The sequence below is a fragment of the Microcoleus sp. PH2017_34_RAT_O_A genome, assembly GCF_020737885.1.
Taxonomy (GTDB): Bacteria; Cyanobacteriota; Cyanobacteriia; order Cyanobacteriales; family Microcoleaceae; genus Microcoleus.
This window is the reverse complement of sequence record NZ_JAEQDD010000009.1, coordinates 1-57,552: the sequence shown is the minus strand read 5'-3', so window position 1 is coordinate 57,552 and position 57,552 is coordinate 1. Positions and strand designations below refer to the sequence as shown.

The following is a 57,552-nucleotide window of genomic DNA, read 5'->3' as shown; positions in this document are numbered from 1 at the left end:
GAATTAGGACGATGTGTGGCAGCATTTATCAACGCCGCCCCCGAACTCTTTGCGAATTCAGAAAATAGCGACCAAATTTTCCGCCAAGCCGAACACCCCCGCATCTTGATTTTTCAAGACTACCTATTCACCGTTATCTATGATTTGCTAATAGCCGAACCAAACGCTGCCAAAATTCTCGACTGGAAAACCTATCCCCGCCCTCAAAAATCAAAATGGATAGCCGAAAGTTGGCAAACCCGACTCTATTTATACGTTCTAGTAGAAACTAGCGACTATTCCCCAGAACAAGTTTCTATGACATACTGGTTTGTACAATTGCAGGGAGAAGAACCGCCACAAAAACTCACATTTTCCTACAATCAAATAGAACACGATCGCACAAAACAAGATTTAACCCAAATATTGCAGCAGCTAACCGACTGGCGACAGCGCTATACCGAAGGTGGCGAATTCTTCCCCCAAGTACAAATTAGTTCCAATCTTTGCGATTCCTGTCAATTCGCCACTCGCTGCAACCGCACCCAAAATTCCAAAGCTTCCTCATCAAATCTTCCAGCAGAAACTCCCACAAATTGGTTGCCAAATCTTGCTATAATTGAGGAAATATCTATTTAACATAACCTTTGACTATCCAAACTCTTTGGACTATCGCTGGGTGGGGGCGGGTTTATAGATATTGTCGATTTGAATTAAAGATTTTTGGTGAACCCGCCCCTACTTTAATTAATGAATTAACCTATGACACAACTACTTCAAGAATTGCAAAATCAACCCTTACCCCAACCCCCTGATTGGCTGATACAAGCTGTCAGAAATCACGCGCCAGAATTACCCGGAAACTATGCCGCTGCACTTCTCTATTATAGAGGAATTCAAAACCCGGAAGAAATACCAGGTTTCCTGAATCCCAAACTTTACCAACCAGCAAGTCCGTTTGAATTCGGACTAGAAATGAACTGGGCGATAGAAAGAATTCAGAAAGCAAGAAACAGCGCCGAAAAAGTTGCAATTTGGGGAGATTTCGACGCGGACGGCATTACCTCAACTTCGGTACTTTGGGACGGATTGGGAGAGTTTTTTGTTCAAAATGACCAACTAACTTATTACATTCCCAACCGATTAACAGAATCTCACGGTCTTAATATTCCCGGAATAAACAATTTACATAAATCTGGAATTAGCTTAATTATTACCTGCGATACTGGCAGCACAAATATCGCGGAAATCGAATATGCTACCAGCTTAAATATTGATACAATTATCACCGATCACCATACATTACCGGACGATCGCCCTCCAGCGACGGCAATCATCAATCCCCGGTACTTTTCGCCCAACCACCAACTGTTTAACCTGTCCGGCGTTGCGGTAGCTTACAAATTAATCGAAGCACTATACCACACATTGCCGGATATTCCGCAACGACCGCTGACCGATTTATTGGAGTTAGTGGCGATCGGCTTAATTGCCGATTTAGTCCAACTTACAGGAGATTGTCGCTACCTAGCACAACTCGGCATCGCACAACTGCAAAAACAAATCACAAATCCCACCCGTCCGGGAGTTGCAAAATTGCTCGAACTGTGCAAACGAGCGGGCGATCGCCCAACCGACATTTCCTTCGGCCTCGGCCCCCGAATCAACGCCGTCAGTCGCATTCAAGGATCCGCCAGCTTCTGCGTAGAACTCCTCACCAGCCGGGACAAAAAACGCTGCGAAGAACTAGCAAATCTAACCGAAATTGCCAACACCAGACGCAAATCTTTGCAAAAAGATGTGGCCAAAGATGCCGCCGAAAAACTAGCCAAACTAGACTTGTCAACCACCAGCGTCATCGTCCTCAGTGACCCACAATGGCCCGTAGGAGTATTAGGATTAGTGGCGGGACAAATCGCCCAAGAATACGGCCGCCCGGTAATTTTATTCTGCACGGAAGGAAGCGAAGAAATCAAAGAAAGTATTCCAGAAACTAAATTTATAGATTCTTTTGACTCCGATTCAGAAACACTTTCTCAATCTAAAATCCAACATCCCAAATCTAAAATTGCCCGCGGTTCTGCCCGTTCCGCCAATCAAATCGACCTTTACCAATTAGTCAAAGACCAAGCGCATTTATTGGATAGATTCGGCGGTCATCCCTTTGCGGCTGGCTTGAGTCTCCCAGTTGAAAATATCCCGCTATTTACGGATGCTGTCAATCAGCAACTGCGACAACAATACAGCACAGATAGTTTGACAGCGGCACCTGTTCTAGCGGACTTAAAAATTACTGTCGCGGAATTAGGCAAACAGTTATTTCAAGAACTGAAATTGCTTGAACCCTGCGGCATGGGCAATCCCGCACCAAAATTGCTGATTGAAAATTGCTGGTTTAAGAATATCTACAATAGGAATATTAAAGATCCACAGGGAAAAGAAGTGAAGTATATCAAAACTTCTTTTGAAATTTGGGATGAATCTAGTCATGCAGGATTTCCCGGCATTTGGTGGGGACATTACCGAGATGAAGTTCCCGAAGGGCGGTGCGATGCGACTGTCGAACTCGATTTCAATACTTATACGTCGAACTATGAAGTGCGGTTGATAGCAGTGCGGGAACGCACGGATGACAAACAAGTTAGTTCGCAGACTAAAATTGATTGGATATTGGACTGGCGCAAGATAAATAATAATAATGAAGAGTTGCTAGCAGTTATTAGCACACACTTGGAATCGGAAAGGCTGCCAGAAAATCTAGCGGACAATTCAGCAATGCTCGATCGCGAAAACTCGATTATCCTCAAAGAATGCCCCGCAAGCTGGGACGAATTGCGCGTCTGGTTTCGGCAAGCACAGCACACTCAGAAAAAACTCGCGATCGCCTATACTTTACCCCCATTGCTACCGCCGCAGCAAATCTGCCAACAGCTAATCGGCATCGCCAAATACCTCAGCCGCACCAACAAACCCGTCACCAGACAGCAACTAAGCCAAAAACTCGGCATCAGCGACACCTCGCTGCAACTTGGATTCACAACGTTAAAACATCTGGGTTTCAAAGTCAATTATCGCGATCGGGCTTTTCACATCACCAGACAACCCGAAGCCAGAGAAATCGGAGATCATACCTCCAAACCCTTATTCTCTAGCCCCTCAACTCAATTCTTAGTGCCAAATTCCCCCATCGCCGCCCGTTATGCAGCGCAATTCCTAGCAGCAGTCTGGGAAGAACAATTCCGGCGAAAATATTTCTGTGAAGTACCTCTTTCTACCATTGTGTCGATCGCCCGAGAGACCATTTTCCAAGAAGAAGATTATACAGACACTCTCTTCTAATTGAGACCTTGCACTTTTTTCCGTAACAGGCAAGATGCCTGTTCCACTCACCTGATAACTTTTAGTGTGGGGCCAGCACGCAAAATCTTAGATAGGAAATGTTTCCAAGCTTTACTCAATTTAAATTGTATATCTCAATCGTCTCCCCCCTCTCCCCCTCTCCCATTCTCCCCATTCTCCCCATTCTCCCCCTCTCCCCATTCTCCCCCTCTCCCCGTCTCCCATTCTCCCCCTCTCCCCATTCTCCCCGTCTCCCCCTCTCCCCCTCTCCCCATTCTCCCCATTCTCCCCCTCTCCCTCCCAGGGCTGATTCCTGACGTGGAGGCCACATCTCAGTTTTAAGAAATATCTTAGTTCTGAATCGATGCCGGTAAAATAAGGCATAGGGCAATGGCAGTTATCCGTTGCGAGTCACGTCCAAAACTCAAAACCCATAACTTACCACCCCAAACCCAAAACTCCCCCACCGCTTTCACTCGATCGCACATCTCCAATATAAAACCCCTATGCTCCTCTGTCCCCGCTGCCAATTTGAAAATCCCAATCTAAACAAGTTTTGTCAACAATGCGGAAATTCCCTAACTTACAAAGCTTGCCACCAATGCGGAACCCAAGTCGCTGTTAGCGCCGAATTATGTCAGAATTGTGGCGTCACAACAGGTCAAGTGTGGCGGGCGATTATCTGCGGTCGATCGAACCTTCCAGCAGTCCAGCTAGAGCAGTCAACTATACCATCAGCCGAGCTTACACAAAAAACCGACAATTTTCCAGAAACCCGATCGGCCCAAAACTCTCCCCAATCGATCGCAGACACCATTAAAACAGAAATTACCGCCGATTCTCCACAACTTGATGCGGCCGAATCCAGCAGCCCAGAAATTAGTGGCGCTGAAATTGTCGTGGGGGCGATCGCCACCGAATCCTTTCAAACAGAACAAAAAAGCTCTACTACAACACCAGAGCGCGAAATAACCCCATCTGACAACAATTTCACGGCCGCACCACCGCCAGAACAAACCCAGGAAGCAACAGAGAACCCCGAGGGCGCATCTCCCCCATCCCCAAAAATCTCCGCCCCCTATTCCGAATATTTAATCCCTTCCCAGCCAACAGGAGCTTATTTAGACAGCCAACAGCGCTACCAACTCCTAGAAACCTTGCCAGCAAGAAAACCCTCAGACACAGTATCAGCAACAGTATTGGACTGTCAGCCGCTGCAAATGTCACCCCTCAAAGCAATGCTAGCAGCCAACTCTGCCAGCGTCGCCAAACGCACATCCCCCTACACCGCAGCAATCAAAGCCGGAGAAAATGCGACCAATTCCGCCTTAGCAGAACTTTGCCAAGGCATAGCCGAACCTTATCTGGCACTGCGGTGGCACTTCTCTCACAACCTACCAGTCATTCACGATAGCTGGTCAGACAACCAACAGGCCGTGCTGCTGCTAGAAGACTGTTCGCAATGGCCGCTGCTGGTAGAACGCTGGAGTCAACCCGAAACTTCCACCCAGCAAATTGTGTACTGGCTGCACGAAATGACCGAACTTTGGGCGGCCCTCGAACCCTGGCGCTGCCGCCAAAGCTTGTTGGAACTAACAAATTTGCGGGTCAATCCCGACTCTTCCTTTTCCTTTGCCTCTTTGCGGTTGCAATACCTCTATCCCGAACCCGCCGGTTCAAACCTGCAACTGGTAGATTTGGGGCAATTGTGGCAGGCGATATTTAACCAGTCCGAGCGCACTCAGTTTGGCGCCTTGCTCGAACTGCTGCAACAAATGTACAGAGGCGAGATTACCACAATAGAAGAATTGCGATCGCGCCTGGAAACCGTTCCCCTCGAACTCCAATCCGCACCTTCACCAACCTTAACCCCCACCCGTTTCCAAACAGACATCCCCGACAACTCGCCCCCCGAAGTTGTTGGTGAAGTCTTAACCCAGCCCATGCCCGTCCAGATTTACAGTTTAGAAGACGCAGGTCTCACCGATGTCGGCCGCACCCGCGAGCACAACGAAGACTTTTTCAGCATCTGGACTCAGCTTAACAAACTCGAAACCTCCTTCGGTCGCATCTTTCAAACCAAAGGGCTTTACATTCTCTGCGACGGGATGGGCGGACACGACAGCGGAGAAGTAGCCAGTCAATTAGCCGCTGAAACCCTCAGGGAATTCTTCCAAACCAGTTGGGAAAATCAACTACCCGAGCCTGATACCATTCGGCAGGGAGTGCTGCTAGCCAACAAAGCCATCTTTGAAATCAATCAAAAGGACGGTCGCTCTGGCATCGGCCGCATGGGTACAACCCTAGTCGCAGTCTTAGTTCAAGACACCAAATTCGCCGTTGCTCACGTCGGCGACAGTCGTCTCTACCGACTCCGAAAGGGACAGACACTAGAAAAAATCACCTCAGATCACGAAGTAGGCCAGCGCGAAATTAAGCGCGGGGTTGACGCCGAAACTGCTTATTCCCGTCCCGACGCCTATCAACTAACTCAAGCCATTGGCCCGCGAGACGGCAATTTTCTCAAGCCAGACGTGCAGTTTTTAGACTTGTCCGAAGATACTTTATTGATTTTGGCTTCCGACGGTTTGACAGATAATGATTTGTTAGAAACTCACTGGCGTGAAACTCTCGCACCTCTGTTCAATCCCCAAGCCGATCTCGACGAGGGAGTTGCCGACTTGATTGAACTGGGCAACAAACGCAACGGTCATGACAATATCACGGCAATTATCATTCGGGCACAGGTGGGCCCATTTCGATTTTAGACTTTCGATGCTCCAAACTTTTTCTTTGCCGCTCCCAAGCCGGCGGCTGCCAGAGTTAAACCTGCAATTGTTGCAGGTTCGGGAACAGCCTCAGAGTTTTCAGAGCCTGGTTTTACTTCCTCTGCTATTACATATCCGCTGTGGAGGTACATTCCGTTTGATAGGACACCACCATTTTGCTGCCAGCTCATACTGCCTTCTGGCCCCTGACTATTCCCAAATATTGCCAGATTTGGAAGTCTTCGTATATTTCCAAATACCCAATTTCCCCATACTGTAGGTTCTGCGGAACCGAAAGGGAAAAAACTTGCCGTAACAACTTTTAATTGAGATCGTGGATCCAACGGTGCCCACAACAAAGGTGAAAGTATATTAGCTCTGTCAAAGCTAGCCTGGGACAAGTTCCACGACAGCCCGAATAAAGTTACAGCAAAGTCCTTTACGACAAACCATTTATCGCTAGCCTTAATTTCTAAAGCAGGTTTTCCCAACATTGTTGACGGAAAAATAGCTTCATAAGGAGTCGATTCATCATAGCTGAAAGAGCCTACAGCTACAGGAGTATCCAGGCCTTGAAAAAAAGTTAATTTCACTGATGCAGCCTCGGCTGATTTGACTGCTGTCGCCCCCAATCCCAGAATGGTAGCAGCAGCAACAGCAACTTTTTGCCAACTTTTAATCATGTTATTTCGTCCTTAATTTTGATACAATTAAATAGATATGCTTCGGCAAATAACTCGATCTATTTATCAGTAATACTACGCAAAATATTTTATTAAAATTAGATATCAATAGCATCTTTATGCAATCTTTAATAAAAAATGTGCTTTAATAAAGGTTTGATGAAGCTAAGGGCTAAAATTCTTGTAATAATACCTATTTCGGGAAGGATGCAACAGATCGATCTCTAGTTATTACTTCCTGGTTCAATAGCCAGCTATGACAGTTGGCGCGGGCAAAAAAAATGCCTACCCAGAAGCGGGGCAACTCTTGCTAGTTATTAGCAGATTAATCACATCAATCTAAAATGCTGCTGACTCTTTTAGATCCAGAAAAAAATACCCCTCTGCAACAGTGGAGTTTCGAGAACGAGTCCATTGTCCGCATCGGCCGATCGCCTGAAAATCATGTTGTGATTCCCAATGCTTTGGTATCACGGGATCACGTGGAATTGCAAAGAGTTAAAAGCGGTGCTAACCGCCAGTGGTACTTAGTCAATTCCGGGACAAATGGCACTTTTGTTAACGGTACTCTCATGTCTCAGGGTTGGATATCCGACGGTGCCCTGATCCAATTGGCGCGGGACGGCCCAATTCTGCATTTCCAAGTTCTGACTATTCAAGTCGGCGGCAAAATTGAGGCGATCCCTACTCTCAATCCTGGGACGCCGCGGTGTACCCACGCGGGAAATCCGCCCGGTAATTTATTCTGCATCCACTGTGGGGAACCGATTAAAGTCGATCGCACAATCCGCCACTACCAAGTGCTGCGAACTTTGGGCCAAGGCGGTATGGGAACAACAACTTTAGCCTGGGATCGACAGAAAGCCAAAGCTCAACAACCGGGAAGTTCTCCCGCAGCTTCTCTGGTAGTTCTCAAGGAAATGAATGCTGACATGGCTCAAATAGTCAAAGCTCAAGAACTGTTTGAACGTGAAGCTAAAACTCTCAAAGCGCTGCACCATCCTGGTATTCCTCAGTTTTTTGACTTTTTTGTCGAAGGTGGCAAAAAATATTTGGTGATGGAAATGCTCCACGGCGAGGATTTAGAAAAACGCATTTACAATCGCGGGCCAGTTGCTCCCCAACAGGCGATCGAGTGGATGATCCAAACCTGTGAAATTTTGGACTACATTCACTCTCAAAAACCCCCGATCGTCCACCGGGATATTAAACCTGCTAATTTGCTAGTGCGCCACCGGGACAATCGCATTACAGTGCTGGATTTTGGCGCCGTTAAAGAAATCGGCACTCCTCCGGGTACTCGCATCGGCGTGGAAGGCTACACCGCACCAGAACAAGACCGGGGACAGCCTCTCCCTCAGTCAGATTTATATGCTATTGGGCCGACTTTGATTTTTTTGCTGACAGCCCAAAGCCCTCAAAAGTTTTACGGAAAAATTACTAGAGGTTACGGATTTAAGCTCGATAATATTCCGACGATCGGCCCGAAGTTGCGGGAGGTCATTCTACGAACCACAGCAGCTAAACCTGGGGATCGCTTTCAAACTGCTCAACAATTAGCTAGAGCTCTAGCCACTTGTCTTTAATAGAAGGAACAGTCATTAGTCATTAGTCATTAGTCATTAGTCATTAGTCATTAGTCATTAGTCATATCAAATCCAGTAGCATCGGAATTATTAATATTACCGAAATCAGGAGACGGCAGTGCCGTTTCCCTACAATTAATTAGGGTAGGGAAACGGCACTGCCTTGGACTCTATATTATTCCGGTGCAGCCAGAATTGATATCATTAGTCATTAGTCATTAGTCATTAGTCATTAGTCATTAGTCATTAGTCATTAGTTGGTAAACAGTCAACTGTCAACCCTTGTTTTGCGCTCTTCGGGCAAGCTGTCAACTGTCAACTGTCAACTGTCAACTGTCAACTGTCAACCGTCAACTGTCATCACTCATTAGTGAGAAGGAAAAAGTCTGCTGTCATTCGTCAGAAGTCACTCTGAAGAAGGAAGAAGGAAGAGAGAAGAGGGAACAAGGCAGAGGGAAGAAGTTAGCAACGGAAAATTTATTGATGAAATTTAGCCGATCGCCTTTTAATTTCGGGTGCATCTCATTTTGGCGAATATATACGTAGGGGCGAAGCATGACCGCAGAAAATAGGAGATTCTAACTAATAACTTATATTCGGTCATGCTTCGCCCTCCTCAAAAGTGATATGCACCCAAGTCCTAGGTTTCCTCTGTTATTCCTCGTCCCAACCTTCTACAGCTATCAACTCGCTCACGGGGTCTTGCATAGAAAAATCAAACTCTAGGAGTTGCTGTTTCCAGTAAGGCCATTCATCTCCATAAAGTAGAGCTATTTTCCAAATGCTGTCTGTCGGCTTGATAATGTCAGACGTGACAAGAGAATGCACCTGACGCTGGAACTTAACCATCGGCTGTATAACCTTCTGGCTCATAATACCTCTTGAATTGTTTAAATCTTGTTTAATTAACACTTCCCAGCGCACACTTTTTACCGCAGTTTCGCCAAGAACAGTCTCGCCAAGATACGTGTAGATTTTTGTCGGGAAGCTACATATTCAACTTGTATCTTAACACAGTTCATTTTGACAAGGGGCTATAAGCAGGACTGAAGAGTCAAGACCGACTGCAAAGAATTAATAATCTTTGGGATGTCCCGCTATATGCTGTCGATCGGCAGTAGGAGGTCTGCCTCCTTGATTATTTCCACATAATAGCAGATGCAATGGCTGCTGAGGATGGTTTTTGACAAGGCTGAGGTTCCGAGAAACTGCAATTACTGCTTGAGCGCTACTACAGCTTAATTTCCGCTTTCGGGCGAGTAAACTAAACTCCACCGCACTTGTTTCAGCTTCAACGCTGGCTTTGCTGTGAGAGGGGAGTCCGATCCGGCATCTACTAATTATAACTCTATTGACGGCAAAGGTGGTCAAAAATTGTTGGATACTGTTGATCGGCATCCCCGCGACTGTCGATCGACCATTGTAGACCGCCCGACACAGGCGTGCAATTCAACAGTTGACAGTTGACAGTTGACAGTTGACCGAAGGAGAGCGACCTCTACCCTTAAGTCCGAGGATTGGAGTAATGAATAGTCTGATTTTAATTTCTCCCGAGCAGGCGGGCGGGCTTTCAACCAATTCTTTCTGGTAAGTTCCCAACCCATCATCCTAAATCTCAAATCTCAAATCTCAAATCTCAAATCTAAAATTGTATGACTTGGAAAAGGCGACACATTCTCACTCTGGCTGATTTTACCTCCGACGAATACGACACGGTGCTGCAAACTGCCGCCAGTTTTCGGGAGGTGCTCGGCCGCCGCACCAAGAAAGTGCCCGCCCTACAGGGTCAAGTGGTCGCGAATTTGTTTTTTGAACCTTCAACCCGAACTCGCAACAGTTTTGAGTTGGCGGCGAAGCGGCTGTCGGCGGATACGCTGAATTTTACCCCAGGCAGTTCTTCTCTGACGAAGGGGGAAACCATTCTGGATACGGCTAAGACTTATCTGGCGATGGGAACGGATTTGATGGTGATCCGGCACGAACAGGCTGGAGTTCCCAGTACAATTGCTTCAGAAATGGATCGCTTGGGTTCGAGAGTCAGCGTTCTCAATGCTGGAGACGGCCAGCACGAACACCCGTCGCAAGGTTTGCTAGACTTATTTACTATTTGTTCTTTGTTAGATGCCGAACGTCCGCGACTGGAACTTTTAGCGGGCAAAAAAATTGCTGTGGTGGGGGATATCTTGCATTCCCGGGTAGCGAGGTCTAATATTTGGAGTTTAACGGCTTCGGGGGCTGAGGTTCATTTAGCCGGGCCGCCGACTTTGTTGCCGCTGTTGTTTGCTGAGTGTGGCAATGGTAGGGAAGGTAAGTTATTTTTGCACTGGCAGCTTGAACCTGCTTTGGTCGATGCTGATTTTGTGATGACTTTGCGGCTGCAAAAGGAACGGATGAGCCAGCATTTGCTGCCGAGTTTACGAGAGTATCATGCTTTGTATGGAGTTACGCGCGATCGGCTGAAACTCTGCAAGCCGGATGTGAAGGTGTTGCACCCAGGCCCGGTCAACCGCGGCGTGGAAATTAGCTCGGATTTGATGGACGATCCGCAATTTAGCCTGATTTCTCAGCAAGTTACCAGCGGCGTAGCGGTGCGGATGGCCTTACTGTATTTGATCGGTGGCGGTAAAGTTTAGCTAGACAGGCGGGAATCCCCGCGTCCATACCCGATCGAGGGTTGGCGTGGGATGAAAGCTGTGTAAGCGGACGATTGCACCTGCTCACAAGACGCTCTTGTCGTAGCCTGCGGGAGATGCGCGGGTGTATGATGATGCGAACAAATCCCTTGCACTTGCCAATGTTTTCAGCTACAATATTCTTAGAGCAATCAAAGAAGTAATCTAAGTTTCGTGTTAAAAGCTGTCAAAGTCCGAATCTATCCTACCGTTGCCCAGCAAGTACACCTGGCTCAAGCTTTTGGTTGTGTTCGTTGGGTCTGGAATCAGTCTTTGGCTACGATGACAGCGACCTATCAAGAGACTGGTAAGGGCGTTACAGCTATGACAATGAAGAAGTCCATACCTGTGTGGAAAGCTGAATTTGAGTGGTTGTCTGAGTGTTACTCACAATGCCTTCAACAGTCAGTTTTGAATCTGGGCGTGGCTTTTGGCAACTTTTTTGATGGTCGATCCCTGTACCCAACATTCAAGAAACGCCAAGGAAAACAATCTATTCAATACCCTCAAAACGTTAAAATCTTGAGCGATCGTGAGATTAAGTTCCCTGGTAAATTGGGTGTGGTTAAAGCCATAGTTCATCGGGATATTGAAGGCAAAGTTAAAACTGTGACTTTATCCAAAAATCCTGACGGCAGATATTTTGCTTCGATGCTATTAGATGATGGGACTGAATCGCCAGAATCCAGTAGTGATGGGAATATAATTGGGATAGATCTAGGTCTAACTGATTTTGCGGTGACATCTAACGGCTCTAAATATCAACATCCTAAAGCAACCCAAAAACATGAAAAGAACCTAGCTCGTAAGCAGAAAAAACTAGCTCGTAAAAAGGATAAGACGACTAACAAAAGTCGCAAAGCAAAGCTGGCGGTAGCTAAGGTTCATTCTAAAATCAAAAGAGTCCGCGAGGATTTTCTACACAAACTATCGCGCAGGATAGTAGACGAAAACCAAGTCATAGTAGTAGAAAATCTGGCAGTGAGAAACATGGTAAAAAATCATTGCCTAGCCAAGGCAATATCCGATGCTGGCTGGGGAATGTTCTGCACTATGCTTAAGTACAAAGCCGAAATGGTGGGCAAGATTTATCTAGAAATAGGTCGATTTTTTGCCTCAACTCATCTTTGCTCGAATACCTTGAAGCCATTGCCAAAAATGGATCTGTCTGTGCGTGCATTTGATTGCCCGCACTGTAAACAGCGACATGACAGAGATATCAACGCGGCGATAAATATCAAAAATGAAGGCTTGCGCGTACTGACGTTGGGAACCAGCGTTATTGCTCCTGAAGGCTATGTAAGACCAAAACAGTATGGGCGTAAGTCTACTACTGTGGCGGCTGTGGTTGTTGAAGGGAGAAGCCCACACTCTACCCGATCGAGGGTGAGTGTGTGGTAGTTCACGTTGTCAGTTGTTAACGATATATAGCGGATCTAGCGAAAGATTCGCGGACGTTGTTGCCAAGAGAACCCTATACGTTTAAGGCTTATATAAGCTGTCAGTCATACCTCATCTTTTTGAGAAAGGCTATAACTTCGGATCTTCGATTATTTGTTACCGTCCAGCGCCTCATGAAAAATAATCGTTACCAAAACCAGCTTGGTAACGATTCAAACTCTTTCTAGAAATGTAAATTACTCTAGTTAAGAATTAGTCAAGCCACGCAGTAGAAACCCAGCCCCCACCTGCAAGTTTAGCCCAGCCGTGCTTGTAATGACCGGTCAATTTCACATTGTCTCCATTGTGTAACTTGCCGATGACATGAGAACAGCGACTGGCCCGGTGGCGGATATTCAGTCTGCCACCATTGGTGGCAACTTCGGCGTAGCTGTGATGGCTGCGACCGCCGCCGCAGCGCTTGTAGTGGCAACCTGCCTGTGCTTCGCCACTCACACTCAGAATAGACAGGGCTACTGCCAGACCTGCAACGCCTACCACGGCAGATTTAGGAATTTTCAATTCCAGTTGGAGCTCGGACTCTGGAGATTCATAAGCAACAAAAGAGTGGCTCAATGCTAGTGCTTCCATAGTTTCCTCGTGATTGTGATTAACGTTTTTTCGTGCAGACTCATTTTATACTCCCCATGCCTAAAGGCGAAGGGATTCTTGACAAATCCGAATCTGGATTTTTACTCGTGGCTATCAAGTCGCCCCTACCCGCTCAGTTGAGATTTCTCCAAACATTGCGTATAGTTTTTTGACGCTTTCAGACCATCGCTAGCCAATCGCTAGCCAACAGATATACTACGCTCTACAACCTGCCATTATTTGCCCTTTAACTATTCCGAATCTTCTGGCGTCGGATATGTCAGTTGCCGGGATTTCTCCGTACTAGGATGTTTCAACACGTAGATGGTTTCTCCTACTTGCTTTGGTGACTTTAACACAACTATTTCGATTAGTGTGTAAAGAAATATTCAAGGCGGTTGAAACCGCAACGGAATTTTCCCGGTGTCGGTATTCCGGAGTTTGCGTCTTGTTCTTTGGTCAAAACAGGCGCAAGAGGTTGTTACCGTCTTGCTTTTGCCGAGTATAGGCTTGCTTTGGCTCAACTCTGCACAGGTATATCATGTCATTTAAGTAGCTTGGTGGAGCAAAAAATAAATAAAGTTTACATTTTCTGCTGAAAATTTGGACTGCGCCGATCGCAATCGGGGTTAAATTTAACTTAACTGTGTCATTCAAAAGGGAATGCAGTCATCGCTTAGAGTTGGAGATGGCTTGCAGCGAGTTGGGCATGATACTGCTTATTTTGGTGTGGTTACTGATTGAGTTGCTACAGCCCGATCGACTGTTCGATCGCACAAGTCTCCTATTCATATTCCAGCACCGTGTGAATTTGGTTCGGGCGAGTTATATTGACCCGATCGCACTGTTACAGCCGTTCGGGGCCATAGACATCTTGCTAAAGATTGACTTTTATGTATCCATGACAAAGATGCAAGATCGATCGCTCGCGACTTGATTTGTGTCAAGATCGATCGAGTTCTCCCGCACCATTTCTTTCGCAATGAACTATAGCGCTGCACTTTCGATCGGCACAATTCCTCAACGGAATAGTAAAGACAGTTTTGCCATTACCTTAGCTCCTTTGTCTGTAGAGGAAATCTACACTTTGGCAGATGACCCAGCGAACGGAGCCGTGGTAATGATGAGCGGTACAGTCCGCAACCAAACTGACGGTCAAGCTGTAGTTTCGTTAGAATATCAAGCCTACGAACCGATGGCCGTGCGAGTATTCCAGCAAATCGCTACTGAAATGCGCCGCCAGTGGGTCGATGTCAATCGGGTCGTCATTCACCACCGCGTCGGACACTTGCAGGTGGGGGAAATCAGTGTGCTGGTGGCTGTGGGCTGTCCCCACCGAGGGGAGGCTTTTGCAGCTTGCCAGTACGCCATAGATACGCTCAAACACAATGTACCGATTTGGAAAAAGGAACATTGGGCCGATGGTTCTAGCAGTTGGGTTAGTATTGGAGCGTGCGAAGTTACCGGTCATTAGTCAGAAGTCGATCGCAGTTTCCGAGTCCAGGAACCAATCGCGATCGGGCAGCGTCAAACACAGTGGAATGTTCGATGAGCCAATTCCACACATGAGCGAATTTATTTCCGTGTCCTGGTCTGCGGTTGTGGCGACCGTTGAAAGAGTGCAATTGCCATCCGAAAAACTCTCTAATTATGACTTAGTGTTGCGGTGTCAGGAAGGAAATCGACCTGAGAGCACTGCCTTTTCAGAACTTTTGAAGCGGTATCAGTCCCACGTAGACAGGGTTCTGTATCACCTAGCCCCTGACTGGCAAGACCGAGCAGACTTGGCTCAGGAAGTCTGGATTCGAGTTTATCGCAATATTAACCGCTTGCAAGAGCCAGTTAAATTTCGGGGCTGGCTGAGTCGCATCGCCACTAATTTGTTTTACGATGAGTTGCGTAAGCGCAAGCGGGTGCGAACTCCGCTGTCGTTAGACGTACCCCGTGCTCTGGAAGATGGGGAGATTGATTGGGAACTTCCGGCCGACAGTCCGGGGCCGGATGAAGATTTGACAACCAGAGAATTTTACGATCAGTTGCGAGTGGCGATCGCAGATTTGCCGGAAGTATTCCGCACGACAATTGTGTTGAGAGAAATTGAAGGTTTAGCCTATGAAGAAATAGCGGAAATGACCGGAGTTTCTCTCGGAACGGTCAAGTCAAGAATTGCTAGAGCTCGCCAAAGGTTGCAGTTACAATTGCAAAAATATCTCGACGGTCATTAGCAAGGGTGATTTCCGAGGCGGGTTAAGAAGATTTGGTGAAGTTTGCTGTGACATCAAAGCTTCTATTTTACAATATAAATAAGCAGTAAATCATTCTAATAGCGAACAGATGCTTCCGCTAATTTTACAAGTGGTGTGAAATATGAATTCTAAATTTGAATCGGATAAAAATCAGAATGATCAAGGTATTGGGGATTCGCTCGCCCAAAGTCAAGGTAACAACAGTTATCCCCAAGGGAATGTAACTACTATGATGCGGGATCGCTTTGAATTGTTGAGTGCCTACATCGATGGCGAAGTGACGGCGGCAGAACGCCGGGAAGTTGAGGAATTGCTGACAAACGACCCCACGACGAAGCGTTTGTACTCCCGACTAATGATGATGCAACAGGCTTTTGGGTCAATGCCCGTACCTGCTGCGGAACAATCTGCACAGGATTTGGCGGCAAAGATTGTGCAGCGCGAGAAACGCCAGACGAAACGGACTTGGGTTTTGGGTGGAGGTGCGATCGCAGCTTTGTTGATTGCAGCAGTGGCTGGTGTCGCTGGCACTCGTCAATTGTTTGCTCCCCAGTTTGCTACATCCCCCGTTCTTCCTGAATCTGACGGTTTGATTGTCGCTTTAAACGAGCCTGTAGTAGAGATTGTTAATCCCAACGATTTGATGCTTGGGGTGAATGCACCCGTGATGGATATTCCGAAAGCTGTAGTAAGCCCTCACAAGTCATCGCCCAAGGCGCAGTAAAATTTCTGTTTTGATCGATAACGGAATATTTTTTAAGAAGACCGGGCGGTTGAAACCGCTTCTATACAAATAAAACCCGCCTCCGCGGGTTGAATACCCGGCGGTTTCAACCGCGTTTTTTTCTTCATTCCGCTTGGCGTGGAATTCGTTTGTGTAGTTTTACCTCGAATTCGTATTCCAGGGGCGCTTCGCCACATACGAATTTGAGGTCAACAGGTTTCAACCGCCGTCTTATCTTTTGGACGAGTTTCCTCAACCCATTCTTGATAACAATCGCTCTGTGGGTGTTCGCTTCTACAGTAGTTCCAGCGCCGCCGCAATTACCTCATCCACCGAAGAATATTTACCGCTTTTGACTTGCGCTTCAATGAATTGATTACGATCCGGTTTTAGAGTAATGTGCACGATCTTTACTTCTATAGTCCTGGACGCACGGGTGGTCAGAAACCGTGTTTTTTTACGAAAAGACGCATTTTAGGCTATAGATTAGGTAAAAAACCCGGTTTCTTAGGTCTTAATTCGATCGCGAACTGTTATAAAAACTTTTGGCTATTATATCATTTCTACTGGGTCTCAAGTGTAAAGGTGAACGGGAGGGCGATCGATCGCAATTAAACTCGATCGCCAACGCCCCTAAGTAGGGAGCCAGAGGCCATCGGCATAGGGCCCGACCTCTGTCCAAGGGCGATCGCGCTCTAACTCTTGACTCGCTTCTACCAGCCATCAGGGCTCTTCTATAGTGCATCCCCTCTCACTTCTAGCTTGCTTAATCCTTTCTCGTCCCTCCTCAGAGGCTTTGAGGGTCGTCGAGGCTTTGAGGGTCGTCACTGTATAATTTACTTATTTATTTGTCAATGTCAGTTTTCGATCGGTTTAGCGATCGCCAACTGAGTTTGTCAAGACGCGAGCAACCAAGAGACAATGATAAGGACTACAACGGGAGCATCCCTATTTCGTAAAAACCGTTCGTTTTTTGTGCTTGAGTGCGATCGTCCCCCACAGCTAAGCCTGTATATGCCAAATTGGCTCTATATTTCCAGGGATCGAGATGTTCGCACTCCAGTCAAAGAAAGCCACTCCTTTTTTAACTAAAAAATTACCCATTAAATAATGACAAAGGATAGCAACCAAATGAGAGATAACATGGATGACATTCCGTCGGGTGGGATAGGCATAAAAGTCCTTGGCAAAATAGCCGATCAGCTAAGCTATACCCGTACTTATGACAGTCGAAACTGTTTGTTCCTGATGAAACATTATCAGCCCCAAGACAGCACTCAAGCTAGTGGTGTTAAGCGACCGATCGATGTTTTAAATAAATGGTTTCAAAAACAACGAGATACCGAATCCGAGGTCAGTTCAAACCAGCCACTTCAAAAAATCAGCCTTACAAGTAATTCTGATATCAAGGCGGTTGCTAAAGTTTTATCTTGGGTCGATCAATTAGAGCATCTACAGATTCCAGAAGCAGTTTTTCACCAATGGAAACTTGCAACAATCGAAGGATTTACAAATGCTGTTCGCCATGCTCATAAAGACCTGCCATTAGCAACTCCAATCGAGTTGGAAATAACAGTATTTCCAGAACGCCTAGAAATCAAAATTTGGGATTGTGGGAAGCCCTTTGACTTGGAAGCAAAACTGCAAGGAGAATTGGCAGAAACAAGTCCGTTTACCTGGAACGAGCTGGGATTTACCCTTCGCTAACATGACTGTACGCACGGGTGACCACAAACCGGGTTTTTTACGAAAAGATGCCTTTTAACCTGCATATTAAGGAAAAAACGCGGTTTCTTTGGTCTATTCCTAAGTCCTAAATTTACCATGAAAAAAGTTTTTTGTCATGACTGCTAATGCAAATGGGGAGACTGCTTCAGCATTGTTTGAATAATTCTAGCTCGATACAGTTGAGTTGACATTTTTAGTCCGAGGGACGAAGCAGTCGCAGTATTTATTTTTCACAGCTTTTTATGTCCAAAATAGTCTTAAATCAAGCGTATTAGTGTATCTGTGAATAAACATTGTCTTATAAATATATGTCGGTACAAATTTGATTAAATTCGCAATTACTAAATTGCAGAGATGGGTTCGCAGACATCCATCAAACCCACAAACAATCTCATAAACTCGCCCTCTCTTTGCCATGATTTACATCAACATCCTACTACGAATTAGCGGTACATTTTTATTTAAGTCCACGCAGCTATATACACAACCCGAAAACCGAGGACGTTAAAGTCGATGTCCGGCGCATCGTAGTAGCGAAAAGCAGAGCGGCAGAGCCACGGACTGAGAAACCACGAACCCCCGCGCAGCATTCGAGCTTGGTAATCCTCATTGGTATTGACCAATAAATCAATACTGTTTTGATAAGGACGATCGTGTCTTGAAATGAAAAGCTTTACACTGTAGGAGTTCCAGCATATCTTGGCATACCTCATCTTTCTGAGAAAGGCTATATACATACAATTCTGAGCGCCGCAATTATCTGTCGATCGTTAAATATTTCCAGCCTGTACTACCTCAACATAGCACTCAAGCTGGTCGTTAGAAGCGATCGAGCGATGTGTTCGGGATTATGGTTACAGGTTCGATCGCAATTCGCGATCGGAAAACTGGGCGGTTGAAACCGCGTCGATACAAACAAAACCCATTCCAAGCGGGTTGAAGTTGAAGAAAACCCGGCGGTTTCAACCGCGTCGATACAAACAAAACCCACTGCAAGCGGGTTGAAGTTGAAGAAAACCGCCGTCCGATCTTATTTTGTCAAAAACCGATTTTCCCACGTCCCATCGGGCAGCCAGATGCCTCCTAGGGCACGAACGCGATCGCGCAACATGAAGTATGTCCAAGCTGTGCCTAAGGGTTTGAGGTGTCGATCGCAAATTTCGATTTCCTGCCGCTGATATTCGTTTTCCGTCGGTTCCCGCTGCGGGTGATAGTCTTCCAGTCTGTCTAAATCGTCCAAAATAGCGGAATTTGCGAAACACAGCAGAAAACCATAGACAGTGCCCTCTCCGGCCACCATCGCAGGATAGCCGATCGGCAGTGCAAAAAGTTGGCCGCGGGCGATCGCGGGCAAAGCATCCACAACCTTTCCCTCGCAGTAGCGCAGATAGTTGCACTCCCCCGGTTTGAGAGTGCCGTAGACAAAGACTTTCATCGGGTAGGGCCTAATCGCTAGTTTTTGCTATATTAGATGCCTAAGCTAATAGTTTAAGTCTCGCGGGCGATCGCGACCGCAATCTTGATAAATTTCGTTGTTTACCCTTTCTTATAATTCATGACTCTAGCAGTTAGTTTTATTGCTTTTGGACTTCAGCCCTTGTACCTGAGCTCTTTTTTGCCCGACTTACCCCTAGACGGCTTGTTTTCCACTCAAGGGATCATGGTGATGCTGCTAGCCGCCTATGCGGGGGCGATGTGGATGTTTCTCACCAGTGCTCCGAAGGTACACACGGTGATGGTATCGGATCTCGCACAGGCGAGGGAGTTCTATGAAGGTATGCTAAGCCTTCCTGTAGCAGAAGTGCCACTGCATTACTACTACAATTACGAACAAACCTTGGGGACAACGGGTATCGACCCCCTGTATTTGTCGCCCAATGTCGGGAGGGGAACGAGCTCTCAAACGATGGGGAGTCCCGAGGGTTTGTGGTATCAGTTGATGAAAAATACTCAACTGCACATTATTAGCGGGGCTGGCGCAGGCGAAAAAAATCGCGAACGTCATGTTTGTTTCGATCGCGATTGTTTGGATCAGCTATTAATGAGAGTACAAACTCGCGGGATTAGTTATAAAATTCGCCGGGAAAAGCCGCTTAATTTTTTGGTTAAGGATTATGATGGGCGCGTGATTGAAATGGCTGAGGTTAGTAATTAGATCGGAGTAGTTGAAACTCGGCGGTTGAAACTCGGCGGTTGAAACCGCGTCTATACAAACGATGTCCGCCTCCGCGGACTGAAGATAATAACGTAAATTTAACGGCCTGTCTTCAACCCGCGGAGGGGCGTGAGTGTCTGTGTAGCCGCGGTTTCCAACCGCCCGGTTTTCTGCGTTTATGCTTTGTCAATTAATCTTAGCTTCAACATTGGATTTTTCCGCTGTCGCCGCTGCTTTAATCTCTGCAACTGTCTTGCGGCTGAAGAGTTGGAAATACGAAGAAACAAAGAATTCTTTAACTGGGAAAACGATCAAAGTCAAAGGATTAATCGTCACGATGATGTTACGGACATCGGCTTTAGCTTGTTTGACAATTTGCTGCGCTACCCAGTCAGGAGACATAATGCCGATCGGGTTTAAGTTGCTTTTGAACGGCCCTAAAATCAGTTTGCGGACGATACAGGGCGCATCCAGCCGTCGCAGAGTGACTAAATCTCCCAGGGCACGCTTGCTGAGTTCGTACAGGGGACTGACAGCGGGAATCACTTCGGCTTCGGAAGTGTTGATCCAAACTTCTTTGCAAGCTATATTTTCATTAGTGCGAACTGTTAAGAAAAACAGTTCCATCAGCCGCCATGCCGAAAAAGTGTTAATTTCGTAGGAATTTGCGATCGCCTCTCCGGTTCTTTCTTTCTGTAAATTAATCCCGTGATTGATGACGAGAATATCAATTTTTTCTAACAATTTAGCTAAATCAGCCTCTTCGCCAGCCTGCCAAGTTACGGTTTTTACAGGCAAAATCTCGCCGTCTACATTCACAGTAATTTCCTCATTTCCAGAGGAGAGGGCGATAACTTTTGCACCAGCTTTGTGCAGGTGTTTCAGAAGCAAACGCCCCAATGTTCCTGATGCGCCGGTGACGGCGACAGTTTTGCCTTTGAGAGAAAGTGCTGTACCCATAAGTTTATCTATTAAGGTGAAAGTACCGCAATAGTAAGCATTTTGATTGTCGAAATGATGCTTCCAGTGGTAAGGTTTATTCACAAACCATTTACCGGGGATAGTTTGGAAGTTTCCCGGTTGGTGGGTGATGTCGGTTAACTCGTCTGCGCCTTTGATTCCGATCGCGCGGGCGATCGCACTCAACAAAAAGCTTAAAGTATAAATACAACCCGCTGCTGCGCCCCAGTGATATTGCGGCAACGCAAAATAAGCTAAAACCCACAGCAACAAGCCCAAAACCATCATCGCCGCAGCTTCGGGCACATCGTGACGCCAGTGCGCTTGCTTGTAAATTGTCTCGCTGACGGGCGTCAAATTCGGGCGAAAAACCCGGTGATGCCAATTGTGCAGCTTTTGCAGTGGCGGCACATAATGAGACGCGACGTGATAAAAGTCTCGGATGATTTCTGCCCAAAAGACAGAAGCTATTGCTACAGCGCCGACTATCCAGTAATTTACCATGCTCGCACCAGTTTGAAATTTGAGATATTAGATGATTGTCTGCTTTGAAAGATAGCTCAAAATGGCTTTTCTCGCTAGTCTGGCAATTGACTCAGGCGTTTTAAAATCTGCAAAACGCGGTACAATTCATTGCCGGGATTGGAAACAACAAATTCAGGCGATCGGGCATACTGCAAAGTTTCGCCTCTGACTAACTTGACAAAAGAGAAGTTAGCACCTGTGGAAATCATCCCAAAAGTAGGAGTTTCTGGATTCGGATCTGCCAGCATATATGTCAGGAGTTGGGAAAGTGCTTCGTCTGTTGAGAAAGCAAGTTGTTTGGATTCAATTACTGTCACCCATAGGTTTGCTTTCATAATTAAGATATCTATTCTACCTTCGATGATTCTGCCTTCGTCTTCTTCTTGAATGGCGATCGACTTTTCGGCTTTGACTTGAAAAGGAGACTCAAAGAGACCGGCAATAAACAAAATCGGGCTGATGATTGTTAGCTTGACTGCATTCTCCAACACAGGCGGGGTGTCTACTAAGTTAAAGTATATGTCTTGAACGCGATCGAGCAATTGTTTCTCCGAGTCTGTTACTTCGGGCAAGTTTTCTTGCCATTCTCGGAAAAACTCTTGATTCCGCACTCGCTGTAAACCGAAGTTGTCGATTAAATAGCGGAGGTTGATATCTCTTGCTTGTAGTTTTTGCATGATGATTGATAAAAGTTTTTATGGTTATTCATAAGTTTAGCACGATCGGGATTTTGAACCGCAGATAAAGGCAGATTAACGCGGATGTAGGCGAAGCCTTCCCGAAGGGTACGCAGATGAGATACAAGGTGTGTTTATTGGGATTTGCGATCGCCCTTTTCCTGTTTTTGGGCTGCTTGCATTTCCAGTAATTGCGGTACGGTGACAAAACGGTATCCCTGCTGTTTGAGTTTGGGAATAATTGCAGATACGGCCTCGACTGTTTGCTGGCGATCGCCACCACCGTCATGCAACAATACGATCGCCCCTGATGTCGCTTGAGACAGCACAGTACGGGCTATAGCAGCCGCCGGAGGTTGCGAAAAGTCCTTAGGATCGATCGACCACATCACCACCACATAATTTTTCTTTTTGGCGTAATCCGCAAAACCGTTATTTAAGCGCCCACCGGGAGGACGAAACAACAAACTCTTCGCGCCAGTCGATCGATAAATATGAACGCCAGTATTATCTATTTCATCCGATGCTATTTTTTCCGTGACATTGTGATAAAAGTGATGCCAAGTATGATTGCCGATCGCATTTCCGGCCTTTACTACTTGTTTGGCAATTTCGGGATACTCTCGCAAATTTGCACCCAAGCAGAAAAATGTAGCAACCGCATTATGTTTCTGCAATATTTTTAATATTTTCAAAGTTTCCGCAGTTGGGCCATCATCAAAAGTCAGGGCAATAACTTTTGAGTCGCTGATACTTGCTTGGTAAACAATTTGTCCGCGAAATTGCGCCGGTGGTGCGAATACTAAAGGTTCTACGACAGGTTTCGGAGACGGAGTTGCGGCGGGAGAAGGAAGTATTTGGGGTTTGGGCGGTTTGAGGAGGTTTGGCGGGGGATTGCCAAAAGGGGGGATTTGGGCTAACGAATTTGAATTCGCAGTTTTTAGGCGATCGGGAAATAGCAAAATTACAGAGATAAAACTGATAATTATAGCGATTTTAAACCACAATTTCTTAGTAAATCTGGTATTCATTGACTGTACTATTTGCGATCGACGCTCTAATTATCGCTTACAGCTTTACCTAAAATTAGTTAAAATCTAAGATACCGACACATCATAATAGGAGAAAAGCCATGATTGCTCCGGCAAATCTCAGCCGCATTACGATCCCCCCTTTGGAAAATGGCGATTTGCTTACCCGTGCCGAATTCGAGCGGCGCTACACAGCCATGCCAGCACTCAAAAAAGCAGAATTGATTGAAGGAATTGTTTATATGGCTTCACCCTTACGCTTTGAACCCCACGCCGAACCCCATGCCGATTTAATGGGCTGGCTGTGGACTTACAAAATTGCTACTCCAGGCGTGCGTCTGGGCGATAATCCCACTGTGCGCCTCGATGTAGATAACGAACCCCAACCCGATGCTGTACTGCTAATTGATGCTCAACGCGGCGGCCAAACTTGCCTTAGCGATGACGGCTATATCGAAGGTGCACCCGAATTTGTTGCTGAAATTTCTGCAAGTACCGCTACGATCGACCTACGGGACAAAAAGCGAGTTTACCGCCGCAGCAAGGTGAAAGAATATCTGGTTTGGCAAGTAACGGATCGCCGGATCGATTGGTTTTCCTTGCAGGAAGAAGAATATATTTCTCTTGTCCCCGATGCAGCAGGAATTATCCGCAGCCGAGTTTTTCCGGGGCTGTGGCTGGCCGTTTCAGCACTTTTAGACGGGGATATGCCAAGTGCGCTCGCAACCCTCCAAACCGGATTAAACAGTGATGCACATCAAGAGTTTGTCCAACAGTTAGCCACATTCCCAAATCCTGCTTAAATATCCCTCAATCTCTTAGTCTGCGGAGGCAGACTTCGTTTGTAGAGTCGCGGTTTCAACCGCCGAGCAATCAAGCCGATAATCAACCCCCATTTGATATTATTTCCTAAAACCGACAAGTTTGCCGCGCCCTTTCATCCTCCGGTTCTTGCCACCCAAAAGAAAAATGGCTCACCGCATTAATTTGCGGCGTTGCAGCACGAATTGCCCGCATTTGAATCTCCAAAGACGGACGATTTTTCAGAGATTTTCCCCAATCTCCGGCAATAGCAGGAATGATTTTTGCTCCCGGAGGCGCTAAACTCAACGTCCGCTGCACCTGCGGCACAATGCAGCTTACATTCCCACAATTGCCGTAAGACATCGCGTGGAATTCCACCCCAGCCGGAAACCTGTCCCAAGGCTGCAATCTCGAATCAAATCCCCCTTGATTTATCTTTTCATTTCCATTAGGAAAAAACACCGCTCCTACAGGAATCCCCATTCTTTGAGCTGGTTGAGTCGCCATCCCAAAAAAATCTAAAATTCCTTGGACTGCGTGAGCAACGCTCAGTTGCCAGAGGTCTTTTTGCAGAATGCCGGTATCGGGAAGCGGCCGTGTTGGTGTCGGTTTTGGTGTGGGAGTTGCAGGGTTTTGCGATTTGGTAGCGGGAGTTATTGAAGCTGCTTTTGATGTGCTATTCCCTCTTCTAGAAGCTGGAGTTGCTACTGGTATCGCTCGCGGAATTCGCCCCTGCCAAAGAGGTTCTTGCTCGGTTGGATACTGTTTGACTACTGCTTGAACGTCATTAGTATTGATAAATCCTTTAGTCAAATATCGCTGAATTAAATCTCGTCCTTGCTGATTGTTAGCCCGCTGTAAAAGCATTTGCTGTGATGCTGAACCGTAAATCCACAAGTCTTGAACTTTGGTAGCAACTGAGGCAGGCCCGACGCCCCGCACATAACGAATGTAGTCGAATAACATTCCTTGCGGCCTGCGCTTGACTATTTGATTTACTAACAAACTATAGTCTTGCTTTGCTTGCGGATTGTAGGGATCGACAAAGGCGTGGGTGGCGTGACTTTCTCCGGTTTGGTCGTCTAAACCTGCGTCTTGAATTACTGTTAAACTTGTCTGATTTTTGCCGTTGAGGGCGAGGGTTTGCTGTCTGTCGGAACGCTGAGCATAGGTATAGCCAAAGTTCATGGTAAATAACCAGGCGTATACTTTTAATCCTCGCTGTTTGCCTTTGGCGATCGCCTTTTCCAACAAATCATACTTTTCGTAGCCGCGATTTCGCAAAACCGAAGGCCAAGCAGTTGGATTATCTGCGGCTGGGAGGAGCACTTGACCGTCGTAAAACACTTCGACGTAGACTTGATTGTAGCCTTTGTTGACAACTTTGTCTAATACGCGATCGATCTCTCCGGGCCTGACATCGCAGGGATATAAACGCAACCAAACTGCTTGGGTTTCGGGCCAAGTTTTTTGGCGGCATTCTGCGATTTCCCGTGCGTGTTTGCTCAAGACGGCAAAATATGCTTGCTGGGATTCCGGTTTTCCTGACAGGGCGGCGCGGCGCAAGTCTTCTTTTTGATTGACTTGCTCTTTGGATAATTGACAATAGGCTGATGTTTCGGCAAAAGCTGGTTGATTTTCGATAAATGGCAAAACAAGCTGGCTGATGAAGCTACTGGTTAAAACAGCAGTTACCGCACTTAAACAGCGTCGCTGGGATTGAAAGTTGGCGATGCGAGTTGGTGCAATTTTCATGGGATAATTGAATCTGGTTTTTTAGTTGAAATTGGGTGGCGATCGCATTTTTGGCGATCGCGCAGACGCACAGCTACAAATTTTCTACTTTTTTTTAGGTTTACCCCGTCCAACAACAGGTGCAAGCCCCCCAATCGAGTTGTGGAGAACCCTAATCTTAGATCAAAGTTAAATTTCCCAGACTAATCTGTGGAGTCAGTCAATCTCAAATCTAAAATGGACTGACCTAGTTATGGCACAAGTCGATCGCACAATGCAAATGTCAATGGCGGCTAACCCTACAGCAAAATCCTGCAAAAAAAGCGCCTGGGTACAGCCGGCGCTAAAAGCAGTTGATATTTCTACTAAAAATTGTTGATTATCAAATATTAAGGATAAAAGATGAATTATTCAAATTATCTTTTATCCCTAATGTTTGAGATTAAGCTCCTCTATTGAGAGCAGATTCTACTTGCTGAAATTCCGACTCAAGACGTTTTTTCAACTTTTCAGGAACGGGACGGTTTGGATAGGAACTGTAATGTCCAGCCAAAGAGTTTAATGCCGTCCGCATTGTGGTGAAAGATGCCAGCTTTGTAAGAGCGGGATCGCGGCGGTATGCTGCGAAAAAATCATTGATACTTGTGCGAGCAGTGGCTTGAGCGGCTGCTTTTTCCGGCGTGCCTTCTGGCAAAGTAAGCGCTGTTCTCAAGCTGGTGACTAATGCTAATGTATCTTTGCTGTAGTCTCCGCTCAGAGTGGCAGGAACATTGGTACAGCCTGCTACGCCGATGACAACAACTAATACCAGAGCTAACAGACGGGAAATGTAATGCTTCATAAGGCTTAGAAAAATGGAGGCGAAAGCGGCAATCAAAATTAACCTTTATCCTATCTCGAATTGACCTAATTATGTCAACTTTTCAAGATTTTTGCATGGATACCATGAAAAGTAAAATTTGTCAATCTCACATAGATTGATATCATATCCGCTCGAACGACCACAATCAAATTGGTTTGATCGTTCGGGCTTTAGTCCGCATCCACTACTAGGACTAAAGTCCTCACTACAAACTATTTTTATTAGGGATAAGTGAGCAGACATAATATGATTTATCAATCTCAACTCTCAAATCTAAAATTGATTGATTTGTCCGGAAACGACGGATAGAATTTGAGTCTGGCGCAGCCACTGACTGTCAAAAGCGCCTAGGTGAGTGGTAGTAATCAGAGTTTGAAATCGTTCTTGAATTGTTTCTAAAAGTTGATTTTGGCGGCTCAGATCGAGTTCTGCAAGTACGTCGTCGAGCAATAGTAAAGGTGCTTCTCCCACGACTTCTTCAATAAGCTGCAATTCGGCTAATTTTAATGCTAGTACGAGAGTTCGCTGCTGACCTTGGGAGGCGTACTGACGCGCTGGGGTGTTGTTAATTGTAAATGTAATGTCGTCGCGGTGCGGGCCGACTAAGGTGGTTCCTTGAAATTGTTCTGCGATCGCCCTTTTTTGAATTTTCTCTAAAAATGCTTGCCGCACTCCTTCGAGATTGTCTTTACCGATTAATTCCGAGCTTACTTCAATATTAGCATCGTATTTGACATCTAAAACTTCTGTGGAACCGCTAATTGAACCGTGCCAATTGCGCGCTAAAGGCATCAATCGTTCCAAAATACGATCGCGCCTGCGGATTACCCGAGCCCCGGCTGTCGCCAACTGTGCGTCCCACAAGGCTAATTCTGAACTGGGAATGGGGGATTGGGCATTGGGCATTGGGAATGGGGCATTGGGCATTGGGGATTCTGCGATATTTTGGTCTTCGGGAGTTTCAGATCCGATAAATCGCATTTTGTCCAAACTTTGGGAAAATTCTGTTTTTCTGGTTTCTCTAGAACGTTTTAACAGAGCGTTTCGCTGGCGCAAAATTTGGTTGTACTGGTGCAAAATGTGAGCGTAAATCGGCTCTAGTTGGATGACTAGCCGATCGATCCAGTTGCGCCTTCCTTCGGGCCCGCCGCGTACTAAGTCTAAATCCAAACAGGAAAATTGTACTACATTGATGACGCTCAAGAAGTCTAAATGGCGGCGCAGCGGTTCGCCGTTGAGCTTCAGGCTGCGGCGCGCCCCGGAGCGCAGTGTTAAAGATAAGTCGATCGCTCCGGTTTGACGTTCGAGTGTAGCATCTATTTGGGCGATCGGCTTTGAGTCGAGGATTAAGTCGCGATCGCGCGATACTCTGTGGCTTTTTAATGTCGAAAGTAACTCTACCGCTTCTAACAGGTTAGATTTTCCTTGGGCGTTATTTCCTACTAATATGGTTTTGGGAGCGTCAAAGGCTACCTTTTGATCGAAGTAGTTGCGAAACTGCCGTAGGTGCAGTGTTTTCAAATACATAATATTGTTATTGGTTAGTTGTTATTCGTTATTAGTTATTGGTAATACAGTCATCGTAGGGTGTGCATTGGGCACCTTACCTAATTCAAGGGCAAATCGGTGGAATTCCATTTTTTGCGGATCGTTGTGCTTGCTATGACTTGATGGTGTTGAAAATCTTGCCAAGTGTCAGCGACCTAACGAATAATGAAACAGCGCTCATTATCCGTCAGCCGTTAACACTATTTGCGAGCTTTGTATAAGCGCACGAACAGTTTTTCCATTTCAATCCAGACAAACATTAGGGCGCTGAATCCGAAGCAAATCATCAATTCAAAAGGCGTTAAATAGTGAGTTCCGAAAAATGCTCTCAGCGGTGGAACGTAAATCAACATTAATTGCAAAGCAGTAGTCACAATCACAGCTCCCCACACAAAAACATTAGTGAAGGGATTTAACTCGATCGTTAGCTGAGTGTTAGATCGAATTGCGATCGCATGACCCATTTGCGCTAAACACAGAGTAGTAAATACCATGGTTTTCCAAGCATCTGGATCGCCGTGTCCGGGAGTGTGAGTATATCCGTAAGCCCAGGACATCATCGCGATCGTCAAAATTGCAAAGATAATCCCGATCCGAATCATGTAAGAACCCAAACCCCGGGCAAAAATACTTTCGCGCGGACTGAAAGGAGGTTTTCTCATCACGTTTGGTTCGGCTGGTTCCACGGCTAAGGCCAAAGCCGGAACGCCATCTGTTACTAAGTTCATCCACAAAATTTGGAGGGGCGTCAGCGGTACTCCTCCCAAACCCAATAAAGGTGCAGCGGCAATTGTCAAAACTTCGCCGATGTTGCTGCCCAAAATGTACTTAATAAAGCGGCGAATGTTGGTATAAACGACTCGTCCTTCTTCGGCGGCGGCGACAATAGTTGCGAAGTTGTCGTCGAGGAGTACCATATCGCTAGCTTCTTTACTGACATCGGTGCCGGTAATCCCCATTGCAATGCCGATATCGGCTTGTTTCAAGGCGGGCGCGTCGTTAACTCCGTCGCCTGTCATGGCGACAAATTTGCCTAAACTTTGCAAAGCTTGGACGATACGCAATTTGTGTTCGGGGGAGACGCGGGCGTAAACGCTGACGTGTTCGACTTGTTGTTTTAGTTGTTCTTGACTGAGCTTTTCTAATTCTTGACCGGTGAGAACTCGATCGCCCTCTGTCGCAATACCTAAATCGTAGGCGATCGCCTGTGCCGTCAACTGGTGATCTCCTGTAATCATCACCACCCGAATCCCTGCATCGCGGCACTTCACCACGGCTTCCCGTACTTCCGGGCGCGGCGCGTCAAGCATACTGACGAGTCCCAGCCAAATCATCTCTTGTTCGCTGATTTCCTCGGAACCTTCGGGCGGCACGTTTTCCCAGATTTTGTATGCAAACCCGAGGACTCGCAAACCCCCGCTTGCCATGTTATTGTTTTCGGCGAGGATGCGATCGCGCATTTCCTGGTTTAAAGGTTGTACTCGATCGCCGACTATAATTCCTTGACAGCGCTCCAAAGTCAACTCGGGAGAACCTTTCGTCAGCATCAAATAATTCTGCTGCTGTCCGTTTGGTGCGGGAAAGCCCGAATGTCCCGAATGTCCGGGTACTTCGCAAATTACGCTCATCCGCTTGCGTTCGGAAGAAAAAGGAAACTCCGCCGTGCGCGGCAGCAATTGAGACTGTTTTTCCCTATAAATGCCTGCTTTTCCCGCTAAAGATAGCAGAGCTCCTTCCGTAGGATCGCCCAAAATCTTCCATTCTTGCTGTTCGTGCTGCAATACTGCGTCGTTGCAAACTGCACAAGCAATTAATAAAGATTCGAGTTCTGGATATTCTTCTAAATTATTAATTTGGGTCGAGGTATGCCGATCGGTAAAATCTCCGATCGGGGCATAGCCGTCGCCTGCAACACTGATAGTGCAGTCGCCTGTAGATAGTAGCTGCACTACCATTTTATTTTGAGTCAGAGTACCTGTTTTGTCGGAACAAATGGTTGTTACCGAACCCAAAGTTTCTACAGCCGGCAGTTTGCGAATTAGAGCGTTTCGCTTCACCATCCGCCTAGTTCCCAGCGCCAAAGTAACTGTGACGACGGCCGCAAGTCCTTCGGGAACGACAGCCACAGCCATGCTGAGAGAAACTTCTAACAATTCTTCAAATCTGCTGGTATCGAACCCAATGCTGCCGTTGTTGAAGGTAATCATCCCACCGATGACGACAATTGCCACTAAGCCTAGGGCGCCGGAGACTAGAACATTTCCCAACTGTCCCATCCGCTGTTGTAGGGGAGTTGGTTCGGTTTCTACTGACTGAAGCATGGCGGCAATTTTGCCCAATTCCGTTTGCATTCCGGTGTTGGTGACGATCGCCTTGGCCCGTCCCTGAACAACTTCTGTCCCCTGAAAAATCAGGTTGAGTCGATCGCCCAACGAAGCATCTTCGGGAAGTTCGAGATCGGCTTGTTTGGTAGCTGCGATCGCTTCTCCCGTCAAAGCAGATTCTCTGACTTGCAGGTTGGAAGCTTCGATCAAGCGCCCGTCTGCTGCTATTTTTACCCCAGCCTCCAACAGCATCACGTCTCCGGGTACGAGTTCCTTGGCTGCGATTTCCGAAGTTTTGCCGTCCCGCAGGACTCGGACTAGGGGGGAAGAGAGGTTTTTGAGGGCTGCGAGGGCTTTTTCGGCACTTTGCTCTTGGAAATAGCCGAGAATGCCGTTGAGTATGACGATCGCAAAAATGGCGATCGCATCTTTCGGAAAAGTATTTGACCTGATATCTAAGAATGCAGAAACCACCGCCACACCTATCAGCATCAACAACATGATGTTGGTGAACTGATCGACAAAAATCGACCAAGCACTGCGGCCTCCTGTTTCTTCGAGTTCATTGGGGCCGTATTGCTGCAAGCGTTCGGACACCTGTTGGCTGCTCAAGCCCCCGTCTTTGTTACTGCTTAGCTGCTGGAGGGTTTTATCAATTGGTACGGTGTGCCAAGAAGATGGAGAATTTGAAGACATAAATTACGATCGAGCATGGGGCAATTAGGGGACTGCGGCCGAACAAGTTACAGCCGATGAATGTGGCTGATGGCAGTAAAAGAGTTTTTAGTTTTGAGTTCTGAATCAAAAACTGCTGAACTTGAGACTCGTATTGGGCCCCGGTTCGATGCCGAGAGAGCAGGAAGCTGTCAACTTCACTGCGTCTGGCGGCTCTCTCGCACCGTTTGTAGACCTACCGCTGATAGCACTTATCCACCTTACAACTAAAAATTAGCAATTTCTCCGGCTTTTACCCAAGACCCAGCGGCTGAGTTTTGTCTTTAAATGGTGATATTTCGTTCAAAAGCTGAGGTTGTGCCGATCGCCCTGCCAATCTGTTGGATTTTACCAACACCACATTCTGCCGACATCCTGCATCGGACATAATTTTTGCTTTTTTCCCTATTCCCCCGGGCTTGTTTTAGCAAAACTTAAATTTTGTTAACTTTTCTTCACTATTCGGCTTTGCCCTGGGAAAGCCAACAGAGGCGATCGGCCCACGGGACAATTCAGGGCGATGGCAGAGTGACAAAAAGGGCGATCGAAGCCAACTCTAGACTTATGTTGTGCTGCATTTGAATTCTATATTTCAAGGGATCGAAACTCGTCAAATCCTTTCCCTGTCTGCCCTAATCCCCGAATCCCATCGGATTTTCTCCCCATCGAACCCTCGAATATCACAGACAATCTCTCGATCGGCAGTTTACCGCTGCAATCTGGCATCTATCCCAGGGATTAGATTTGCCACCACTTGCCCCACATCGATTTACCTTCTCACAGAAATAAGTTTTCGTAATAATTTGTAATAAACAAAGAGGAACCAGCATTGTATAAAGGTTATCAGAGGGTTGAAACGACAGGCGAAAGTTAACAAAAACACTGATTGACAAGGTTTGTCGCATCTCATAAAAGATGTAAAATTTTCTAAGGTTTCTTAAATGTCCGTTGCAATGTCACAATAGTGAAGGTAGCGGAAAGGGAGAGATCGAGCCGGCCAGCGCAGTAGCTGGCGTCAACCTTCAACCCTTGCAGGCCCAACAGCCTGAACAAATTTAACTTAACGGTTTTATACCGCAACCAAACTCAATTAACTCAAAGTAGGAGAGTTCGTTCATGTTTGACGCATTTACAAAAGTGGTTTCCCAAGCAGACGCTCGCGGCGAATTTTTGGCTGCTGGCCAACTAGATGCTCTCAGCAGCATGGTTTCTGACGCCAACAAGCGGATTGACGCAGTAAACCGCATCACCGGTAACGCATCCACAATCGTCGCTAATGCAGCTCGCTCTTTGTTTGCTGAACAGCCTCAGTTGATCGCCCCCGGTGGCAACGCATACACCAGCCGCCGCATGGCAGCTTGCTTGCGCGACATGGAAATCATCTTGCGCTACGTAACCTACGCCACATTTGCAGGCGACGCCAGCGTTTTGGACGATCGTTGCTTGAACGGTCTGCGCGAAACATACCAAGCTCTGGGAACTCCAGGTGCATCCGTTGCAACCGGCGTACAAAAAATGAAAGAAGCAGCGATCGCGCTTGCTAACGACCCCAACGGCATTACCCGTGGTGATTGCAGCTCGCTGATGTCCGAAATCGGCAGCTACTTCGACCGCGCAGCTAATGCAGTCGGCTAAAAATAGCGAGCCCGAACATTTCTTCCTGTAAAGAAGCGAGCGATCGCATTATTTGCAAGCAATCATTTTGGTACAAACAAAACAACATTAGGGAGACAGCAGAACAATGAAAACCCCTTTGACTGAAGCAGTAACCGCCGCCGATTCTCAAGGCCGCTTCCTGAGCAGCACCGAATTGCAAGTAGCCTTCGGTCGTTTCCGCCAAGCAGCAGCAGGTTTGGAAGCAGCCAAGTCTTTGAGCGCCAACTCTGCGCGCTTGATCGACGGTGCAGCTCAAGCTGTGTACAACAAGTTCCCGTACACTCAACAAATGCAAGGGCCAAACTACGCTTCTACCTCAACCGGTAAAGCTAAGTGCTCCCGCGACATCGGCTACTACCTGCGGATGGTAACCTACTGCTTAGTTGCAGGCGGCACAGGTCCAATGGATGAGTACCTGATTGCAGGTATTGACGAAATCAACCGGACATTTGAATTGTCTCCTAGCTGGTATGTTGAAGCTCTCAAGTACATCAAAGCCAACCACGGTTTGAGTGGCGATGCTGCAACTGAAGCCAATTCCTACCTCGACTACGCAGTCAACGCTCTAAGCTAGATTTGCGTGATGCCCGGAAATGTAAGCTGCTGTTAGCTTGAGTGTTAACTGTTGTTTACGATTCCGGGCATCTGCGATCTTAGCGGAGTCTTCCAAATACTTTTTTCAGAACTTTTTAGTTTTTCAAGCATGAAAAGCAGAAAAGTTAGGAATAAAAGCATTTGAAAAAGCGAGACGAGTAGAACTGCGCCCTCGGTGGACGCAAGACGATGCGAAAGCAGTAATTTGTGTCGCTTACAGCCAAGTTTTCGGTAACGAGTATTTAATGTCGAGCGAACGAGTTACCAGTGCCAAATCTTTCCTGCTGGAAGGGCAGATTTCAGTTAAAGATTTTGTGCGGGAGTTCCTGAGTCCGAAACTTATAAAAAAAGTTCGGCAAGCGGAAAACGAGCGAGTCTTTAGACCTTCCATGAAAGCGGCACGGGCGGTTTTAACCGCCGTGAATCTTTCTTGATTTTTCACATTTTTAGCAGTGTAAAAAGGGCTTTTGCCGTTACACTCTATTGTTGGGATGGATACACAGGTGCAAACCTGAGAAGCAAATTCCTACCATATATTAAAGGTACGCGGGGACTCTCGCGTTACCAAGGGCTTAGCCCCTTAAACGCTTGAGGAGCTTGCCCAAAGGCAAGGATAGCAGCCCACCATTTTTTGGTAAGAGGATTGCGCCCAGGAACCCTAGCAATAGGGATATTAAGAACGAAATTTCTTAAGAATCTCAGTCGCGAAGAGCGCTGAGAGTGTCAACGGAAAAAGTTTTTTGAATCGAAGGTTCGGCGGCTAAGTTTTCACCCCAAGTGCGGTGTAGAACTACCGAATATCTCGTGTCTTACGATCGACTTTCGACCCGCTTGCAGCAAATCAACAAACGTGGTGGCAAAGTGGTAAGTATTACCACAGCTTAAAGTTTGTATGTAAAGATGTTTTTTGAAACGTCTTTAGCAAATTAGGATTAATTGATGTGTACATACAAGCTGCGCCGGGAGTGCACCCAAATTTGACACATCTTGGCCTTAGTCCTAAAAATCTCAAGTTCAACCAAGCTTTAAATTTTTGTTATTAATTTAGGAGAAAATCTGGTGGCTATTTCCACAGCAGCGTCCAGACTGGGAACATCCGCATTGAGCGATGCGCCGAAGGTAGAATTGCGCCCGAACTACACCAAAGACGACATTGAAACTGTGATTCGTGCAGTTTACCGTCAGGTGCTGGGCAACGACTATTTGATGAAATCCGAGCGCCTGACAAGTGCTGAATCTCTCCTGCGAGACGGCAGTTTAACGGTGCGAGAATTTGTGCGGGCAGTGGCAAAATCGGAACTGTACAAAACCAAGTTTTTGTACAGCAGCTTCCAAACTCGGACGATCGAACTAAACTACAAACACTTGCTCGGTCGCGCTCCCTACGACGAATCTGAAGTAATTTATCACTTAGATTTGTACCAAACAGAAGGCTACGATGCTGATATTGATTCTTACATCGATTCAGTAGAGTATCAAGAAAGTTTCGGTGATAATATCGTCCCTTACTACCGGGGCTTTAACACTCAGACAGGTCAAAAAACCGTTGGTTTTACCCGGATGTTCCGGCTATATCGCGGCTATGCCAACAGCGATACATCTCAACTCGAAGGAAATAACTCCCGCTTAGCTGTCGAATTAGGCACTAACAGCGCTACTGCTGTAGTTGGGCCTTCTGGTGGCAACGAAGGTTGGGCATACCGGTCTTCGACACAAAACGTAACTCCCAGCAGCGGTTTTGGTGGTGCGGCAGCTTACGGTAAAGAAGGGCGGCTTTTCCGCGTTGAAGTGTCGGGCATTCGGACGGGTGGCTATCCCAGGGTGCGCCACAGCAGCAAGGCGTTTATCGTACCTGGTGAGGATTTGTCCTCGCAAATGCAGAAATTTCAACGCTTGGGCGGGAAAATCGCCAGCATTACTCCAATTTAGTCGTTAGTCATCAGTTATTAGTGCTGTCCCCGCTCGCGAACAGTAGTCATCGGTCGTTAGTCATTAGTAAATTTACTAGAGATTAATGGCCATTGGCTAAGGTCTAATAGCTAGTGTAATCCGACTAGATGCAGAAATCAATTTTTTATGATTGTCCGGTTCTGTGCGATCGCAGAATCATTGCCTGCATCATCGTCGGATCATAATTAATAGCAAAGTCCGCTAGAACGGGCGATTTTAATCGCCGAGTTTCCCCAACCCGCGCAGGCGGGTTTCGTTTGTCTAGACGCGATTTCAATCGCCGAGTTTCCCCAACCCGCGCAGGCGGGTTTTGTTTGTCTAGCAGCGATTTCAATCGCCGATTTCCCTAATCACTATGAATTATGACTATGAATTATGATGAATCCGACTCACCACCAGCGGGTGTAGCTGAGGGCGAGTCTTTAACAATAGAACAGGCGATCGCAAATTTGCACTCCCAAGACTACAGTCTCCGCTATTATGCTGCTTGGTGGGTAGGCAGATTTCGAGTCAAGGAACCGGCAGCGATTGCAGCTTTGATTGCCGCCTTGCAAGAAGAATCAGAACAGACAAAAATCGGCGACTATTCCCTACTGCGAAATGCGGCACGAGCTCTAGGAAAATTGGGCGATAAACAAGCCTTGCCGGCGCTAACTCGCTGTTTGGAATGCGCGGATTATTACGTGCGGGAAGCGGCGGCTCAAGCTCTAGAAATGCTGGGCGATCGCGATTCCATTCCACCGCTGATGAAACTCTTAGATGGGGGCGTAGCTGTAGCCCTGCGAGTGCCTGGAAAATCGCACCTCGTGCAGCCTTACGACTCGGTAATTGAAGCTTTGGGTACGCTGGAAGCGACAGAGGCAATACCGCTAATTTCACCTTTTTTAGAGCATTCTGTGGAGCGGGTGCAGTACGCTTCGGCGCGAGCGATGTATCAGTTGACTGGCGATCGCATTTACGGAGATCGGTTGGTAACTGCTTTGAATGGGGATAATTTGCAGTTGAGGCGATCGGCTTTGATGGACTTGGGGGCGATCGGCTATTTACCCGCAGCGCCCGCTATTGCAGAAACTTTAGCAGAAAATAGCATGAAATTGATTGCGCTAAAAGGAGTTTTGGAGCATCACCTCAATCAACAAGTATTACTATCTTTGTCAGATGAAGCTATCCAAGTTATGAACTTAATGGATAGTTTACTTTGAAAAAAATTCGTTCATAACTGCAATAGAATTGCTTTAGCGATTCTTAATTGTCTGGCGTATATTTAGGACATAGCAGATTTCAGGACACAGCGCCGTGCTCTTTCCCTACCCCCTATCTGTATTTCAGGCAGTTGAGAACTACTATTTTCTCCCTTTTATTCGGGTGAACCGATGGCTGATGATTTGATGGAATAAGAAACGAGGCTTTAGGTACGAATTTTTATAAATTTCAGTAAAAATACTGAGGTTTATAGCTGTAGTTGGTGAAATAGCTCGTGTTAAAATAATATTACCATCTGCATAAGTCTTCAGTTAAAAAAGTTTTGGTTTTGACTCCGGGCGATCGCGGAATGCTGCGAGATGGTTGTGTAGCAGCTAGAAGTATAAATCGGGTGATTCACCATGAGCAACGATCCTTTTGAAGTCCAGGTGCAACATTTTGCAGCGCTGAAGTCTAAGTATCAAGCCACAAAATATGAAGATTCATCTCCCTCTAGTCTTCTCTATCTCATTCTGCGAAAAGCTGATTTAGAATTTGAAATTACCGACTTCGAGTGGAATTGGTTATTAGAGCATGAGCTTTTGGAAACAATAGAAGCTATCGAGCAAGAGCCACTACGTAAGGCTGAAGAACCAAGAAAACTAGATGCTAAATTTTCTCAACTCAAGTCTAAGTTCAAAGTAACCAGACATCGCGATTTACGGCTATCCAGTCCTTTGTATCCTATCCTTTGGAAACTTGACTCAGAAAATAAGCTAACTGACTTAGAAGTTAAATACCTGCAAGAACAGGGGCTTACTGAAATAGTTGCTATTGTTGAAGAGATGGCGCGATTTGCTGCACTAAAGGCTAAGTACCGAGCAACTCAATATCCAGATTGTTCACTGGATAGCCCCTTGTATCAAATCCTCAAGCAACTGGATGCAGGAGAAATATTAAGTGATGTAGAGGCTAACTGGCTTGTCAATAACAAACTGGTGGATACTCTCGAAATTTTTGGGCAACAAAAAGCTGTATGGGAAGCTGAATTTGCCCAACTCAAGGATAAGTACAAAGCTAGTGAATACCCAGAAACATCTGCATCAAGTCCGCTCTATCAAGTCCTGAAAAATCTTGAGGTAGATCAGCAGTTGAGCGAGTCAGAACTTAACTGGCTGGAAGAGCATCAACTTAGCGAAACGCTTAATCTTGTTTTGGAGATAGAACAGACACGACACTTTGCTGAACTGAAAGTTAAGTATAAAGCTAATGAATCTGAGGATTCATCCCTCTCTAGCCATCTGTATAAAGTTCTTAAAAAAATTGATTTAGACAATCAGCTAGGTGAGCAGGATATTAACTTTCTTAAAAAGCGTAAACTGACTGAGACAATTACTCTTGCGCTTGACAAATATGCGGCTATTCTCAAGTCTAAGATCAAATCGGGAGAGCAGTTAAGTGAGGCTGATATTGATTGGTTGCAAAAGAATGGACGTGAGGATATAATTACTTTTGCACAAGAAAAGAAATTTGCTGCTCTCAAGGTCAAGTATCGGATTATAGATCGTGATTTCCCCTTCGATCCGTTTTACGCAATTATGGTAAAATTGGAGAAAGAAGAGCGTCTAGATCCTGTGTTAGTTGTTCAGTTAATACAACAAAAACTTTTAGCTAGTCATGGAAGGATTGCTATAGCGTACCACAGGCTTGAAGCGTGTTTCTATGAGCAGGAATATGAGCGCACTGGAAACAAATGGAACTTGCCCAACGCCAGCAGTCATTGGCGCAAGGCAGATGAACCAAACAGTGCATTGAAGGTGACAGAAAATCTGGACTTCGACCAAATCAAAGAAAATAAGCTCAAGTCAGCTTTGCTAACAACGAGGGGCGGTGCTTTCCGAGATATTCATAAACTAGGTGATGCTGAAAAGTGCGCGCTCAAAGCTATTGAGTATCAGCCTCAGAGTCATCATCCTTACACTTTGATGGGAGCTATTTGTTTTGAGCGGAGTCAATTTTCAGAGGGTGAGCGTTGGTTTAAGGAGGCAATTAAACGCGGTGCTGAATCAGAAGATATAGATTCCGAACTCAAGCAGGTTGTCAAAAATACTAAGGATGAGAATAAGCGTCGGCAAGTTGTGGAATATCTGCTTAAAAAAGATCCGCAGCGCTATGCTTGGGCTAAGGCTTATAGGAAGCGTCAAGAGGGTGAGGATGCACAGCGCAAGAATTCCTAGCGCAGGTATGGAGTCGAGTTTTTGGCGAATTCGACTCTTTAACCAAGATTGTCCTATTTCGAGCTGGGGAAGCTTTTCAAGTTAATCACCGCTCCTTACCCACGCAACAAAAAGTTCGATCGCGCGATCGACCCAACATACAATTACAATGGTCACGGTAAATACTATAAATAAATGGCATTAGAACTAATTCGCGCCGTCGAACAAGCAGATTCTTCCGAAGGCTTGTTAAACGCAGTCAAAGCACTGGCGGCTGCTGACTCAAAAGCAGCAATTCCTACCTTAATTACAGTCCTCGGCTACAACAACCCAGGTGCCGCCGTGGCCGCCGTTGACGGACTAATTCAACTCGGAGAACCTGCGGTGCTGCCGCTGCTAGAACAGCTTGACGGCTACAATTACGGAGCGAGAGCTTGGGCTGTTCGGGCTTTGGCGGGAATTGGCGATCCTAGGGGTTTAGAGATTTTGCTGGATGCGGCGGCGAATGACTTTGCTTTGAGCGTGCGGCGGGCGGCGGCTAGGGGTTTGGGGACGATTTGCTGGGAATTGATGCCGACAGAACAAGTTTTAGAGGCTCAAAATCGCACTGTGAAAACGCTGCTGCAAGCGTCCCGAGATCCGGAATGGGTGGTTCGCTACGCAGCGGCGGGAGGTTTGCAAGCTTTGGCTGGTGCTGCGACTGTTAAACCGGATTGGTTAGCGGAAGTTTCGGCAAAACTTGAGGAAATAGCCCAAAGCGATGAAACTTTGGCAGTTAGAGCCCGGGCTTTGCTTGCTAAGGAAAAATTGTCATTTGGCTAGGGTTTGGGCGATCGTCTCTTCCAAGTCCCTTTGTGTGAGAGTGGTTAATATAAAGACTTCTTGTACGGTTTTGCCCTGTCTGGCAATGATTTTAAATCCCCCGCGAATGGGCACTGACACTCTTAATGTCATGTGGGGGATGTGTCCTTTAACTTTGTTAATGACACCTGGGGTAACGGTTTGAATGCCCATTCTGAGAGTCAGGCGCTCTAAAATTGGTATCAAACCGGGAAGGTGGGTAGAGTGATTCCAAACTAGGCGGCCTTTGGGTTGTGCCTTCATGACTTTTTTACCAAATCAACATACCCAGTCTAAGTCACCTCCGGCTGGAACCAATTTGATATTCCCTGAATTTATGTATCAGTAATGTTACTGCGGGCGTCATTGGGAGCAAAGCGATGCAATCTCAAAGCGAGATTTTTGATTCCTGGCGCGCGAGCTGAGATTTGAGCGCGCGGAATTGTCTTGTATTTTTTGATATTTTGGGTTGGTAACTGTCGGTTTTTCTAGTTGAGTTGCGATCGCCCCGAGGATTTCTGTCATGCTGCAAGGTTTCTTGAGATAGCCGTCTGCTTTGAGTTCGAGGGCTTTTTCCATTTCGGAGGCTGTCAGAAAAATAAACGGAATGCTGGCGGTTACAGGGTGCGATCGCAAAATCGCGAAAACTTCAAAGCCGTTGAATTCCGGCATCATGACATCAGACAAGATTAGATCGGGAATTTGGGCGATCGCTAACTCGACACCAAGTTTTCCGTTTTCGGCGCCGACAGCTTCAAAATCGCCCAAGTTCAGAATTTCTAAAACGGTTTCTCGGATTAAGTTATTGTCTTCAATTACTAATATTTTTGGCATTTGTTGGGTCTGGCTATTTATTTTGTTTGTATTTCTATGTGATAATTTTCCCAGATGGCTGTTAATAAATTCAATAGGGTTATTGCAAAAAACCGTTTTTTATGGGTTAAGTGCTCTCTCGTCTCCGCTGGTATCGCAAGTGTTAAAAATCTCCGGTAAAACTCTGCCATTGAAACCGTTAGAGAGTCAAAGTCTCCTCCCATCAGAGGGAGACTAAAGAATCAAGAGGATACCAAAACAGTAATTAGTATCATTTGTTACACGGTATCTAAGTTCTATAAAAATTGTTCAGTCGCGCGGCGGATTAAGTTTTTTTCAAAAATAATTGGTTGAAAGCCTCTCCCTTTGAGGGAGAAATAAAAATCAGACTATTCATTACTCGAATCCTCGGACTTCTAGGTAGAGGTCGCTCTCAAACTGTCAACTGTCAACTGTCAACTGTCAACTGTTGAACAAATCCTGGTTTACTACCAGGCGAGCATCGAGAATCTCACTTTTGTAAAAAAATACAAAACTGAGATGCTCCGACTACTGAACGCTGATTTTTCTCCTCTCTCTATTCAACAATAGAGGGGTTTTTAACCCGGATTTTGCACTAAGCTGTTGTGCATTTAAATTGTATATTTCGAGTACCGAACAACAATCGTCAAATCCTGTCCTTATCGGACTCTGAATTACCATACACAATCTAGATGCACAACAGCTTACTCGACTCGATCGGAGTTCGCGTTAGCCGTGCAGCGGCGAAGATAATCGTTGAAATGCTCTTGTTCTTCGCTGCTAAAGTCGGACAAGATTTGTGCTTCAATCTCATTGGCAATACGATCGCCCTCGCGCAGCAGTGCTTCACCACTCGGGGTAATGTAGCTTTTGACCGATCGACCCCGCGAAGGTGCGCGGCGAAAAATTAGCCCTGCTTGTTCCAAACGTTGCAACATGGTTGCTACCGCTTGGGGACTCACGCGGGCAAAGCGGGCGATGTCCGCACCGTTTGCCCCCGGATGTTCCCGCAAAATTCGCAGCGTGTCCCACTGCGGCCCGCTCAGCCCGTAGGCCGAGAGCCTTGTCTCGAAAGCAGCGTTAACTGCCCAGTAGCTTTGCAGAAAATTGATGATTGTGGACTTATTGGAGGATTGATTCACTTCGACTTCGTGCTTGAGGCAAGCTGTGACGGGCATTTATCTTACATTCTGACTTTTTTTGCACAAAGTTTCTGATTCTGGTTGCATATCTCAATATGTTGATATATGATGGCAAATATCAACATATTGAGATACGTCGAGTTCCTGTTAAGGCTGCATTCCGCGCGCAGATGCCGCCTGAGGATTGCTCGCAACCAGAATCCACATGAACCTTAACTTACTGTCAAAGTCAAGTAGATGGACGATCGCCCCAATCTTAGCCGCGATTGCGATTACAGGCGGAGGGGCTTTCTATGCAATCCAGCAGTTTGGGCCGACGAGTAAACCCTCTGAATTAGCACCGACGCTTCCCATCCCGAAGCAAGTTGTGACTTTGGGGCGTTTAGAACCGGTGGGCGAAGTAATTCGCGTGTCGGTACCAGCGGTGATGAGCAACGATCGCATATCTCAACTGCTGGTGCAGCGGGGCGATCGGGTTGAGGCCGATCGGGCGATCGCAGTTATGGACTCGCGCGATCGGCTGGAAGATGAAGTGCAACAAGCCAAAGAACAAGTTAATATCGCTCGCGCAAAGCTAGCTCAAGTTAAAGCAGGAGCGAAACCGGGCGAAATTGCAGCGCGGCGGGCAACGGTTTCTCGCTTGCAAGCAGAACTTGCAGGACAAATTAGCGCTCAGCGAGCCGAAATTGCTCGTTTGACGGCTCAATTGGAAGGGGAAAGTACGGCTCAGGAAGCGGCGATCGATCGCTTGCGAGCCGAACTGCAAGGACAGAAACAAGCTTTGAAGGCAACAGTCGATCGAGTTGGGGCGGAGACGCGAAATGCTCGATCGGACTTGCAGCGCTACGAATCGCTGTACCGAGAAGGCGCTGTTTCTAGTCAAGAAGTCGATCGCAAACGCCTGAGTGCGGAAACTTCCGCGCAACAATTTTTGGAAAGTCAAGCAAATCGATCGAGGGCGATCGCAACTTTGGCAGAACAAATTAATGAAGCCAAAGCCAACCGAGACAAAACAATCGCAACTTTGGCAGAACAAATTAATGAAGCCAAAGCCAACCGAGACAAAACAATCGCAACTTTGGCAGAACAAATTAACGAAGCCAAAGCAACGCTTTCACAAACAGCAGAAGTTCGCTTCACCGACGTACAAGCAGCAGCAGCAGAAGTTAGCAACGCTCGTGCCTCTCTCAAACGCGCTGAAACTTCCTTAACAAAAGCCTACATCCGCACTCCCGCAGCAGGTCGCATTCTCGAAATTTACGCCAAACCGGGAGAAGTTGTTGGCTCAAAAGGTATCGCCGATTTGGGTCAAACCGATCGAATGCAAGTAGTTGCAGAAGTCTATCAAACTGATATCAGCAAAATTCGTACTGGTCAAAAAGTTATTATTACCAGTCAATCATTCAGTGGTGAAATATCTGGAATAGTTAGACAAATTGGACTGCAAGTTACTCAGCAAGAAATTAGCAGCAATACACCTGGAGAGAATCTAGACCGTCGAGTAGTAGAAGTCAGAATTAACCTGAATGCTGAAGGTAGTAAGCGAGTTGCAGATTTGACTAACTTGCAAGTTCAGGTAGCCATTGATTTTTAGCTTTTCCATGAATATCAACTCATCAACTTTAACAAAAATGCTAAAATCTTTTCGCAGAACACCCCTAGCATGGCTTCAGGTCAAACGAGAAAAACAGCGACTTGCTGTAGCCTTGGCAGGAATTGCTTTTGCTGATGTCTTGATGTTTGTCCAACTCGGACTCAATGATACACTCTACGAATCTGCCGCTAGCATTCAAAACCTATTACACGGCGATTTATTCCTAATCAATCCCATATCTGAAACCGTAGTATCACTGAAATCTTTTCCCAAAGAACGGCTATATCAAGCAGCAGGCTTTGAGGCCGTCAAATCAATCAATCACGTATACATGGGTAGCTCTCAATGGCAAAATCCCGAACAAAAAGAACAGGAACGCATAGTTTTAACTATTGGATTAGACCCAGCAAAATCAGCATTTAACTTACCAGAAGTAAATCAGCAAGCCGATCGAATTAAACCTTTAGATCGAGTGCTTTTTGACAGAGCTAGTCGCGCTGAATTTGGAGATATTACCAGTCTTTTCAAGCAATCCAATCCGCTCTCCGTACAAGTTAATGACAGACAGCTATGGGTTACAGGATTATTTAATCTTGGAGTATCCTTTGGGGCTAGCGGTACTATGTTTGTCAGTGATTCTACTTTTTTACATCTATTTCCCGATCGCAGATCCGATCGAATAGATGTCGGTTTAATCGAATTACAGCCGGGCGCAAACCTCAAGCAACTGCAAGCAGCACTCCGAAACCACTTGCCAGCCGATGTTTTGGTACTGACGCGCACTGAATTTGGCGATCGCGAAAAGAAATATTGGTCTAGCAGTACCCCAACCGGCTTTATTTTTGGATTTGGAACAGTGATTGGTTTTATTGTCGGGATTGTGATTGTTTATCAGATTCTCTATTCCGACGTATCCGATCACTTACCTGAATACGCTACCCTCAAAGCGATGGGCTACAGCGATTCTTACTTAGTTGGTATCCTGATTCAAGAATCTTTGATTCTGGCATTTTTGGGTTTTATACCAGGATTTATTCTTTCATCTGGATTGTATGTGATTGCTGGAATTGCTACCCTATTGCCGATTGGCATGACTTTTAATCGAGCTATTTTAGTGCTGGTTTTAACTATTATCATGTGTACCGTTTCTGGCACTGTTGCTATGGGCAAATTGCAGGGAGCCGATCCGGCTGATATTTTCTGAAATATTCCCACCATCAAAGTGTTTGTATTTAGGAGTTTATTTCTCAGATTCCGGAAATCTGAATTACTCGCTAAAAATTGACTTGTAACTTCATGTATTCTTTCTGAGATTTATCGCAATGATGCAAAATTTAAATCCCTCAAATCAGATTGATGTATCGGCATCAAATAAGCCTGTAATTTCTGCTTGCAACCTAAATCACTACTTTGGCGATGGAGAACTTCGCAAACAGGTTTTATTTGAAATAAATCTCGATATTAATCCAGGTGAAATTGTGATTATGACCGGGCCTTCGGGTTCTGGAAAAACAACTTTACTAACGTTGATGGGAGGTTTGCGATCGGCACAATCTGGTAGCCTGAAAATTCTTGAACAGGAGATTTGCGGTGCAAGCAAGCAGCAAATGATGTATTTGCGGCGCCAGATAGGTTATATTTTTCAGGCACATAACTTGCTGACTTTTTTAACTGCCAAGCAGAACGTCCGAATGTCTCTGGAATTGCACGACGATCGCCTGGGAGAAGATATCGATCGAATGTCTGCTAATATTCTTGAAGAAGTTGGGCTGGGACATCGCATTGATTACTATGCGGACAATCTTTCTGGAGGACAAAAACAGCGCGTAGCCATTGCCAGGGCTTTGGTAAGTCGTCCCAAGATTATTTTAGCTGATGAACCAACTGCTGCACTTGATAAAAAGTCGGGTCGAGATGTGGTAGAAATGATGCAGAAGCTGGCTAAGCAACAGGGTTGCACAATTTTGTTAGTAACGCACGATAACCGGATTTTAGATATTGCCGATCGCATTGTTCTAATGGAAGATGGTCGTCTGACCAAAGATAATGCTTTGTAAAGTTACTATTCACAAACTTCTGGCGATCGGGTAGAATACAGCTTAATACCGTTCAGTTAAGGCCGATCGCCCCTAACTCCCCTCAAAAAGGGTGGGACAAGAACTTGCTCAAAGTCCCGCTACAACCAAGGGTATTGAGGGTATATCCGGGGGAGAAAGAGTGTTAAATGAACTTTATTGATATAACTTGGTATATCACGATTTTTTGAGGAATAAGGATATGTCAGAATTTTTAGACTTTCTCAGACATCAGTTTGCCTACGTTGCCATTGGCGAATTTAAACCAGGAAAATTCAAAGAAGCCGAAGAACTTTTTGGCAAAGCGGTTGCGACTTATGCCACAGGATTTAAGGGAGCATACCTACTGCAATTGCCCAATACAGACAAAGGTATTGCCATCATTTTTTGGGAAAGCGTAGAAGAGATGGCTGCCAATCAAAGCGAAGCTTATCAGCAAATATTGAAGCAGATGACGCCTTTGTTTGCAAAAATTCCCGACACTGATGTTTATGAAATTGTCAGTGAAATTAAGCAGAAAAGTGAATAATTAAAAATTTGGCAATCGGCGCGTCATTCCCATTCCCATCGGCGTCTTGCGCCCGACTCCGCTGTAAAGTGCAAAATCTGCTAAAGCGTTAATTTGCTTGACAGCAAGCGGATTGACATCTCCCATAATTCGGTAACTAACCTCGCCGACGCAACCAATAAATTTACTGCGAGAATCCGTACAAACTTCGGTGCGGATATCGAAGAAACTGGGAAAAATAGCTTCTGTGAAAGTAGATTCGATCGCAATTTCGCTATACTTGTTCCAACGATTTGCCAAACTGCCAAACACACTTTCTCTACTTGGCATCGCACTATCGTACACGCCTTGCCGAAAATTAGTAGGAGTGCAGAAGGTAAACGCAATTTGGCGCTCAGTTTCCGAAGCTTTGTCAAACAATTCGGCGTAACTGGAAAAGTTTACCCACGGCTGGTTTGCAGTGGGTTGGCTGACAATGTTAGTCACGTACAAATCTGTCGGGCCCAGATGCCACGGGCGCTCGAAGTTGAGTTGCTGCCACAGTTGAGTTAGGCGATCGAACAAACCGTCATCCAGCAGAGAAATGCGCCACCAAATCGCTGTATTTTCCCCAATTGCTTGCTTGTGTTCCCACTGTAGGGCCTGCAAAATAGTGCGCGCAGCCGGAGGCAAAACTCTCTTTTGTGGCTGTGGGTTGCTAGTTTTGTAAGTTTCTTTTCTGCTTACTTGGAAAGGGCTTAATGTGAAAGCTTTTTCGTTTGATTGGTCGTGCAGGTACGCGCTCAAATCGCTGTCTACAGCACTCACAAGGTTGAGAAATAAGGCGTGGAGATGCCGTCCCGTTAAAAATTGGGATGGGATTGGTGCAACTGGCAGTAGGTTTAAAATCAGGCTGTGAGGCATCTTTTAATTATATAGCTTTTTTCAAAAAAATAAGTTAGGATTTTAGATTTTAAATTTAAGATTTGTATCTATTCACGATGGTTTATGGTAAGGGCAAGCTAGAAAATATTGCGAAGATTCAATATCCGCCGCTCGCAGTAACTTCTGTAGCAGAATACATTGGTCAAGTAGGATTATAACTGAGGTCTTGCACCATTCCCAATTAGCTTTTTAGGAACGGGCTAGAAGCCCATTCCACAAGAAATCCATTCTTTGTGGAACAGGCATCTTGTCTGTTATTCAGAATGGTACAAGATGTGAGATTATAATCGACTTCAAACCCTAGTCAACCATTTTGAATAGACAGAAATTGCATTATCTCCAAAATACCCTGAAATTATCTGCGCTCATCTGTGTTTACCTGCCTGATATTTGGGGTCGATCTAAGCAGATGGGTGAAAAAAAATCTTGGTATGTAACAATTTGATAGGTCGATCGCAAATGACAAGCAGATCCACACAGATAAAGGCAGATAATTTCCTCTCATAATCTATGAAACCACGCAGCTCTGACACTTTTCTCGTTAAAGCAACCCTGCTGCTAGTCAGCACCCTAACCGTGATGGCAGGAGCCACGATCGCCCCTTCCCTCCCAGCAATGCGGCAGCACTTTTCGGCTGTTCCTAATGCCGATTATTGGGTGAGATTGGTGTTGACAGCCCCAGCTTTGTTTATCGCGATCGGTGCGCCGATTGCCGGAATTGCGATCGATCGCTTTGGGCGCAAAGGCTTGCTGGGTTTATCTGTGTTTCTCTATGGCTTCGCAGGCAGCTCTGGCTTCCTGTTGGATCAAATTGGACTAATTTTGCTGGGACGGATGCTCCTGGGCTTCAGCGTGGCAGGTATTATGACGACTGCAACCACGCTGATTGCTGATTATTACATCGGTGCGGCTCGATCGCAATTCCTGGGATTGCAAGCAGCTTTCATGGGGTTCGGCGGCATGATTTTTCTCACCCTCGGCGGCTATTTGGCCGATCGCAATTGGCGGCAACCGTTTCTAATTTACCTGATGGCGTGGTTGATTCTGCCATTAATTTTGCTGGTACTTCCCGAACCCGATCGCCATCAAGATGCTGTTCAACAAACGGGTGCGATCGCCTCTGAGCCAGTCCCGCGGACGCTGCTACTGACAACCTACGGTATTGCACTGCTTACTCAAATCGTGTTTTACCGAAAAATTGGGTATAAAGCCCCGTCCTTCGCTTGACGGCTTTCTCTTGATTTCTCTTTGAATTTCTCTGAATCTGAGATAAAATACCAGCATGAAAACCCTGAAGTTTAAGCTGTATCAACATAAGCGGAATAGATTTCTCAAACGGTCAATTAACGCCGCCGGAGTTATCTACAACCACTGTATTGCCCTACATAAAAGGTACTACAGAATGTGGGGAAAACACTTAAACTGCTCCAAACTTCAGGCTCATCTAGCCAAACTGCGGAAGCGTAAACCCTTTTGGCAAATAGTAGGCTCTCAAGCAGTGCAGGATATCTGTCAACGCATTGAGAAAGCCTACCAACTATTTTTCAAGCAACATAAAAAGGGGGTAAGACCACCGGGATTCAAAAAAGTTAGAAGATACAAATCCTTCACCCTCAAGCAAGCAGGATACAAATTTCTCTTAGGCAATAGAGTTAGGATTGGAAATCAGGTTTATCAGTATTGGAACTCTAGAGAAATAGAAGGAACAGTCAAAACCTTAACCATTAAGCGCACACCCCTAGGGGAATTATTTATGATGGTGGTTGTTGACCAAGAAATAAGAGAACCCAAAATCAAATCCGAGACGAGTAGAATCGCTGGATTTGATTTTGGCTTGAAAACCTTTCTGACTATTTCAGATGGAACCAAGATTGAATCCCCCCAATTCCTCAAGCAATCCCTAAACCAGATTAAGCAAGCTAGTCGTCAGCACTCAAGGAAAGTCAAAGGTTCAAATAATCGAGAGAAGGCTAGAAAGAATTTAGTTCGTAAGTATGAAGATGTTTCAAATCACCGTACTGACTGGTTCTGGAAACTAGCCCATCACCTGACAGATAAATTTGATATCCTGTGTTTTGAGACTTTGAGCTTGAAAGGAATGCAAAGGTTATGGGGTAGGAAGATATCAGATTTAGCTTTGGGAGAATTTCTCCAGATTTTAGAATGGGTTGCCCAGAAGAAAGGAAAACTCATTGTTTTTATAGATCGATGGTATCCATCTAGCAAAACCTGTTCTTCCTGTGGTCATGTTCTAGAAAATCTGGATTTATCAGTCAGAGAATGGCGTTGTCCATCTTGTCAGTCTGTGAATGGACGAGATGAAAATGCTGCTAGAAATATTTGTGCGGTTGGGGCATCGACCGCTAAGTTAGGTGATGTTAGACAGGTTTTGCCTGCAATTGCTGTTTGACCTTAGAATCCCCGTGCGTTTACGCCGGGGAGTATGTCAAATGATTCCAGTGCAGATTCCGTTTTATCTTCAGCAGTTAATGGGTGCTAATGCTTCGCAAAGTGGATTGGCGATCGCCCTTGCTACTCTCGCTACTTCGATCAGCGCCCTGAGTTATCAACGCCTGAAAGCTCGTTTCACCTTCACGAACATTTATGCGATCGCCTTTGGGTTGATGGGGATTGGTTATCTGGTGATTAGTTGGGCTCGCACCTATGAGATGGTTTTGATTGGTTTGGCGATCGCTGGTTTAGGTGTGGGGTTACTGATGCCAAATATGAACGTATGTTTGACTTCATCAACTCCCGCATCTCTGCGAGGGCGAATTTTGGGCGGACTTACCACCAGCTTTTTCCTAGGTCAATTTATTTCACCGTTTGTGAGTCAACCATTGAGCCAATGGGTAAGTTTAGGAACAACTTATGGTCTAGCAGGTGGATTGATGCTGGCAACCGCAGCAATCACTTTAGGAGTCATGTTCCGGTAGTTTCTAGGCTGTGTATGGCGGGTCGATCGACTGCTCATTTTTTGGGAATTTTGATGCCAACCAAAACTTTTAAAAGTTATTTTTGTAACAATTTTATTCCGATGCTTTCCTGGATATTCTTAAGATTATGGGTCTATCTTTGTGCAAGCAAATATATGTGTAGGGGCGAAGCATGACCGCAGCAAATATGAGAGTATAACTAATAACTTAGATGCGGTCATGCTTCGCCCTCTTCCAAACCCAGATGCACCCAAAAATATCTGCGTCGCTCTGCCTGATATCTGCCAATACGGTTAACTTAAGAACAATCTGACTTGCGAAAAATGCCTGTATTGCCTATCAAATCGCGCTCGGAAATTCGTCAAAAAGCGTTAAGTTAACCGTATTGACATATCTGCGGTTGACCAGCTTTCAAAAAAGCGTGCAATCAGTCTCTTAATTGAAATTAAAATTGCCATGTAAAATCATAGTTTTCTGCTGTTTCGCTGGTTCTCGCTTCCGATCGTGGACGATCGCGCGAATGCCATACTTCGACAAAAATTGATTGAGTTACAACAAGTAATTGTGGCTTGGTTCAACCCACACATCGTACAAGCAGGTTCCTGATACACTATACTATTTGCGTAGCATATTCGCCAGAATCCCCACATGATACCTGTAGCCTGGTTGGTGTCGGGATGGATCGGCAAATTGGTTAGTTTCGCTACATCATACTTGTAGCCAAGTTGGTGTATCCGATGTCACAGTTTTAACTCATTTCTTGAAGAGGTTTTTATGAATAGAGTAGAAGGGAAAGTTGCGGTTGTCACAGGTGGCGCTTCGGGAATTGGTCGGGCGACTTGTCTGTTGCTGGCGAAAGAAGGAGCCTGTGTAGCGGTAACGGATATAGCTGAGAAGGAAGGCAGAGGTTTGGTAGAAGAGATTACCGAAAAAGGCGGAAAAGCAGAATACTGGCATCTAAATGTTACACAAGAAGCGAGCGTTAAACAGGTGGTGTCTGAAGTTCGAGAAAAGTGGGGCAAAATTGACATTTTAGTGAACAATGCAGGGATTGTTGGTATCAATAAACCCACCCACGAAATCGCCGAAGATGAATGGAATTCGTTGATGGCAATAAATGTAAATGGTGTTTTTCTCTGTACTAAACACGTTTTGATTTCGATGCTAGAAACGGGAGGTGGCAGCATTATTAATTTGTCTTCTGTTTACGGATTGGTTGGCGGCCCGGATATGCCTCCTTATCATGCCTCAAAGGGAGCAGTGCGGTTGATGAGCAAAACAGATGCGCTATTGTATGCCAAAAATAAGATTCGGGTTAATTCAGTTCATCCGGCATTTATCTGGACACCGCTGGTAGAGAAGTTGTTGGCCGAACAAGGTGATGTGACTGAAGGACGGAAAATTCTTGATAGCTTACATCCGGTGGGACACGTGGGTGAACCTGATGATGTTGCTTACGGTATTCTTTATCTGGCATCGGATGAATCGAAGTTTGTTACTGGTTCTGAATTGGTAATTGATGGGGGTTATACCGCTCATTGATAGTTGACAGTTGACAGTTGACAGTTGACAGTTGATAGTTGACAGTTGATAGTTGATAGTTGACAGTTGACAGTTGCACAGTTGATAGTTGACAGTTGATAGTTGCACAGTATGGAAATCAGACCGTTTCCTCAACTTTTTTGCTTGAGATTAGAACTGATATCATGTCCGGTAGATTAGCATAACAAAAACGGTTCGTAGTGCGGAATGCGAGTCCGCTCGGCGAAGCATGACCGCATATAAGTTATTAGTTATCATCTCATATTGACTGCGGTCATGCTTCGCCCCTACGGATATATTCGCTTGCATTGAGATGCACCTTGCGGACTAAAGTCCGCACTACGAACCTTGCTTTTATTCTACTGACTCAAGTCCGCACTACGAACCTTATAGCATTGGGTGCGCGGCACGCACCCTAATTTTAGTGTGCTGTGAAGTTTTAGGCGATCGTGATTTCGGGCGACAAATAAACGTCTTGAATGGCGTTAAACAATTTTACGCCTTCTTCAAACGGACGCTGAAAAGTTTTGCGGCCGGAAATTAAGCCGCAGCCGCCTGCGCGTTTGTTGATTACCGCCGTGCGAATTGCTTCGGCAAAATCGGTTTTTCCCGAAGCACCGCCGGAGTTGATTAAACCCATCCTTCCTGCATAACAGTTGAGGACTTGATAGCGGGTTAGATCGATCGGGTGATCCGTCGTCAAATCAGTATAAACCCGCTTGTCGGTTTTGCCGTAACTGTGACCGCTAGCTTTAGCAACAGCTTCGTAACCGTTGTTGCACTCCGGCAATTTTTGCTTGATAATGTCAGCTTGAATTGTCACTCCCAAGTGATTTGCTTGCCCGGTCAAATCAGCGGCTGTGTGATAATCTTTGTCTTGTTTGAAGATATCATTGCGGAGGTAGCACCACAGAATTGTTGCCATTCCGTACTCGTGAGCGTGGGCAAAAGCTTGACTCACTTCTTGGATTTGCCTGGTCGATTCCGGGGAACCAAAATAAATTGTGGCTCCGACTGCAACGGCTCCCAAATTCCAAGCTTGTTCGACGGAAGCAAACATTATTTGGTCGGATTGATTGGGATAAGTTAGCAGTTCGTTGTGATTGAGTTTGAGAATGAAAGGGATTTTGTGCGCGTATTTGCGAGATACGCTTCCTAATACTCCAAGAGTTGTCGCGACAGCATTGCATCCTGCGGAGATTGCTAGTCTGATGATGTTTTCGCTGTCAAAATAGATGGGATTTGGTGCAAAAGAAGCGGCCGCTGAGTGTTCGATTCCTTGGTCTACTGGCAGGATTGATAAATAGCCGGTATTTGCCAAGCGTCCGCTAGAATATAGTTGCTGGAGCGATCGCAAAACTTGAGGAGAGCGATCGGTTTGAGCGAAAATGCGATCGACCCAATCCGGGCCCGGCAGGTGCAACAAATCTTTAGAAATTTTTGCTTGATGGGTGAGCAAGTCTTCGGCTTCGTCGCCTAGCCAAGATTCGATCGCACTGGGAACTGATAGTGTAGCTGTCATGCAGATTTACCCTCTCAATTTCAATGGCAGGCTGATGATTGCAGACATTAGCCTTACTGATATTGTAACTGAAAAATCTTTTTTTCCATCCTGGCAACGATCGCCTGAATTTTTAACAACATTAGCGACAACAGCAACTAGGACGCGCTACTCTGTAATTAAGCTGGCAGTTCCGCCCGATAGCTGCTGCCTGCGATCGCCGATCGACTCACAACTCCTCCATCACAATGTCACACACTTACTTTGATTCTGAAAACAGCCACAAATCCTTCGAGATGCCCGGTGCTAGGCCCCACTACAACCCAGATCGCCCCGGACAAGTAGAGCATATTTTCCTCGATTTAGTCCTCGATATTCCCAAACAAAGTTTTCGCGGCACTTGCAGCATCCGCATAAATCCAGTCCGCAGCGGTATTGACAAATTAACCTTAGATGCTGTCAACCTGAACATTAAATCTGTCAAAGTCGGGGAAACCGAGCAGAATTTTGACAGCGACGGCGAAGTGCTGCAAATTCAACTGCACGAACCAACAACAGCTTACGAACCGATTACAATTGCGATCGCATACTCGGTCGAAAAACCCCAGCGCGGCCTCTATTTTGTCGGGCCAGACAAACACTATCCCGACAAACCAACACAAGTTTGGACTCAAGGCGAAGACGAAGATTCTCGCTTCTGGTTTCCCTGTTTCGACTATCCCGGACAGTTGGCAACTTCCGAAATTCGCGTGCAAGTTCCCAGACAACTTTTTGCAATATCCAACGGCGAATTAGTTAGCACAAAAAACGATGGCGACGACAAGATTTATCACTGGTCGCAAACCCAAATCCACCCGACATATTTAATGACCTTAGCAGTCGGAGATTTTGCTGAAATCAAAGATGAATGGAACGGCAAACCAGTTAATTATTACGTGGAAAAAGGCCGCGAAGCTGACGGTAAGCGCAGCATGGGCAAAACGCCGAAAATGATTGAATTTTTCTCTAAAGCATTTGGCTATCCTTACCCTTTTCCTAAATACGCTCAAGTCTGCGTCGATGATTTCATCTTCGGCGGCATGGAAAATACTTCGACAACTTTGCTAACAGATAGGTGCTTGTTAGATGAACGCGCCAGCCTGGACAATCGCGGTACAGAAAGCTTGGTCGCCCACGAATTAGCTCACCAATGGTTCGGCGATTTAGTCGTAATTAAACATTGGTCTCATGCTTGGATCAAAGAAGGCATGGCTTCCTATTGTGAGGTGTTGTGGACTGACCAAGAATACGGCAAAGAAGATGCGGCTTATTATATGTTAGGTGAAGCCCGCAATTATTTAGCTGAAGACAGTTCTCGCTACCGCCGCCCGATGGTGACTCACGTTTACCGCGAAGCGATTGAATTGTACGATCGCCATTTGTACGAAAAAGGCGCTTGCGTGTATCACATGATCCGCGCCGAGTTGGGCGACGAACTATTTTACAAAGCAATTCACACTTTTGTGCGCGATAACGCTCACCAAACTGTGGAAACGATCGATTTGCTAAGGGCGATCGAAAAAGCTACCGGTCGCAATCTGACATTTTTGTTTGACCAGTACGTTTATCGTGGCGGTCATCCAGATTACAAAGTTGCTTATTCCTGGGACGGCGACAGCAAATTAGCCAAGGTTACTATTACCCAAACTCAGGTAAAAGACAACAAAAATGGTAACGGGAACAGCAAAGATGTCTTTGACCTAAAAATTCCGCTCGGCTTCGGTTACAAACCAGAAAAAGATGCAGATGAGCGAAATGCTGCTAATATAAAAACTTTCACGGTTCGAGTTCACGAACGCGAGCAAAGTTTCTATTTTCCCCTAGAAGATAAGCCCGCATATATCAGTTTTGATGTCGGCAATAAATACCTAAAAACAGTTGCTCTAGAGTATGGAGTTGCCGAACTTAAAGCTCAGTTACAGTTCGATCCAGACCCGGTTTCTAGGATTTACGCCGCCCACGCTTTGGCGAAAAAGGGAGGCTTGGAAGCTGTGAAAGCGCTGTCAGAAGTTCTCAAAAAAGAGCCGTTTTGGGCTGTGCGGGCGGAAGTAGCCGGTCAGTTGGTTGATATTAAACTCGACCAAGCTTTTGATGGTTTAGTAACTGGTTTGAAGGATAAAGATGCTCGGGTGCGCCGTGCGGTGGTGAATGCGCTGGGTAAAATCAAGACTCACGAGACTTATAAGGCGCTGAGGTCGATCGTTGAAAAAGGCGATGACAGCTATTATGTAGAAGCGGCCGCAGCGAGTGCTATGGGTTCGATCGCAGGGGCGAATCCCGACGAAAAACCCACGGACGAACAGGTACTCAAAGAGTTAAAATTGGTTTTGAAAGAGCGCGAGGGCTGGAATGAGGTTGTGCGATCGGGTGCTATTTCCGGTTTGGCGCAAATGAAAACTTCGGAAGATGCGCTCAACCTGATTTTGAAATACACAGCCGTCGGTACTCCGCAAGCTTTGCGCTTGGCTGCAATTCGCTCTTTGGGGACAATTTCGACAGGTCAAACTAAGCTCAATTTGGAACGGATTTTGCATCGATTGGCAGAACTTTCTAAAGAGACTTTTTTCTTGACTCAAGTATCTGTTGTTGTCGGTTTAGGACAGATGGAAACTCGCAAAGCTATCAGAATTTTACGTTCTTTAGCTGACCAAACTCCAGACGGCCGCGTCCGCATGATGGCTGATGAAGCTGTGCAAAGAGTGCAGAAAAATGCTGGTTCTGATGCGGCGGTGAAGCAGTTGCGCGAGGAGTTAGATCAGGTTAAAAAGGACAATCAAGATTTGAAGAGTCGGATGGAAAATCTGGAGGCTAAGGCGAAGAAAGATTAGTTCAACAGTTGACAGTTGACCGCTTGACAGTTGACAGTTTGAGAGCGACCTCTACCTAGAAGGAAGAGGATTGGAGTAATGAATAGTCTGATTTTAATTTCTCCCGATCAGGGTTCCGACTTTCAACCAATTCTTTCTGGTCAGTGAATTTTGTAAGGTGCGTCGCTCGCTCGATTGTCGCTACGATCGAGGATTGTTTCGGGCGACGCACCCTACCAGCTAACAGTTACAATAATTCTAGCATTAGGTATCCTGGAAGACATTCTGCCAGTTCAACAGCAGCCATCTATTTTGTGGATGAATTTGCCAAAAGTCTCGAAACGCCGTTAGTTGTGTTGGGTGTAGTTAAAGTTGCGATTGGCGATCGCCCTGTTATTAAAATAATCTTATTTTTTAGCTGTATTGCCTTGAAGTTTGGTATTTTAAGCACAGGTAAAATCCTACATATTTCTATTTCTGACTTAGTTATTGTCTCGACTGAGAGCGCAAATAGAACTTAAGCAATCCCACTCAATAAATAAACCGGGCTTTTTTTATGAAAAAATAGCTTTCAGCAATTATTTTTCATAAAAGGAACTGATTTTGCTGTATCGGTGGGTAAGTTCTAATAGATAATCGGGGTGTATCAACTTTTTTGTTTTGAATCTTCAACTGTCAATCAAGTTGAAGCAGCCTTTGCACCCTAAAGATTGCATAAATCATGAGTACAAGAACTATTGTATTGGTAGAACAATCGGCTGTCATTCCCTACCGCATTCAAAACGGACAAATTGAAGTAATGGTGATTACTTCTTCAACGGGTAAGCGTTGGGTGATTCCTAAAGGGTTAATTGAACCTGATATGACTCCTCAAGATTCCGCCGCTAAGGAAGCTTGGGAAGAAGCAGGTTTGTTGGGTAAGGTGTTCCCTGATTTGCTGGGAACTTATGAGTACCAAAAGTCTGGCTATATTTGTCAGGTAGAAGTATTTTTACTGCAAGTACAAACTGTTCTGGAAAAATGGCCGGAAGCTAGCTGTAGAAAGCGACAGTGGGTAACTATTCCGAAAGCAATTAAGCGGGTTAATGAACCGGAACTTAAACTTATTCTTGCTAATTTACCGAATCGGTTTTGCTGATTAAAAGGTTCGTAGTGAGGACTTTAGTCCTAATTAACTAACTCAAACATAGAGAAAGGTCGGCTCGCATTTGGGCCAAGGTACGTAGTTGCGCTTCAGCGCTCTTTCCTAATCTTATAAAGAGCGCTAAAGCGCAACTACGTACCTAATTTGTCTATCGCACTATACTCGAAAAATCATTATTCCGGTGTAAATGGAAAGGACTGAAGTCCTCACTACAAACCTATGATATCGGTGTGAAAAGTTTTACCTCAAGCGTTAGCTGACAGAAAAGGAAGGCTTTCGGCTAAGTTATCCTTGACTTCAATGCCCTGTTTTCTTCCCCAAAACTGGCTTAAGAAATGAATTTGCCGCAAGCCGACAATTAAATTTAAACCTGGTACAAACATCCACCAAACTGTTAGCGGTTCTTTAATTCCTTCTTGGCGGTACAATTCGTTAACTGTGTTATAAAGTTTGAACTGCACGATGTAAATCCAAGCAATTCCTACGAAGGAAAACCAACCAAACCATCCGGGAACGTCGGGGTCGAATATCCGCAAAGCTTGGGGGATGGCTACTCCTAAAACAAAGGGCAATAAGCAAAGTGTCCCCGACCAACCCTTGCCGTTATAACTCCGCAATTCTTCTTGAATAATCCATTTGTACCAGCCGTAATATAGCAGCAAGCTGACTCCAGATAGCAAGATTACTCGCCACAAAATGCGTGGCTTTCCTAAGGGTTTTTCGGACATTTTTAGATGTAAGATATGACGGCGGTTGAAACCGCGCCTAGACAAACAATGTCCGCCTCCGCGGACTCAAGAAGATAACGTAATTTCAATTACCTAGTCTTCAACCCGCACTCCTCGGGTAAAGTCTCGTGTTGACGCGGTTTCAACCACTTTAGGGACTTCCAAAAAATAAATCGTCCCGGACTGAATGAACTAAACTGAAGCCATGTTGAAACTTACAGACTCACTCAAAGTGTTATTTAAAGAGACA

The 57,552-nt window shown here is 45.8% G+C and carries 55 protein-coding genes (1 of these 55 only partly in view); 34 read left to right on the top strand and 21 right to left on the bottom strand.

Annotation, left to right across the window (positions count from 1 at the left end; all coding sequences use genetic code 11):
- From JGK11_RS05370 to JGK11_RS05360, 3 genes are all read left to right on the top strand, one after another.
- Positions 1–618: the 3' portion of a PD-(D/E)XK nuclease family protein gene (locus JGK11_RS05370; RefSeq protein WP_366053421.1), read on the top strand. 285 nt of this gene lie to the left of the window's left edge; the window shows 618 of its 903 coding nt (coding positions 286–903); the start codon falls outside the window, past its left edge; its stop codon occupies positions 616–618.
- A gap of 123 nt (positions 619–741) precedes the next feature.
- Positions 742–3,318: a DHH family phosphoesterase gene (locus JGK11_RS05365; RefSeq protein ID WP_293210863.1), complete on the top strand. Its 2,577-nt coding sequence runs from the start codon at positions 742–744 to the stop codon at positions 3,316–3,318.
- Between the two features lie 506 nt (positions 3,319–3,824).
- On the top strand, positions 3,825–6,086 hold the full coding sequence (locus tag JGK11_RS05360) for a serine/threonine phosphatase (RefSeq protein ID WP_293189825.1): 2,262 nt from the start codon (positions 3,825–3,827) through the stop codon (positions 6,084–6,086).
- Here JGK11_RS05360 and JGK11_RS05355 read toward each other — a convergent pair.
- Positions 6,083–6,769, bottom strand: coding sequence for a PEP-CTERM sorting domain-containing protein (locus tag JGK11_RS05355; RefSeq protein WP_293210861.1), 687 nt, complete (start codon positions 6,767–6,769; stop codon positions 6,083–6,085). The two genes, JGK11_RS05360 and JGK11_RS05355, sit on opposite strands and share 4 nt — an antisense overlap.
- A 344-nt stretch (positions 6,770–7,113) precedes the next feature.
- Between JGK11_RS05355 and JGK11_RS05350 the strand changes: the two genes are divergently transcribed.
- Positions 7,114–8,355, top strand: a complete 1,242-nt coding sequence (locus JGK11_RS05350; protein WP_293181982.1) for a protein kinase — start codon at positions 7,114–7,116, stop codon at positions 8,353–8,355.
- 654 nt (positions 8,356–9,009) lie between these two features.
- On the opposite strand, the gene JGK11_RS05345 is transcribed toward JGK11_RS05350, so the two are convergent.
- Together JGK11_RS05345 and JGK11_RS05340 are read right to left on the bottom strand one after the other, a co-directional pair.
- Positions 9,010–9,228: a DUF4327 family protein gene (locus JGK11_RS05345; RefSeq protein ID WP_293181980.1), complete on the bottom strand. Its 219-nt coding sequence runs from the start codon at positions 9,226–9,228 to the stop codon at positions 9,010–9,012.
- Positions 9,229–9,429: 201 nt separating this feature from the next.
- Positions 9,430–9,753 carry a hypothetical protein gene (locus tag JGK11_RS05340; protein WP_293189827.1) on the bottom strand — a complete coding sequence of 108 codons (324 nt, stop codon included), beginning with the start codon at positions 9,751–9,753 and terminating at the stop codon, positions 9,430–9,432.
- 254 nt (positions 9,754–10,007) lie between these two features.
- Between JGK11_RS05340 and JGK11_RS05335 the strand changes: the two genes are divergently transcribed.
- Together JGK11_RS05335 and JGK11_RS05330 are read left to right on the top strand one after the other, a co-directional pair.
- Positions 10,008–10,988, top strand: a complete 981-nt coding sequence (locus JGK11_RS05335) for an aspartate carbamoyltransferase catalytic subunit (protein WP_293181976.1) — start codon at positions 10,008–10,010, stop codon at positions 10,986–10,988.
- 213 nt (positions 10,989–11,201) lie between these two features.
- Positions 11,202–12,428: an RNA-guided endonuclease TnpB family protein gene (locus tag JGK11_RS05330; protein WP_293181974.1), complete on the top strand. Its 1,227-nt coding sequence runs from the start codon at positions 11,202–11,204 to the stop codon at positions 12,426–12,428.
- 252 nt (positions 12,429–12,680) lie between these two features.
- On the opposite strand, the gene JGK11_RS05325 is transcribed toward JGK11_RS05330, so the two are convergent.
- Positions 12,681–13,058 carry an SH3 domain-containing protein gene (locus JGK11_RS05325; RefSeq protein ID WP_293189828.1) on the bottom strand — a complete coding sequence of 126 codons (378 nt, stop codon included), beginning with the start codon at positions 13,056–13,058 and terminating at the stop codon, positions 12,681–12,683.
- 709 nt (positions 13,059–13,767) lie between these two features.
- Between JGK11_RS05325 and JGK11_RS05320 the strand changes: the two genes are divergently transcribed.
- The 4 genes from JGK11_RS05320 to JGK11_RS05305 all read left to right on the top strand — a co-directional run bounded on the left by JGK11_RS05320 (position 13,768) and on the right by JGK11_RS05305 (position 16,028).
- Complete coding sequence (locus JGK11_RS05320; protein WP_293189830.1) at positions 13,768–13,995, top strand: hypothetical protein; 228 nt, start codon at positions 13,768–13,770, stop codon at positions 13,993–13,995.
- 45 nt (positions 13,996–14,040) lie between these two features.
- On the top strand, positions 14,041–14,532 hold the full coding sequence (locus JGK11_RS05315; protein ID WP_293181968.1) for a molybdenum cofactor biosynthesis protein MoaE: 492 nt from the start codon (positions 14,041–14,043) through the stop codon (positions 14,530–14,532).
- A 91-nt stretch (positions 14,533–14,623) separates the two neighbouring features.
- Positions 14,624–15,283 carry a sigma-70 family RNA polymerase sigma factor gene (locus JGK11_RS05310; RefSeq protein WP_293181966.1) on the top strand — a complete coding sequence of 220 codons (660 nt, stop codon included), beginning with the start codon at positions 14,624–14,626 and terminating at the stop codon, positions 15,281–15,283.
- Between the two features lie 142 nt (positions 15,284–15,425).
- A complete protein-coding gene (locus tag JGK11_RS05305) occupies positions 15,426–16,028 on the top strand; it encodes a zf-HC2 domain-containing protein (RefSeq protein WP_293181964.1) in 603 nt (200 codons plus the stop codon).
- Between the two features lie 294 nt (positions 16,029–16,322).
- Here JGK11_RS05305 and JGK11_RS05300 read toward each other — a convergent pair whose 3' ends face one another.
- Positions 16,323–16,433: a type II toxin-antitoxin system ParD family antitoxin gene (locus JGK11_RS05300; protein WP_293181962.1), complete on the bottom strand. Its 111-nt coding sequence runs from the start codon at positions 16,431–16,433 to the stop codon at positions 16,323–16,325.
- A gap of 738 nt (positions 16,434–17,171) precedes the next feature.
- On the opposite strand from JGK11_RS05300, the gene JGK11_RS05295 reads away from it, so the two are divergent.
- Entirely contained in the window at positions 17,172–17,735 is a 564-nt protein-coding gene (locus JGK11_RS05295) for an ATP-binding protein (protein WP_293189833.1), read from the top strand.
- Positions 17,736–18,217: 482 nt separating this feature from the next.
- Here JGK11_RS05295 and JGK11_RS05290 read toward each other — a convergent pair whose 3' ends face one another.
- Together JGK11_RS05290 and JGK11_RS05285 are read right to left on the bottom strand one after the other, a co-directional pair.
- On the bottom strand, positions 18,218–18,493 hold the full coding sequence (locus JGK11_RS05290; protein WP_293187195.1) for an SUMF1/EgtB/PvdO family nonheme iron enzyme: 276 nt from the start codon (positions 18,491–18,493) through the stop codon (positions 18,218–18,220).
- 293 nt (positions 18,494–18,786) lie between these two features.
- On the bottom strand, positions 18,787–19,191 hold the full coding sequence (locus JGK11_RS05285) for a gamma-glutamylcyclotransferase (protein ID WP_293210858.1): 405 nt from the start codon (positions 19,189–19,191) through the stop codon (positions 18,787–18,789).
- Positions 19,192–19,311: 120 nt separating this feature from the next.
- On the opposite strand from JGK11_RS05285, the gene JGK11_RS05280 reads away from it, so the two are divergent.
- A complete protein-coding gene (locus tag JGK11_RS05280) occupies positions 19,312–19,911 on the top strand; it encodes a glyoxalase-like domain protein (RefSeq protein ID WP_293184172.1) in 600 nt (199 codons plus the stop codon).
- Positions 19,912–20,097: 186 nt separating this feature from the next.
- On the opposite strand, the gene JGK11_RS05275 is transcribed toward JGK11_RS05280, so the two are convergent.
- The 3 genes from JGK11_RS05275 to JGK11_RS05265 all read right to left on the bottom strand — a co-directional run bounded on the left by JGK11_RS05275 (position 20,098) and on the right by JGK11_RS05265 (position 23,104).
- Complete coding sequence (locus JGK11_RS05275) at positions 20,098–21,375, bottom strand: bifunctional sterol desaturase/short chain dehydrogenase (RefSeq protein ID WP_293189835.1); 1,278 nt, start codon at positions 21,373–21,375, stop codon at positions 20,098–20,100.
- A gap of 74 nt (positions 21,376–21,449) precedes the next feature.
- Complete coding sequence (locus tag JGK11_RS05270) at positions 21,450–22,073, bottom strand: restriction endonuclease subunit R (protein ID WP_293184168.1); 624 nt, start codon at positions 22,071–22,073, stop codon at positions 21,450–21,452.
- A 134-nt stretch (positions 22,074–22,207) separates the two neighbouring features.
- Positions 22,208–23,104, bottom strand: a complete 897-nt coding sequence (locus JGK11_RS05265; protein ID WP_293184166.1) for a polysaccharide deacetylase family protein — start codon at positions 23,102–23,104, stop codon at positions 22,208–22,210.
- 101 nt (positions 23,105–23,205) lie between these two features.
- Between JGK11_RS05265 and JGK11_RS05260 the strand changes: the two genes are divergently transcribed.
- Complete coding sequence (locus JGK11_RS05260; protein WP_293184164.1) at positions 23,206–23,907, top strand: Uma2 family endonuclease; 702 nt, start codon at positions 23,206–23,208, stop codon at positions 23,905–23,907.
- A 106-nt stretch (positions 23,908–24,013) separates the two neighbouring features.
- On the opposite strand, the gene JGK11_RS05255 is transcribed toward JGK11_RS05260, so the two are convergent.
- The 5 genes from JGK11_RS05255 to JGK11_RS05235 all read right to left on the bottom strand — a co-directional run bounded on the left by JGK11_RS05255 (position 24,014) and on the right by JGK11_RS05235 (position 31,478).
- The gene (locus JGK11_RS05255) at positions 24,014–25,663 is read right to left on the bottom strand and encodes a family 10 glycosylhydrolase (protein WP_293184162.1); all 1,650 of its coding nucleotides are present in this window, start codon (positions 25,661–25,663) and stop codon (positions 24,014–24,016) included.
- A gap of 421 nt (positions 25,664–26,084) precedes the next feature.
- Complete coding sequence (gene psb27 / locus JGK11_RS05250; RefSeq protein ID WP_293184160.1) at positions 26,085–26,483, bottom strand: photosystem II protein Psb27; 399 nt, start codon at positions 26,481–26,483, stop codon at positions 26,085–26,087.
- A gap of 294 nt (positions 26,484–26,777) precedes the next feature.
- A complete protein-coding gene (locus tag JGK11_RS05245) occupies positions 26,778–28,031 on the bottom strand; it encodes a DNA replication/repair protein RecF (protein WP_293184158.1) in 1,254 nt (417 codons plus the stop codon).
- Positions 28,032–28,252: 221 nt separating this feature from the next.
- Positions 28,253–31,072 (bottom strand): cation-transporting P-type ATPase, encoded by a 2,820-nt coding sequence (locus JGK11_RS05240; protein WP_293184156.1) that lies wholly within the window; start codon positions 31,070–31,072, stop codon positions 28,253–28,255.
- A 271-nt stretch (positions 31,073–31,343) separates the two neighbouring features.
- Entirely contained in the window at positions 31,344–31,478 is a 135-nt protein-coding gene (locus JGK11_RS05235; protein WP_293184154.1) for a hypothetical protein, read from the bottom strand.
- 53 nt (positions 31,479–31,531) lie between these two features.
- Here JGK11_RS05235 and JGK11_RS05230 point away from each other — a divergent pair, with 53 nt between their 5' ends.
- From JGK11_RS05230 to JGK11_RS05190, 9 genes are all read left to right on the top strand, one after another.
- Positions 31,532–31,672 (top strand): hypothetical protein, encoded by a 141-nt coding sequence (locus tag JGK11_RS05230; protein ID WP_293184152.1) that lies wholly within the window; start codon positions 31,532–31,534, stop codon positions 31,670–31,672.
- 534 nt (positions 31,673–32,206) lie between these two features.
- Entirely contained in the window at positions 32,207–32,725 is a 519-nt protein-coding gene (locus tag JGK11_RS05225) for a phycocyanin subunit beta (RefSeq protein WP_293184150.1), read from the top strand.
- Between the two features lie 106 nt (positions 32,726–32,831).
- Positions 32,832–33,320: a phycocyanin subunit alpha gene (gene cpcA / locus JGK11_RS05220; protein WP_293184148.1), complete on the top strand. Its 489-nt coding sequence runs from the start codon at positions 32,832–32,834 to the stop codon at positions 33,318–33,320.
- A gap of 151 nt (positions 33,321–33,471) precedes the next feature.
- A complete protein-coding gene (locus tag JGK11_RS05215) occupies positions 33,472–33,774 on the top strand; it encodes a phycobilisome rod-core linker polypeptide (RefSeq protein ID WP_363319182.1) in 303 nt (100 codons plus the stop codon).
- A gap of 343 nt (positions 33,775–34,117) precedes the next feature.
- Positions 34,118–34,225 (top strand): phycobilisome linker polypeptide, encoded by a 108-nt coding sequence (locus JGK11_RS05210; protein WP_293184146.1) that lies wholly within the window; start codon positions 34,118–34,120, stop codon positions 34,223–34,225.
- 174 nt (positions 34,226–34,399) lie between these two features.
- A complete protein-coding gene (locus JGK11_RS05205) occupies positions 34,400–35,269 on the top strand; it encodes a phycobilisome linker polypeptide (RefSeq protein WP_293184144.1) in 870 nt (289 codons plus the stop codon).
- Between the two features lie 383 nt (positions 35,270–35,652).
- Positions 35,653–36,492, top strand: coding sequence for a HEAT repeat domain-containing protein (locus JGK11_RS05200; RefSeq protein ID WP_293184142.1), 840 nt, complete (start codon positions 35,653–35,655; stop codon positions 36,490–36,492).
- 402 nt (positions 36,493–36,894) lie between these two features.
- On the top strand, positions 36,895–38,709 hold the full coding sequence (locus JGK11_RS05195) for a hypothetical protein (protein WP_293184140.1): 1,815 nt from the start codon (positions 36,895–36,897) through the stop codon (positions 38,707–38,709).
- Positions 38,710–38,883: 174 nt separating this feature from the next.
- Positions 38,884–39,510: a HEAT repeat domain-containing protein gene (locus tag JGK11_RS05190; protein WP_293197502.1), complete on the top strand. Its 627-nt coding sequence runs from the start codon at positions 38,884–38,886 to the stop codon at positions 39,508–39,510.
- Here the strand turns inward: JGK11_RS05190 and JGK11_RS05185 are convergent.
- The 3 genes from JGK11_RS05185 to JGK11_RS05175 all read right to left on the bottom strand — a co-directional run bounded on the left by JGK11_RS05185 (position 39,499) and on the right by JGK11_RS05175 (position 41,540).
- Positions 39,499–39,792, bottom strand: coding sequence for a DUF2103 domain-containing protein (locus JGK11_RS05185; RefSeq protein WP_293197500.1), 294 nt, complete (start codon positions 39,790–39,792; stop codon positions 39,499–39,501). The two genes, JGK11_RS05190 and JGK11_RS05185, sit on opposite strands and share 12 nt — an antisense overlap.
- Positions 39,793–39,891: 99 nt before the next feature.
- A complete protein-coding gene (locus JGK11_RS05180) occupies positions 39,892–40,362 on the bottom strand; it encodes a response regulator (RefSeq protein WP_293197498.1) in 471 nt (156 codons plus the stop codon).
- A 704-nt stretch (positions 40,363–41,066) separates the two neighbouring features.
- Positions 41,067–41,540: a MarR family transcriptional regulator gene (locus tag JGK11_RS05175; RefSeq protein ID WP_293197497.1), complete on the bottom strand. Its 474-nt coding sequence runs from the start codon at positions 41,538–41,540 to the stop codon at positions 41,067–41,069.
- 169 nt (positions 41,541–41,709) lie between these two features.
- Between JGK11_RS05175 and JGK11_RS05170 the strand changes: the two genes are divergently transcribed.
- The 4 genes from JGK11_RS05170 to JGK11_RS05155 all read left to right on the top strand — a co-directional run bounded on the left by JGK11_RS05170 (position 41,710) and on the right by JGK11_RS05155 (position 45,702).
- Positions 41,710–43,098 carry an HlyD family efflux transporter periplasmic adaptor subunit gene (locus JGK11_RS05170; RefSeq protein ID WP_293197496.1) on the top strand — a complete coding sequence of 463 codons (1,389 nt, stop codon included), beginning with the start codon at positions 41,710–41,712 and terminating at the stop codon, positions 43,096–43,098.
- Between the two features lie 37 nt (positions 43,099–43,135).
- Complete coding sequence (devC, locus tag JGK11_RS05165) at positions 43,136–44,302, top strand: ABC transporter permease DevC (RefSeq protein ID WP_293197495.1); 1,167 nt, start codon at positions 43,136–43,138, stop codon at positions 44,300–44,302.
- Between the two features lie 121 nt (positions 44,303–44,423).
- Positions 44,424–45,155 (top strand): DevA family ABC transporter ATP-binding protein, encoded by a 732-nt coding sequence (locus tag JGK11_RS05160; RefSeq protein ID WP_293197508.1) that lies wholly within the window; start codon positions 44,424–44,426, stop codon positions 45,153–45,155.
- A gap of 220 nt (positions 45,156–45,375) precedes the next feature.
- A complete protein-coding gene (locus JGK11_RS05155) occupies positions 45,376–45,702 on the top strand; it encodes an antibiotic biosynthesis monooxygenase (protein WP_293206906.1) in 327 nt (108 codons plus the stop codon).
- Here JGK11_RS05155 and cas6 read toward each other — a convergent pair whose 3' ends face one another.
- Positions 45,703–46,584, bottom strand: a complete 882-nt coding sequence (gene cas6, locus JGK11_RS05150; RefSeq protein ID WP_293197493.1) for a CRISPR-associated endoribonuclease Cas6 — start codon at positions 46,582–46,584, stop codon at positions 45,703–45,705.
- A gap of 531 nt (positions 46,585–47,115) precedes the next feature.
- Here cas6 and JGK11_RS05145 point away from each other — a divergent pair.
- The 4 genes from JGK11_RS05145 to JGK11_RS05130 all read left to right on the top strand — a co-directional run bounded on the left by JGK11_RS05145 (position 47,116) and on the right by JGK11_RS05130 (position 51,083).
- On the top strand, positions 47,116–47,832 hold the full coding sequence (locus JGK11_RS05145) for an MFS transporter (protein ID WP_293197492.1): 717 nt from the start codon (positions 47,116–47,118) through the stop codon (positions 47,830–47,832).
- A gap of 55 nt (positions 47,833–47,887) precedes the next feature.
- The gene (locus tag JGK11_RS05140; RefSeq protein WP_293184125.1) at positions 47,888–49,015 is read left to right on the top strand and encodes a transposase; all 1,128 of its coding nucleotides are present in this window, start codon (positions 47,888–47,890) and stop codon (positions 49,013–49,015) included.
- A 40-nt stretch (positions 49,016–49,055) separates the two neighbouring features.
- Entirely contained in the window at positions 49,056–49,541 is a 486-nt protein-coding gene (locus JGK11_RS05135) for an MFS transporter (protein WP_293197490.1), read from the top strand.
- A 774-nt stretch (positions 49,542–50,315) separates the two neighbouring features.
- Positions 50,316–51,083 (top strand): glucose 1-dehydrogenase, encoded by a 768-nt coding sequence (locus JGK11_RS05130; RefSeq protein WP_293189848.1) that lies wholly within the window; start codon positions 50,316–50,318, stop codon positions 51,081–51,083.
- Positions 51,084–51,522: 439 nt separating this feature from the next.
- Here JGK11_RS05130 and JGK11_RS05125 read toward each other — a convergent pair whose 3' ends face one another.
- Complete coding sequence (locus tag JGK11_RS05125) at positions 51,523–52,605, bottom strand: class I fructose-bisphosphate aldolase (protein WP_293184119.1); 1,083 nt, start codon at positions 52,603–52,605, stop codon at positions 51,523–51,525.
- Here JGK11_RS05125 and JGK11_RS05120 point away from each other — a divergent pair.
- From JGK11_RS05120 to JGK11_RS05105, 4 genes are all read left to right on the top strand, one after another.
- Positions 52,604–52,852: a hypothetical protein gene (locus tag JGK11_RS05120; RefSeq protein ID WP_293202859.1), complete on the top strand. Its 249-nt coding sequence runs from the start codon at positions 52,604–52,606 to the stop codon at positions 52,850–52,852. The genes JGK11_RS05125 and JGK11_RS05120 overlap by 2 nt on opposite strands.
- Complete coding sequence (locus JGK11_RS05115) at positions 52,833–55,451, top strand: M1 family metallopeptidase (RefSeq protein WP_293189849.1); 2,619 nt, start codon at positions 52,833–52,835, stop codon at positions 55,449–55,451. Before JGK11_RS05120 ends, JGK11_RS05115 begins: the two co-directional genes overlap by 20 nt.
- Before the next feature lie 143 nt (positions 55,452–55,594).
- Positions 55,595–55,951: a hypothetical protein gene (locus JGK11_RS05110; RefSeq protein WP_293210855.1), complete on the top strand. Its 357-nt coding sequence runs from the start codon at positions 55,595–55,597 to the stop codon at positions 55,949–55,951.
- Positions 55,952–56,151: 200 nt separating this feature from the next.
- Entirely contained in the window at positions 56,152–56,568 is a 417-nt protein-coding gene (locus JGK11_RS05105; protein WP_293184117.1) for an NUDIX hydrolase, read from the top strand.
- A gap of 251 nt (positions 56,569–56,819) precedes the next feature.
- Here JGK11_RS05105 and JGK11_RS05100 read toward each other — a convergent pair whose 3' ends face one another.
- Positions 56,820–57,302, bottom strand: a complete 483-nt coding sequence (locus tag JGK11_RS05100; RefSeq protein ID WP_293210853.1) for a hypothetical protein — start codon at positions 57,300–57,302, stop codon at positions 56,820–56,822.
- Positions 57,303–57,552: the final 250 nt, after the last annotated feature.

Bases quoted from the DNA above. Each gene is read 5' to 3' on its own strand.
- JGK11_RS05365 (WP_293210863.1), top strand. From the start codon at position 742: ATGACACAACTACTTCAAGAATTGCAAAATCAACCCTTACCCCAACCC.
- JGK11_RS05360 (WP_293189825.1), top strand. From the start codon at position 3,825: ATGCTCCTCTGTCCCCGCTGCCAATTTGAAAATCCCAATCTAAACAAG.
- JGK11_RS05355 (WP_293210861.1), bottom strand. From the start codon at position 6,769: ATGATTAAAAGTTGGCAAAAAGTTGCTGTTGCTGCTGCTACCATTCTG.
- JGK11_RS05350 (WP_293181982.1), top strand. From the start codon at position 7,114: ATGCTGCTGACTCTTTTAGATCCAGAAAAAAATACCCCTCTGCAACAG.
- JGK11_RS05345 (WP_293181980.1), bottom strand. From the start codon at position 9,228: ATGAGCCAGAAGGTTATACAGCCGATGGTTAAGTTCCAGCGTCAGGTG.
- JGK11_RS05340 (WP_293189827.1), bottom strand. From the start codon at position 9,753: ATGCCGATCAACAGTATCCAACAATTTTTGACCACCTTTGCCGTCAAT.
- JGK11_RS05335 (WP_293181976.1), top strand. From the start codon at position 10,008: ATGACTTGGAAAAGGCGACACATTCTCACTCTGGCTGATTTTACCTCC.
- JGK11_RS05325 (WP_293189828.1), bottom strand. From the start codon at position 13,058: ATGGAAGCACTAGCATTGAGCCACTCTTTTGTTGCTTATGAATCTCCA.
- JGK11_RS05320 (WP_293189830.1), top strand. From the start codon at position 13,768: ATGATACTGCTTATTTTGGTGTGGTTACTGATTGAGTTGCTACAGCCC.
- JGK11_RS05315 (WP_293181968.1), top strand. From the start codon at position 14,041: ATGAACTATAGCGCTGCACTTTCGATCGGCACAATTCCTCAACGGAAT.
- JGK11_RS05310 (WP_293181966.1), top strand. From the start codon at position 14,624: ATGAGCGAATTTATTTCCGTGTCCTGGTCTGCGGTTGTGGCGACCGTT.
- JGK11_RS05305 (WP_293181964.1), top strand. From the start codon at position 15,426: ATGAATTCTAAATTTGAATCGGATAAAAATCAGAATGATCAAGGTATT.
- JGK11_RS05295 (WP_293189833.1), top strand. From the start codon at position 17,172: ATGGATGACATTCCGTCGGGTGGGATAGGCATAAAAGTCCTTGGCAAA.
- JGK11_RS05290 (WP_293187195.1), bottom strand. From the start codon at position 18,493: ATGTATATAGCCTTTCTCAGAAAGATGAGGTATGCCAAGATATGCTGG.
- JGK11_RS05285 (WP_293210858.1), bottom strand. From the start codon at position 19,191: ATGAAAGTCTTTGTCTACGGCACTCTCAAACCGGGGGAGTGCAACTAT.
- JGK11_RS05280 (WP_293184172.1), top strand. From the start codon at position 19,312: ATGACTCTAGCAGTTAGTTTTATTGCTTTTGGACTTCAGCCCTTGTAC.
- JGK11_RS05275 (WP_293189835.1), bottom strand. From the start codon at position 21,375: ATGGTAAATTACTGGATAGTCGGCGCTGTAGCAATAGCTTCTGTCTTT.
- JGK11_RS05270 (WP_293184168.1), bottom strand. From the start codon at position 22,073: ATGCAAAAACTACAAGCAAGAGATATCAACCTCCGCTATTTAATCGAC.
- JGK11_RS05265 (WP_293184166.1), bottom strand. From the start codon at position 23,104: ATGAATACCAGATTTACTAAGAAATTGTGGTTTAAAATCGCTATAATT.
- JGK11_RS05260 (WP_293184164.1), top strand. From the start codon at position 23,206: ATGATTGCTCCGGCAAATCTCAGCCGCATTACGATCCCCCCTTTGGAA.
- JGK11_RS05255 (WP_293184162.1), bottom strand. From the start codon at position 25,663: ATGAAAATTGCACCAACTCGCATCGCCAACTTTCAATCCCAGCGACGC.
- psb27 (WP_293184160.1), bottom strand. From the start codon at position 26,483: ATGAAGCATTACATTTCCCGTCTGTTAGCTCTGGTATTAGTTGTTGTC.
- JGK11_RS05245 (WP_293184158.1), bottom strand. From the start codon at position 28,031: ATGTATTTGAAAACACTGCACCTACGGCAGTTTCGCAACTACTTCGAT.
- JGK11_RS05240 (WP_293184156.1), bottom strand. From the start codon at position 31,072: ATGTCTTCAAATTCTCCATCTTCTTGGCACACCGTACCAATTGATAAA.
- JGK11_RS05235 (WP_293184154.1), bottom strand. From the start codon at position 31,478: ATGTCCGATGCAGGATGTCGGCAGAATGTGGTGTTGGTAAAATCCAAC.
- JGK11_RS05225 (WP_293184150.1), top strand. From the start codon at position 32,207: ATGTTTGACGCATTTACAAAAGTGGTTTCCCAAGCAGACGCTCGCGGC.
- cpcA (WP_293184148.1), top strand. From the start codon at position 32,832: ATGAAAACCCCTTTGACTGAAGCAGTAACCGCCGCCGATTCTCAAGGC.
- JGK11_RS05200 (WP_293184142.1), top strand. From the start codon at position 35,653: ATGACTATGAATTATGATGAATCCGACTCACCACCAGCGGGTGTAGCT.
- JGK11_RS05195 (WP_293184140.1), top strand. From the start codon at position 36,895: ATGAGCAACGATCCTTTTGAAGTCCAGGTGCAACATTTTGCAGCGCTG.
- JGK11_RS05190 (WP_293197502.1), top strand. From the start codon at position 38,884: ATGGCATTAGAACTAATTCGCGCCGTCGAACAAGCAGATTCTTCCGAA.
- JGK11_RS05185 (WP_293197500.1), bottom strand. From the start codon at position 39,792: ATGAAGGCACAACCCAAAGGCCGCCTAGTTTGGAATCACTCTACCCAC.
- JGK11_RS05180 (WP_293197498.1), bottom strand. From the start codon at position 40,362: ATGCCAAAAATATTAGTAATTGAAGACAATAACTTAATCCGAGAAACC.
- JGK11_RS05175 (WP_293197497.1), bottom strand. From the start codon at position 41,540: ATGCCCGTCACAGCTTGCCTCAAGCACGAAGTCGAAGTGAATCAATCC.
- JGK11_RS05170 (WP_293197496.1), top strand. From the start codon at position 41,710: ATGAACCTTAACTTACTGTCAAAGTCAAGTAGATGGACGATCGCCCCA.
- devC (WP_293197495.1), top strand. From the start codon at position 43,136: ATGCTAAAATCTTTTCGCAGAACACCCCTAGCATGGCTTCAGGTCAAA.
- JGK11_RS05160 (WP_293197508.1), top strand. From the start codon at position 44,424: ATGCAAAATTTAAATCCCTCAAATCAGATTGATGTATCGGCATCAAAT.
- JGK11_RS05155 (WP_293206906.1), top strand. From the start codon at position 45,376: ATGTCAGAATTTTTAGACTTTCTCAGACATCAGTTTGCCTACGTTGCC.
- cas6 (WP_293197493.1), bottom strand. From the start codon at position 46,584: ATGCCTCACAGCCTGATTTTAAACCTACTGCCAGTTGCACCAATCCCA.
- JGK11_RS05145 (WP_293197492.1), top strand. From the start codon at position 47,116: ATGAAACCACGCAGCTCTGACACTTTTCTCGTTAAAGCAACCCTGCTG.
- JGK11_RS05140 (WP_293184125.1), top strand. From the start codon at position 47,888: ATGAAAACCCTGAAGTTTAAGCTGTATCAACATAAGCGGAATAGATTT.
- JGK11_RS05135 (WP_293197490.1), top strand. From the start codon at position 49,056: ATGATTCCAGTGCAGATTCCGTTTTATCTTCAGCAGTTAATGGGTGCT.
- JGK11_RS05130 (WP_293189848.1), top strand. From the start codon at position 50,316: ATGAATAGAGTAGAAGGGAAAGTTGCGGTTGTCACAGGTGGCGCTTCG.
- JGK11_RS05120 (WP_293202859.1), top strand. From the start codon at position 52,604: ATGCAGATTTACCCTCTCAATTTCAATGGCAGGCTGATGATTGCAGAC.
- JGK11_RS05125 (WP_293184119.1), bottom strand. From the start codon at position 52,605: ATGACAGCTACACTATCAGTTCCCAGTGCGATCGAATCTTGGCTAGGC.
- JGK11_RS05115 (WP_293189849.1), top strand. From the start codon at position 52,833: ATGTCACACACTTACTTTGATTCTGAAAACAGCCACAAATCCTTCGAG.
- JGK11_RS05105 (WP_293184117.1), top strand. From the start codon at position 56,152: ATGAGTACAAGAACTATTGTATTGGTAGAACAATCGGCTGTCATTCCC.
- JGK11_RS05100 (WP_293210853.1), bottom strand. From the start codon at position 57,302: ATGTCCGAAAAACCCTTAGGAAAGCCACGCATTTTGTGGCGAGTAATC.